General features: G+C 65.1%; 54 protein-coding genes, 1 tRNA gene, 2 pseudogenes and 1 riboswitch (1 of these 58 only partly in view). Of the genes and pseudogenes, 10 read left to right on the plus strand and 47 right to left on the minus strand.

Annotated elements, in window-relative coordinates:
- Window positions 1-762 (minus strand): APC family permease (locus tag BMI01S_RS20980; protein WP_042290423.1); only part of this gene is annotated, 762 nt, incomplete at its 3' end.
- Window positions 763-1195: 433 nt separating this feature from the next.
- Between BMI01S_RS20980 and BMI01S_RS20985 the strand changes: the two genes are divergently transcribed.
- On the plus strand, window positions 1196-1399 hold the full coding sequence (locus BMI01S_RS20985; protein WP_027797379.1) for a cold-shock protein: 204 nt from the start codon (window positions 1196-1198) through the stop codon (window positions 1397-1399).
- 174 nt (window positions 1400-1573) lie between these two features.
- Here BMI01S_RS20985 and BMI01S_RS20990 read toward each other — a convergent pair whose 3' ends face one another.
- The 3 genes from BMI01S_RS20990 to BMI01S_RS21000 all read right to left on the minus strand — a co-directional run bounded on the left by BMI01S_RS20990 (window position 1574) and on the right by BMI01S_RS21000 (window position 5096).
- The gene (locus BMI01S_RS20990) at window positions 1574-2833 is read right to left on the minus strand and encodes an Hsp70 family protein (protein WP_036045642.1); all 1260 of its coding nucleotides are present in this window, start codon (window positions 2831-2833) and stop codon (window positions 1574-1576) included.
- Window positions 2834-3029: 196 nt separating this feature from the next.
- Window positions 3030-3632 (minus strand): nitroreductase family protein, encoded by a 603-nt coding sequence (locus tag BMI01S_RS20995; RefSeq protein WP_028213267.1) that lies wholly within the window; start codon window positions 3630-3632, stop codon window positions 3030-3032.
- 180 nt (window positions 3633-3812) lie between these two features.
- Window positions 3813-5096 (minus strand): MFS transporter, encoded by a 1284-nt coding sequence (locus BMI01S_RS21000; RefSeq protein ID WP_028213268.1) that lies wholly within the window; start codon window positions 5094-5096, stop codon window positions 3813-3815.
- A gap of 195 nt (window positions 5097-5291) precedes the next feature.
- On the opposite strand from BMI01S_RS21000, the gene BMI01S_RS21005 reads away from it, so the two are divergent.
- A complete protein-coding gene (locus BMI01S_RS21005; protein ID WP_028231672.1) occupies window positions 5292-5942 on the plus strand; it encodes a TetR/AcrR family transcriptional regulator in 651 nt (216 codons plus the stop codon).
- 9 nt (window positions 5943-5951) lie between these two features.
- Window positions 5952-6536 (plus strand): DUF1415 domain-containing protein, encoded by a 585-nt coding sequence (locus BMI01S_RS21010; RefSeq protein WP_042290427.1) that lies wholly within the window; start codon window positions 5952-5954, stop codon window positions 6534-6536.
- A 14-nt stretch (window positions 6537-6550) separates the two neighbouring features.
- Here the strand turns inward: BMI01S_RS21010 and BMI01S_RS21015 are convergent, their stop codons facing one another.
- Window positions 6551-7414, minus strand: coding sequence for a class I SAM-dependent methyltransferase (locus BMI01S_RS21015; protein ID WP_028231674.1), 864 nt, complete (start codon window positions 7412-7414; stop codon window positions 6551-6553).
- A 380-nt stretch (window positions 7415-7794) separates the two neighbouring features.
- On the opposite strand from BMI01S_RS21015, the gene BMI01S_RS21020 reads away from it, so the two are divergent.
- Window positions 7795-8115: a type II toxin-antitoxin system HicA family toxin gene (locus BMI01S_RS21020; RefSeq protein ID WP_028213272.1), complete on the plus strand. Its 321-nt coding sequence runs from the start codon at window positions 7795-7797 to the stop codon at window positions 8113-8115.
- A 122-nt stretch (window positions 8116-8237) separates the two neighbouring features.
- Here the strand turns inward: BMI01S_RS21020 and BMI01S_RS21025 are convergent, their stop codons facing one another.
- Window positions 8238-9386, minus strand: coding sequence for a methyltransferase (locus BMI01S_RS21025; protein WP_028213273.1), 1149 nt, complete (start codon window positions 9384-9386; stop codon window positions 8238-8240).
- Window positions 9387-9665: 279 nt separating this feature from the next.
- Between BMI01S_RS21025 and BMI01S_RS21030 the strand changes: the two genes are divergently transcribed.
- Complete coding sequence (locus BMI01S_RS21030; RefSeq protein WP_028231675.1) at window positions 9666-12425, plus strand: type IIG restriction enzyme/methyltransferase; 2760 nt, start codon at window positions 9666-9668, stop codon at window positions 12423-12425.
- Between the two features lie 69 nt (window positions 12426-12494).
- Window positions 12495-13445: a cation diffusion facilitator family transporter gene (locus tag BMI01S_RS21035; RefSeq protein ID WP_028231676.1), complete on the plus strand. Its 951-nt coding sequence runs from the start codon at window positions 12495-12497 to the stop codon at window positions 13443-13445.
- 83 nt (window positions 13446-13528) lie between these two features.
- On the opposite strand, the gene BMI01S_RS21040 is transcribed toward BMI01S_RS21035, so the two are convergent.
- The 7 genes from BMI01S_RS21040 to BMI01S_RS21070 all read right to left on the minus strand — a co-directional run bounded on the left by BMI01S_RS21040 (window position 13529) and on the right by BMI01S_RS21070 (window position 18804).
- Window positions 13529-13604: transfer RNA gene (locus BMI01S_RS21040), tRNA-Thr, on the minus strand.
- An 18-nt stretch (window positions 13605-13622) separates the two neighbouring features.
- Window positions 13623-14129 (minus strand): ClpXP protease specificity-enhancing factor, encoded by a 507-nt coding sequence (locus tag BMI01S_RS21045; protein WP_028213276.1) that lies wholly within the window; start codon window positions 14127-14129, stop codon window positions 13623-13625.
- A gap of 79 nt (window positions 14130-14208) precedes the next feature.
- Window positions 14209-14820 carry a glutathione S-transferase N-terminal domain-containing protein gene (locus BMI01S_RS21050; protein ID WP_027797364.1) on the minus strand — a complete coding sequence of 204 codons (612 nt, stop codon included), beginning with the start codon at window positions 14818-14820 and terminating at the stop codon, window positions 14209-14211.
- A gap of 114 nt (window positions 14821-14934) precedes the next feature.
- The gene (locus BMI01S_RS21055) at window positions 14935-15678 is read right to left on the minus strand and encodes a cytochrome c1 (RefSeq protein ID WP_028231677.1); all 744 of its coding nucleotides are present in this window, start codon (window positions 15676-15678) and stop codon (window positions 14935-14937) included.
- Between the two features lie 75 nt (window positions 15679-15753).
- Entirely contained in the window at window positions 15754-17154 is a 1401-nt protein-coding gene (locus tag BMI01S_RS21060) for a cytochrome b (protein WP_028231678.1), read from the minus strand.
- On the minus strand, window positions 17154-17774 hold the full coding sequence (gene petA, locus BMI01S_RS21065; RefSeq protein ID WP_028213279.1) for a ubiquinol-cytochrome c reductase iron-sulfur subunit: 621 nt from the start codon (window positions 17772-17774) through the stop codon (window positions 17154-17156). Before petA ends, BMI01S_RS21060 begins: the two co-directional genes overlap by 1 nt.
- A gap of 283 nt (window positions 17775-18057) precedes the next feature.
- The gene (locus tag BMI01S_RS21070) at window positions 18058-18804 is read right to left on the minus strand and encodes a Nif3-like dinuclear metal center hexameric protein (RefSeq protein ID WP_028231679.1); all 747 of its coding nucleotides are present in this window, start codon (window positions 18802-18804) and stop codon (window positions 18058-18060) included.
- Window positions 18805-18823: 19 nt separating this feature from the next.
- On the opposite strand from BMI01S_RS21070, the gene BMI01S_RS21075 reads away from it, so the two are divergent.
- Window positions 18824-20038 (plus strand): Do family serine endopeptidase, encoded by a 1215-nt coding sequence (locus tag BMI01S_RS21075; protein WP_028213281.1) that lies wholly within the window; start codon window positions 18824-18826, stop codon window positions 20036-20038.
- Between the two features lie 141 nt (window positions 20039-20179).
- Here the strand turns inward: BMI01S_RS21075 and tatC are convergent, their stop codons facing one another.
- The 28 genes from tatC to BMI01S_RS21220 all read right to left on the minus strand — a co-directional run bounded on the left by tatC (window position 20180) and on the right by BMI01S_RS21220 (window position 42190).
- On the minus strand, window positions 20180-20962 hold the full coding sequence (gene tatC / locus BMI01S_RS21080) for a twin-arginine translocase subunit TatC (RefSeq protein WP_028231680.1): 783 nt from the start codon (window positions 20960-20962) through the stop codon (window positions 20180-20182).
- 45 nt (window positions 20963-21007) lie between these two features.
- Window positions 21008-21565, minus strand: coding sequence for a Sec-independent protein translocase protein TatB (tatB, locus tag BMI01S_RS21085; RefSeq protein ID WP_028231681.1), 558 nt, complete (start codon window positions 21563-21565; stop codon window positions 21008-21010).
- A 73-nt stretch (window positions 21566-21638) separates the two neighbouring features.
- Window positions 21639-21878, minus strand: coding sequence for a Sec-independent protein translocase subunit TatA (tatA, locus tag BMI01S_RS21090; protein WP_028213284.1), 240 nt, complete (start codon window positions 21876-21878; stop codon window positions 21639-21641).
- 133 nt (window positions 21879-22011) lie between these two features.
- Window positions 22012-22380: a histidine triad nucleotide-binding protein gene (locus BMI01S_RS21095; RefSeq protein WP_028213285.1), complete on the minus strand. Its 369-nt coding sequence runs from the start codon at window positions 22378-22380 to the stop codon at window positions 22012-22014.
- Window positions 22381-22446: 66 nt separating this feature from the next.
- Entirely contained in the window at window positions 22447-22839 is a 393-nt protein-coding gene (locus tag BMI01S_RS21100; RefSeq protein WP_028213286.1) for a DUF4870 family protein, read from the minus strand.
- A 27-nt stretch (window positions 22840-22866) separates the two neighbouring features.
- Window positions 22867-23235 (minus strand): phosphoribosyl-ATP diphosphatase, encoded by a 369-nt coding sequence (locus tag BMI01S_RS21105; RefSeq protein WP_028213287.1) that lies wholly within the window; start codon window positions 23233-23235, stop codon window positions 22867-22869.
- Window positions 23232-23669 (minus strand): phosphoribosyl-AMP cyclohydrolase, encoded by a 438-nt coding sequence (gene hisI, locus BMI01S_RS21110; RefSeq protein ID WP_028213288.1) that lies wholly within the window; start codon window positions 23667-23669, stop codon window positions 23232-23234. Before hisI ends, BMI01S_RS21105 begins: the two co-directional genes overlap by 4 nt.
- 4 nt (window positions 23670-23673) lie before the next feature.
- Window positions 23674-24447, minus strand: coding sequence for an imidazole glycerol phosphate synthase subunit HisF (hisF, locus tag BMI01S_RS21115; RefSeq protein WP_028213289.1), 774 nt, complete (start codon window positions 24445-24447; stop codon window positions 23674-23676).
- A gap of 256 nt (window positions 24448-24703) precedes the next feature.
- Window positions 24704-25456 (minus strand): 1-(5-phosphoribosyl)-5-[(5-phosphoribosylamino)methylideneamino]imidazole-4-carboxamide isomerase, encoded by a 753-nt coding sequence (gene hisA / locus BMI01S_RS21125; protein ID WP_028213291.1) that lies wholly within the window; start codon window positions 25454-25456, stop codon window positions 24704-24706.
- Between the two features lie 174 nt (window positions 25457-25630).
- A complete protein-coding gene (hisH, locus tag BMI01S_RS21130) occupies window positions 25631-26272 on the minus strand; it encodes an imidazole glycerol phosphate synthase subunit HisH (RefSeq protein WP_028213292.1) in 642 nt (213 codons plus the stop codon).
- A 253-nt stretch (window positions 26273-26525) separates the two neighbouring features.
- On the minus strand, window positions 26526-27113 hold the full coding sequence (gene hisB / locus BMI01S_RS21135) for an imidazoleglycerol-phosphate dehydratase HisB (protein ID WP_028206573.1): 588 nt from the start codon (window positions 27111-27113) through the stop codon (window positions 26526-26528).
- A 54-nt stretch (window positions 27114-27167) separates the two neighbouring features.
- Entirely contained in the window at window positions 27168-28244 is a 1077-nt protein-coding gene (hisC, locus tag BMI01S_RS21140) for a histidinol-phosphate transaminase (RefSeq protein ID WP_028231682.1), read from the minus strand.
- 298 nt (window positions 28245-28542) lie between these two features.
- Window positions 28543-29862 carry a histidinol dehydrogenase gene (gene hisD, locus BMI01S_RS21145; protein WP_028213295.1) on the minus strand — a complete coding sequence of 440 codons (1320 nt, stop codon included), beginning with the start codon at window positions 29860-29862 and terminating at the stop codon, window positions 28543-28545.
- A gap of 51 nt (window positions 29863-29913) precedes the next feature.
- A complete protein-coding gene (hisG, locus tag BMI01S_RS21150; protein WP_028213296.1) occupies window positions 29914-30612 on the minus strand; it encodes an ATP phosphoribosyltransferase in 699 nt (232 codons plus the stop codon).
- The gene (murA, locus tag BMI01S_RS21155) at window positions 30609-31871 is read right to left on the minus strand and encodes a UDP-N-acetylglucosamine 1-carboxyvinyltransferase (protein WP_036019849.1); all 1263 of its coding nucleotides are present in this window, start codon (window positions 31869-31871) and stop codon (window positions 30609-30611) included. Before murA ends, hisG begins: the two co-directional genes overlap by 4 nt.
- 120 nt (window positions 31872-31991) lie before the next feature.
- Window positions 31992-32231, minus strand: coding sequence for a BolA family protein (locus BMI01S_RS21160; protein ID WP_028213298.1), 240 nt, complete (start codon window positions 32229-32231; stop codon window positions 31992-31994).
- Window positions 32232-32257: 26 nt separating this feature from the next.
- Window positions 32258-33025, minus strand: coding sequence for an ABC transporter permease (locus BMI01S_RS21165; protein ID WP_028213299.1), 768 nt, complete (start codon window positions 33023-33025; stop codon window positions 32258-32260).
- Window positions 33022-33948 carry an ABC transporter ATP-binding protein gene (locus BMI01S_RS21170; RefSeq protein ID WP_028213300.1) on the minus strand — a complete coding sequence of 309 codons (927 nt, stop codon included), beginning with the start codon at window positions 33946-33948 and terminating at the stop codon, window positions 33022-33024. The genes BMI01S_RS21165 and BMI01S_RS21170 overlap by 4 nt, the downstream gene beginning before the upstream one ends.
- 271 nt (window positions 33949-34219) lie before the next feature.
- Window positions 34220-34492: an STAS domain-containing protein gene (locus BMI01S_RS21175; protein WP_036019851.1), complete on the minus strand. Its 273-nt coding sequence runs from the start codon at window positions 34490-34492 to the stop codon at window positions 34220-34222.
- Window positions 34489-35121 (minus strand): MlaC/ttg2D family ABC transporter substrate-binding protein, encoded by a 633-nt coding sequence (locus BMI01S_RS43105; protein ID WP_028213302.1) that lies wholly within the window; start codon window positions 35119-35121, stop codon window positions 34489-34491. Before BMI01S_RS43105 ends, BMI01S_RS21175 begins: the two co-directional genes overlap by 4 nt.
- A gap of 178 nt (window positions 35122-35299) precedes the next feature.
- A complete protein-coding gene (locus tag BMI01S_RS21185) occupies window positions 35300-36343 on the minus strand; it encodes an MlaA family lipoprotein (RefSeq protein WP_028231683.1) in 1044 nt (347 codons plus the stop codon).
- A gap of 10 nt (window positions 36344-36353) precedes the next feature.
- Entirely contained in the window at window positions 36354-36935 is a 582-nt protein-coding gene (gene mlaD / locus BMI01S_RS21190; RefSeq protein ID WP_028231684.1) for an outer membrane lipid asymmetry maintenance protein MlaD, read from the minus strand.
- A 73-nt stretch (window positions 36936-37008) separates the two neighbouring features.
- Window positions 37009-37785, minus strand: a complete 777-nt coding sequence (gene mlaE, locus BMI01S_RS21195) for a lipid asymmetry maintenance ABC transporter permease subunit MlaE (protein ID WP_028231685.1) — start codon at window positions 37783-37785, stop codon at window positions 37009-37011.
- Window positions 37782-38603 carry an ABC transporter ATP-binding protein gene (locus BMI01S_RS21200; RefSeq protein WP_028213306.1) on the minus strand — a complete coding sequence of 274 codons (822 nt, stop codon included), beginning with the start codon at window positions 38601-38603 and terminating at the stop codon, window positions 37782-37784. The genes mlaE and BMI01S_RS21200 overlap by 4 nt, the downstream gene beginning before the upstream one ends.
- A gap of 168 nt (window positions 38604-38771) precedes the next feature.
- Window positions 38772-39884, minus strand: a complete 1113-nt coding sequence (gene thiE / locus BMI01S_RS39190) for a thiamine phosphate synthase (RefSeq protein ID WP_081723481.1) — start codon at window positions 39882-39884, stop codon at window positions 38772-38774.
- The gene (locus BMI01S_RS21210; protein ID WP_028231686.1) at window positions 39881-40696 is read right to left on the minus strand and encodes a thiazole synthase; all 816 of its coding nucleotides are present in this window, start codon (window positions 40694-40696) and stop codon (window positions 39881-39883) included. Before BMI01S_RS21210 ends, thiE begins: the two co-directional genes overlap by 4 nt.
- A 92-nt stretch (window positions 40697-40788) precedes the next feature.
- Window positions 40789-40986, minus strand: a complete 198-nt coding sequence (gene thiS, locus BMI01S_RS21215; protein WP_028213309.1) for a sulfur carrier protein ThiS — start codon at window positions 40984-40986, stop codon at window positions 40789-40791.
- A gap of 55 nt (window positions 40987-41041) precedes the next feature.
- A complete protein-coding gene (locus BMI01S_RS21220; RefSeq protein WP_028213310.1) occupies window positions 41042-42190 on the minus strand; it encodes an FAD-dependent oxidoreductase in 1149 nt (382 codons plus the stop codon).
- A 239-nt stretch (window positions 42191-42429) separates the two neighbouring features.
- Window positions 42430-42543: riboswitch (TPP riboswitch) on the minus strand.
- Between the two features lie 319 nt (window positions 42544-42862).
- Between BMI01S_RS21220 and BMI01S_RS21225 the strand changes: the two genes are divergently transcribed.
- Window positions 42863-44620 carry an ABC transporter ATP-binding protein/permease gene (locus tag BMI01S_RS21225; RefSeq protein WP_028213311.1) on the plus strand — a complete coding sequence of 586 codons (1758 nt, stop codon included), beginning with the start codon at window positions 42863-42865 and terminating at the stop codon, window positions 44618-44620.
- 202 nt (window positions 44621-44822) lie between these two features.
- On the opposite strand, the gene thpR is transcribed toward BMI01S_RS21225, so the two are convergent.
- The 4 genes and pseudogenes from thpR to BMI01S_RS21245 all read right to left on the minus strand — a co-directional run.
- Window positions 44823-45383, minus strand: a complete 561-nt coding sequence (thpR, locus tag BMI01S_RS21230) for an RNA 2',3'-cyclic phosphodiesterase (RefSeq protein WP_042290447.1) — start codon at window positions 45381-45383, stop codon at window positions 44823-44825.
- Between the two features lie 178 nt (window positions 45384-45561).
- Window positions 45562-47028, minus strand: a complete 1467-nt coding sequence (locus BMI01S_RS21235; protein ID WP_028213313.1) for a glutamate synthase subunit beta — start codon at window positions 47026-47028, stop codon at window positions 45562-45564.
- A 129-nt stretch (window positions 47029-47157) separates the two neighbouring features.
- Window positions 47158-51858 (minus strand): glutamate synthase-related protein, encoded by a 4701-nt coding sequence (locus tag BMI01S_RS21240; protein ID WP_028213314.1) that lies wholly within the window; start codon window positions 51856-51858, stop codon window positions 47158-47160.
- A 621-nt stretch (window positions 51859-52479) separates the two neighbouring features.
- Window positions 52480-53190: pseudogene (locus BMI01S_RS21245) on the minus strand (transposase); the annotation flags it as partial.
- 188 nt (window positions 53191-53378) lie between these two features.
- Between BMI01S_RS21245 and BMI01S_RS21250 the strand changes: the two are divergent.
- Entirely contained in the window at window positions 53379-54098 is a 720-nt protein-coding gene (locus BMI01S_RS21250; RefSeq protein WP_028213315.1) for an OmpW/AlkL family protein, read from the plus strand.
- 368 nt (window positions 54099-54466) lie between these two features.
- The gene (locus tag BMI01S_RS21255; RefSeq protein WP_028213316.1) at window positions 54467-54844 is read left to right on the plus strand and encodes a DUF883 family protein; all 378 of its coding nucleotides are present in this window, start codon (window positions 54467-54469) and stop codon (window positions 54842-54844) included.
- Between the two features lie 33 nt (window positions 54845-54877).
- Here BMI01S_RS21255 and ugpQ read toward each other — a convergent pair whose 3' ends face one another.
- Window positions 54878-55663 (minus strand): glycerophosphodiester phosphodiesterase, encoded by a 786-nt coding sequence (gene ugpQ, locus BMI01S_RS21260; RefSeq protein WP_028231687.1) that lies wholly within the window; start codon window positions 55661-55663, stop codon window positions 54878-54880.
- A 52-nt stretch (window positions 55664-55715) separates the two neighbouring features.
- Window positions 55716-55734 (minus strand): annotated as a pseudogene (locus BMI01S_RS21265) (deoxyguanosinetriphosphate triphosphohydrolase); its annotated part runs 1106 nt beyond the window's last position; the annotation flags it as partial.

The following is a 55734-nucleotide window of genomic DNA, read 5'->3' on the forward strand; positions in this document are numbered from 1 at the left end:
AACCTGCAGCAGCACGTAGATCACGAGCGCGCACAGGATCGAGCCGATCACCGCGAACGGCACGCTCTTTGCCGGATTGCGCGCTTCGCCCGCGAGGTTGATCGGGCTCTGGAAGCCGTTGAACGCGAACACGATGCCGCTCGTGGCCACCGCCGTGAACACCGCCGACCAGCCGTACGGCGCGAACGTGGTCGTCTCGCCGAAGTTCTCGTGGTGGAAGCTGCCCGCCATCAGGCCGGCGATCGTCAGGCCCGGGATGATGAACTTGAAGATCGTGATGGCGCTGTTGGCCCGCGCGAACAGCTTCACACCCCAGTAGTTGAGCATGAAGTAGATGACCACGAGGATCGCCGAGAGCCCGAGGCCTGAATGCGTCAACGATCCGTCGACGAACAGCGCATGCGCCCACTCATAGGGCCAGGTGCTCATGTACTGGATCGACGCTTCGGCTTCGATGGGAATCACCGAGACGATGGCGATCCAGTTCGCCCACGCGCTGATGAAGCCCACCAGGGCGCCGTGCGAGTAGCGCGCGTAACGGACCATGCCGCCCGACTCCGGGAACATCGCGCCGAGTTCGGCATAGGTGAGCGCAATGGCCAGAATGACCACGGCGCCGATGATCCAGGCGCAAATGGCCGCCGGACCTGCGATTTTCGCCGCCTTCCACGCGCCGAACAGCCAGCCCGAACCGATGATCGACCCGAGGCCGGTGAACATCAGCGCGAACGGGCCGATGTTCCGTTGAATAGAACTTTTCACGTCTTCTCCTGTATCGAGAGCAGCTCGACAACGCGTTTTTCCCGTCTGTTGTGCGGGCGGGTTTGCCGCGGTTGCCGTACCTCCACGCGTAGGATTGCGCCTGTAGGCGCAACTTCAGCGCGGCGCGTAGTTTAACCGGTTGCACCTGCGAAAAGCGCCGAAAAAATCGGCCTAATACAAAAAAGTCATTTGCTTATCAAGCTTTGTAAGGTTTTGTTTCGACCCTGAAGCAAAAAACATGAAGATTGGCGGGGGTCCTAGTTGACGTTCCAGGCGATTAGCCGTATAAAGTTCGGGCAGGATTTCAAGCGGCGAGTGTGAATTGGTCTTTCGTAGTTCGCCCATCAACGGTACTCCGGCTGGTCCCATACCCCTTCCTTGATTTTCGTGCACCTCTCGGGCTTCGGCCTTCATTCATTTTTAGGAAAGTAATATGGAAACCGGTACCGTCAAGTGGTTCAATGACGCAAAGGGCTTTGGCTTTATCACTCCGGATGGCGGCGGCGAAGACCTGTTCGCGCACTTCTCGGAAATCAAGGTTGACGGCTTCAAGACGCTGCAAGAGAACCAAAAGGTTCAATTCGAAGTCCGCACGGGCCCGAAGGGCAAGCAAGCTGCCAACATCAAGCCGGTCTAAGTACTGCGCTCATTGGTCTGCTACCGCTTTCGGGATCCGAACGCAGTCTTGCGTGGATCCTGACTAGCGAGCCTGCCAAAAAACCCCACGCTTCTTCCCGAAGGTGGGGTTTTTTCTCGCCTCGTTTTTCTGCTTGTCAGGGGTTTTCACACGGCGCATGGGCGCCTGAAGCTTCTAGCCGTACAGGCGCTGCGCGTGAATGCCAAGGCCAGTCGCCACGCTGGCGAGGCGGTCGCCGAACACCGCCTGCGACTGCGGAAACGCCTCCGCCAGCGCCTGAGTCAAGAACACGAGGCCGGTCGAGCCCCCCGTGAAGTAGAGCGCACTGACCTGCGCTGGCGCGACGCCCGCCATCTGCACCGTCTCGCGCGCAGCCTGCACGATGCGACGCGTCTCTTCGCGTCCCGCCTCGACGAGTTGCGCATCGCCGAACGCGAGGCGCAAATCCGTCTCGACCGCTTCGAGATCGATCATCGTCTCCCCACCCGCCGAAACGCCGATCTTCGCCTCCTCGGCGCGCGCCGTGAGCGCGTGCCCCAGACGAGCGTCGACCACGCGCATCAGCCGGTCGTGGTGGCGCGTGTCCGGGTACAGATGACGCATCAGCTTGAGCTCGGTGGCGCGCTTGGGCGTGTAGATCGTGTTGATGAGGTGCCAGGTCGCCAGATCGAAATAGATGCGGTTCGGCACCTCGCGGCCCTCGGGGTCGAGCGACTGGTAGCCGAGTTCTCGCAGGATGGTCGCCAGTTCGACGCGGCGGTCGAAGTCCGTGCCGGCCACGTGCACGCCGTGGTGCGCGAGCACGTCGTCCTTGCGCTCGAGCCGCGTCATGCGATCGGGCCCCACGCGCACGAGCGAGAAGTCCGAAGTCCCGCCGCCGATGTCCGCCACGAGCACGAGCCCTTCTTGCGCGAGCCGCGACTCGTAATCGAATGCCGCCGCGATCGGCTCGTACTGGAATTCGATCTCGCGAAAGCCCACGCGACGCGCCGCCGCTTCGAGCTGATCCTGCGCGAGCTGGTCGGCACGCGAATCCTCGTCGACGAAGAACACGGGGCGCCCGAGCACCGCGCGCGTGATCGGCGTGCCCGAGCAGCGTTCGGCGCTGCGTTTCAGGTGCTCGAGAAAGATCGTGATGATCTCGGTATAGGGAATCGCGCTGCCGTCGCCCAGGTCGGTCGTGCTCTCGGCGAGCGGCGAGCCGAGGATGCTCTTCATCGAGCGCATCAAGCGGCCGTCGAAGCCATCGATATAGGACGCGATCGCCGCGCGCCCGAATTCGCGCGTGTGTTCGTCGACGTTGAAGAAAACCGCCGTGGGCAAGGTGGTGTGGTCGCCTTCCACCGGCGCGAGGCGCATGGCGCCGTCGGCGGCTGCCGGCAGCGCCACCGCCGAATTGGAGGTTCCGAAGTCAATCGCGCAGAAGCTGGTCATGGCAAGGGCGCGCCGCAGCGAATGCGCGCGCGAGAGAGGAAAGGTCGGGGGGATCGGCTTTGTAACACGAAAGCGCGGCGCGGGGCAACCGGCGGCCCATGATGCGGCCCTGCAAGAAAAAACGCGCGGACGGCGCCGCGCGTTTCACTCGGGAACGACCTGCAACGCCACAGCGGCGCGCAGCTACCCGCCCGAATCAGCCCTTGAACGGGTGCTTCCATGCGTTCTCATAGGCGATTTCGCCCACCGCCGAGCGCGTGCGCTCCGCCTTCTCCCGGTCGCGCAGCACCGGCTCCAGCTTCTCGGCTTCGCCGTAGTGGCCGATCGAGATGATCGCGAGCGGCTCCACGTCGTTCGGCAGCGCGAACTCCTTGCGGAACGCCTGCACGTCGAAACCGCTCATCTGGTGCGCAGCGAGGCCCAGTGCATGCGCCTGCAGCACGAGCGACATCGCCGCGGCGCCCGCGTCGTACTGCGCCGTGCGGTTGACTTCGCCCTTGGCGTTGAGCGTTTGCGCCGTCACCGCGATCAGCACCGGCGCGGGCGCATTCCATTGCTGGTTGAACGGCACGAGTGTCGCGAAGGCGCGCTTGAACGCGGTTTCGTCGACATTGCGGTCGAACACGATAAAGCGCCACGGCTGCTGATTGTAGCCCGAGGGCGCCCAGCGCGCCGCCTCGATCACCGCGTGTAGCGCCTCGCGGCTCACCGGCTCGCTCGAATAGGCGCGCGGGCTCCAGCGGCCGGCGATGAGTTCGTGAATGGGCACGGCTGTCGGTGCGGGTTTGTGCTTCGTCATGCCTTGTGTGTCCTTGGGTTGGAGGGCGGCGTGCCCCGGGGGTCACTAGCATAACCGTAGCGCGCGAAATACGCTCGAACCCGAAGGGCGACGCTTGCGCTTTGCCCTTCGGATGCGCATGCGCAGTACGCGGGCGCGCGGAATTGACACATGCGCGTGACGGCGCGCCCGCGAGCCGCGTCAGGCCGTCTGCACGCTCACCGTTTGCGGCCCGCGATTGATCCGCAGCACGAGGAAGGACGCCACGATGCACAAGCCGCCCGAAATCATCGACGCCACCGTATAGGTCCCGAGGCTCGAGCGCAGCAGGCCCGCGCCGAACGCAGCAAACGCCGCGCCGAGTTGATGGCCCGCCACGACCCAGCCGAACACGATCGGCGCGCGCTCCTTGCCGTACACGTCGGTGGCGAGGCGCACCGTCGGCGGGACGGTCGCGATCCAGTCGAGGCCGTAGAACACCGCGAAAATCGGCAAGCCGAAGAAGTCGATGCCGAACGCATGCGGCAGATAGATCAGCGAAAGGCCGCGCAGACCGTAGTACCAGAACAGCAACAGGCGGCTGTTGAAGCGGTCCGAGAGCCAGCCGGAGAGCGTCGTGCCGAACAGGTCGAAGATGCCCATCGTCGCGAGCAGCGAAGCGCCCTGCACTTCGGTCATGCCGTAGTCGCCGCACATGGCGATGAGGTGCGTGCCCACATAGCCGTTGGTACTCGCGCCGCAAATGAAAAAGCTGAAGAAGAGCAGCCAGAAGTCGCGCGTGCGGCTGGCCGAGAAGAGCGCGTCAAACGCGATCTTCAGCGGATTTTGCTGCGGAGCGGGCGGTGCGACGGGGGTGGTTTCGTCTTCGCCGAACGGACGCAGATTCACACTGGCGGGCCGCTCGGGCAACAGGAACAGCACGAGCGGCAGGACCACGGCGGCTGCCGCCGCGACCACGAGCACCACCGGCTGCCAGCCGTACTTCTGGGCAATGGCCGCGAGGAACGGCAGAAACACGAGCTGCCCGGTGGCCGAACTCGCCGTGAGGATGCCCATTGCAAGGCCCCGGTGCGAGTGGAACCAGCGCGTGACGACCGTGGCCGAAAGCGAGAGCGCGGCCACGCCGGTTGAGCCGCCCACCATCACGCCCCAGATCAGGATCATCTGCCACGGATGCGTCATCAGCGCGGAAAGCGCCACGCCCGCCGCCATGGCGGCGAGCGCCGCGAGCAGCGTGGGCCGCACGCCGAAGCGCTGCATCGCCGCCGCTGCGAACGGGCCCATCAGGCCGTAGAGCGCAATGTTCACCGAAATGGCAAGTGAGATGGTCGCCCGGCTCCAGCCGAACTGATGCTCGAGCGGCACCATCATCACGCTCGGCGTCGCGCGCGTGCCGGCCGCGGCCAGCAGCACCAGAAACACCACCGCCACGACGAGCCATCCATAGTGGAAACGCCCGACTATTCGCCTCGCTGCCCAGTTCATTGCTGCTCCTGTTACGCCGCGGTGGGATGCACGCGCAGTTTCTCGTTGATCGCTGGTTGAAGGTTCTGTGCCTGAGCCCGCGTGGCTGCGTCAATTCGCCATCGCCGGATTGTTACCGATCGGTCACAAGTGTGTTGCGATAGTAGTTACCGCTCGGTAACATGTCAAGCAAACCCCTGATCGCGAGATGCCCTCATGAAACACGAAGGCCACGACGAAACGCCGTCTTCCGCCGCCCGGACGAGCCGCCCGCGCGCGCAGACGGCCGGCGCGCGCGCGCACGAGCACCTGCTGCGCGCCGCCGACGAGCTGTTCTACCGCGAGGGCGTGCGCGCAGTCGGCATCGAAGCGGTGGTCGAGCGAGCCGGTGTCAACAAGATGAGCCTGTACCGGCAGTTTTCGTCGAAGGACGATCTTGTCGTCGCGTACCTGCAGCGCTGCGATGTGCGCTTCTTCGAGCGCTTCGACGAAAGCCTCGCCAAGCATCCCGGCGAGCCCGCGAAGCAACTGGTGCAGTATTTCGAGGACCTGTCGCGCCGCGCTTCGGCGCCGGGCTATCGCGGCTGCCCGTTCGTGAACGTCGCGACCGAGTTTCCCGACCCCTCGCATCCCGCGCGGCGCAGTGTCGACAGCAACAAGAGCCGGCTCATGGCGCGGCTCGCTTCACTCGCGAAGGAGGCGGGCGCCAAAGACCCGGCCGCGCTCGCCGAGGAACTCGCGCTGCTGGTGGAAGGCATTTACGCCGCGAGCCAGACTTACGGTCCGGGCTGCGGCGCGATTCTCGCGGCACCGCGCATGGCGAAGCTGTTGATCGAGGCGGCGTGCCCCGGCGCCAGCTGCCCGTAAAATGACACGATGAACGAAACCGCTGCCCCATCGCCCGCTGCTCGCTCTTCCGATCACGCCGCCATTCTCGAAGCGACGCGCCATTGGCTCACGCGCGCCGTGATTGGCTTGAACCTCTGCCCGTTCGCGAAGAGCGTGCACGTGAAGAACCAGATCCGCTACGTCATCAGCGAGGCTACTGAACTGGAAGGCGTCCTCACCGATCTCGAACGAGAACTGCGAACGCTGGCTGAGGCGGACCCCGCGGAGATCGACACGACGCTGTTGATCCTGCCCCACGCGCTCGCCGACTTCGCGGACTTCAACGACGCGACGTGGTTCGCCGAACGCCTCGTGCAGCAGTTGCGGCTGGAAGGCACGTTACAGGTCGCGAGCTTCCATCCGGACTATCAGTTCGATGGCACCGCGCCCGACGACATCGAGAACTACACCAACCGTGCGCCGTATCCGATCCTGCATCTGCTACGGGAAGCGAGCATCGAGCGCGCAGTCGAGGCGTTCCCGGACGCCGCCGACATTTACGAGCGCAATCAGGAAACGCTGCGCAAGCTCGGTCGCGACGGTTGGCGCGAGTGGATGAGCAAGCGCGACTGACGCCGCGCCAGTGATCAGGCTTCGGTGACCGGCTCGGCGGCCGCCTCGCCGTCCTCGGTGAAAAAGCGTTCGCGCAGGTCCGCGAGCCCGAACGTATCGAGTATCTCGTTGAGCCGCGCTGCCGGACGGCGCCGCGGCAAATCCTTGTACTGGGCGATGATGAGTTCGTTCTTCATCGAGTGCTCCCAGCCCACCAGTTCCGTCACGCTCACCTGATAGCCGTGCGCCTCGAGCTGCAGGCAGCGCAGCACGTTCGTGATCTGGCTGCCGAATTCTCGCGTATGCAGCGGGTGACGCCAGATCTCGGCCAGCGCCTGCCCAAGCGACTTGCCCTTATTGCGGCGCAGCACACCGGCCACCTCCGCCTGGCAGCACGGCACGACCACGATATAGCGCGCGTGCTTTTTGAGCGCGAAGCGGATGGCGTCATCGGTGGCGGTGTCGCAGGCATGCAGCGCCGTCACGATATCGACACTCGGCGGCAATTGCGGCGACGTGATGGACTCCGCAACGGACAGGTTTAGAAACGACATCCCACCAAAGCCCAGGCGTTCGGCGAGGGCCTGCGAGTGCCGCACGAGCTCGTCGCGCGTTTCAATGCCATAAATGTGTGACCTGTCGCGCTGATCCTTGAAGAAGAGGTCGTAGAGAATGAAGCCCAGATAGGATTTGCCCGCCCCGTGATCGACAAGAGTCACGTCGCGGCCATCCTCCTTGAGATCCTTGAGCAGCGGCTCGATGAACTGGAACAGGTGGTACACCTGCTTCAGCTTGCGGCGGCTGTCCTGGTTCATCTTGCCGTCGCGCGTCAGGATGTGGAGCTCCTTCAGGAGTTCGACGGATTGATTGGGACGGACTTCGTAAGTCTTGCTTGACATCGGCGTGATCGGATGAATGGCGAGGCCTGTCGCGAAACGTGCGACAGGCGACAGAAGGGTTGCGGTTTTCCTGTCATTTTACGAAAAAAGCTAGTCGAGGCTGTCGAACCCAGAAGAGCGGCCCGTGTCGTAACAGAGCCACTGCGATCCGCACCCTGACCCACGTGCGACCAGGAGGGAGGGGGTTGAGTAAAAGAGACACGAGGATTTTGTCCCCGATGCCCACAAAGGACCAAAACGTGGCGCGACCGGTCGGCATCGTATCGACGGGCTCGCATTGGGAGGTCGCACCGGGACTGCCGGTTGCGGTGAATCAGGCTGGCGCAGTCCTCGCTGCGCGAAGAGCGCTCGACGCTGTACGGCCTTGCATGGGGCATGCAATGAACACGATACCTGACGGAAACGCAGAGCAAAAATTCCAGGAACTGCTTACGAAACTTCTCACGGTTCCCGACTGGACGGAAAAGCAGCAACTGGAGCTGGAAATGGCGCGCGACATCTCGGTGGAGATGCTGCGAGTCGCGGAGAGCATGCGCGACGGCCCTTCGGATCTCGAGACTTGCCTGATTCTGCTGAAGTACGCGAAGGTGCTCGATTTCGTGATGTCGGCACTGGCATCGCGCCGCGATATCAAGCCGCAGACCCTGCGCGTGATTTTCAAGCTCGCAGGTCTCAAAGTCGACGAGGCCTATCCGGGGTAACGCCAATGTGAACCCGGAACGCCGGCGCGGCGGTTGCGCCGCCAGCGCCGCTGATCGACAGCCACACGGGCCGCGAGCGGCCCGCCTTGTTCGGTGTTGCCTGCGTTCTCCCTGCCCCGCGCTCACTCCGCGCGAACTTTCAGGCGCCAAAGCGATGTCATTTCAGCCGCCCGCGCATGGTAGAGCGGATCGCTGGAATCCGTGGCTTTCGGATGCCTCGGACGGATGTCCTCGCGCCCCACCACTTCGAGTCCGGCCTGCTCGATCATCTCCACGAGCGAATCGCGCGTGCGCAACCCGAGGTGCTCCGCGAAGTCGGACAGGATCAGCCAGCCCTCGCCGCCCGGTTCGAGATGATCCTTGAGGCCGCCGAGAAAGCCGCGCAGCATGCGACTTTCCGGATCGAACACGGCGTATTCGATGGGCGAAGCGGGGCGCGCCGGCACCCATGGGGGATTGCAAACGACGAGCGGCGCGCGGCCCGGCGGGAACAGATCCGCCTCGACGACTTCGACCTGCTCCGCATAGCCAAGGCGCGTGAGGTTCTCCTTTGCGCAGGCCAGCGCGCGGGCGTCCTGATCGGTGGCGACCACGCGCTTCATGCCACGCGATGCGAGCACGGCGGCCAGAACGCCAGTGCCCGTGCCGATATCGAAGGCCTTCTCCAGCGTTGGCAGCGCCGTGCGCGCGACGAGATCGACATATTCGCCGCGCACGGGCGAGAACACGCCGTAGTACGGATGAATACGCGCCCCGTTCAGCGACGCGACCTCGACGCCCTTCTTGCGCCACTCATGCGCGCCGATCAGACCGAGAATCTCGCGCAGCGACACCGCGGAAGGCTCGCCATCGGGCGCGCCCCACGCCTCCTCGCACGCTAGCCGCACGTCGGGCGCGCGGCGCAGGTTGATGCCGTAATCGCCTTCGAGCGGAATCAGCACCATGCCTAGCGTACGGGCACGCTGCGCCTGCGCCTGCCGGTGCAGATGAAAGGCTTCGAGCGGCGAAGCGGGCGCCCCGGGTGGCGCGGCCTTGCGCGGCTTGCGCTCCGCGCGGCGCGCCATCGCCTGCAGCAGCTGACGCGCATTCTGATAGTCGCCGCACCACAGGAGCGCCGTGCCTTCGCAGGCGAGACGGTACGCCGCGTCCGCGGTCGTGCGGTCGTCGGCGACGACCACGCGTTTCGGCGCTGGCACGCCAGCCTCGGAGCGCCAGCGCACGGTACGCGGGCCATCTGTATCGGGCCAGGTGAGAGTGGGATGTTCGGTCATAGGTCGGGTATTCGATGCGGCGGGCCGGTTTGCACGGTGGGGACGACCTGTCCGGTCGCACAATGGCCCGCGGGTTGACGCCGCGGCGCGCCTTGAGCGGCGCCATCATATAGCAGAGCGATGCGGCGCGTTCCGCCCCCTCCTCTTTGCAGCCATCATCGCTCAGCCGCTCGGGCGCGTCGACCCGGCCGAACGGCATAGGACGCATGGACATGCGGAAGGCCGGACCTGCGGCAGTAAAATGTGCGCCGACCGCGCCCTGTCCGACAGCAAGAGACCATGCCACGAACCACCCAGCAGACCCGCCGCGCGCGCAAACCGCGCACGCGCCGCGCCAACGCCGGTGCCGTGCGGCTCGACGAAGGGTTTTACGCCGAATTGCTGCACATCGTGGGTCTGCAGGAGAGCGTTCACGGCGCGAGGCGCACCGTCTCACGACGCGCGCCTCACGAGCGCTTGCACGGCTCGCTCATCGAACTCGCGCTGTCGCGTCTCGCTGCCGATGAATGCCAGCTTGCGCAAGAAGACCACTTCGCGCTCGCGTTGCGGATTTGCATCGTCTGGATCAGCCGGCTCGTCTTTCTCAAGGTGCTCGAAACGCGTCTGTTGACGCTGCACGACGACGATTCGACCTATGCCTTCCTGAACGCGCGACATATTCGCTCGTTCAGCGATCTCGACGCGCTGTGCAACGCCATACTCGGGCCCTGCGACATCACGCACGCGAAGCGCTTCGCTCATCTTCCGCGCTTCGACGGATCGCTCTTCGAGCCGCAGGATATCGAGCCAGGCCTGTTCGCCATGGGCGCCCTCGACGAGCGTGCCACGTTGCCGCTTTACTCCGCCACGGTGCTCAGCGAGGCGAGCGGCGAGCGCCACGTGCTTGCGTATCTGCTCGATTTTCTCGCCGCCTTCGAGTTCTCCACCGGGCTGGCGGGGGGCGCCAGCCGACGCTGCCTCGACGCCTCGGCACTCGGCCTCGTCTTCGAGAAGCTCAATGGCTACCGCGACGGCGCGTGGTACACGCCGGGCAGCGTCGCGATGCAGCTCGCCCGGCCCGCCGTCACGCAGGCGGCGCTCAACCGCTTCAACCGCGCGAAGGGCTGGCGCTGCACGAGCATCGATCAGTTATCCAAATCGATCGAGGACCGCGACGAAGCCCGCGCCTTGCTGGACTCGCTGCGCGTCTGCGACCCGGCCGTGGGCTCGGGGCATCTGCTCGTCTCCGCGCTCAACGAATTGCTCGTGCTAAAGGTGCGGCTTGGCTTGCTGGACGCACGCGAGCGCGCAGCGCTCGGCGAGTGCCGTGTCGGCATCACCGCGGATCGCCTTTGTGTCACACACGCGAATGGCGAACCGCTCACGCGCGGGTGCGACGACGAAGCGATCCGTGCAATCGAAGCCACGCTCTTTCGCGTGAAGCGGGACATCATCGAGCGCTCGCTGTTCGGCGTCGATATCAGCGCGGATTCGGTCGGCATGGCGCGTTTGCGGCTGTGGATCGAACTGCTCGAACACGCGGATTTCACAGCGGGCGCCCCGACCGTCCTGCTGCCGAATCTCGAAACCAACCTCAAGCACGGCAACGCGACAATCAGCCGGTTCGCCTTCGACGCCCCACTTCGCGAGGCCGCGCAACAGGTCGCGGACTATCGCGCGAGCACGGCAAGACTTCGGGCGACGGCCACGCAGGCGGCAAGGACCGCCGAAGCGGCGCGGCTCGCGCAACTGCGCGACGCATTGCGCAAGCGCCTCGATGAGGATGGCGAAGCAACGGCCCACGATGCCACGGCATTCGAATGGCGCATCGCCTTCGCGGACCTCCTCAACGACAACGGCGACTTCGAACGCTTCGACGCCGTCATCGCGAACCCGCCCTATATCGATTCCGAACGCATGATCAACGAAGGCCAGCGCGCGCTGCGCGAACGGCTCGCGCTACGCTGGCCGAGTGCGAAGGGCAACTGGGATCTTTACATCGTATTCATGGAGCTGGGTCTCGCACTGCTGCGGCCGGGGGGCGCGATGGCCTTTCTCACGCCCGACAAATGGCTGTCGAAGCCCTTCGGCAATGCCTTGCGCGCACGGCATATCGGCAAGATCGAGCGCATCGTCGCGCTTGGACGCGACGTGTTCGAACAGGCGCGGGTCGATTCGATCATCACGCTGTTTCGCGAATCGGGCACGACGGCCATCACGACGGCACAGATCGAGGGCGAAACGCTCACCGAGCTTGCGCAGACCGACAAACGCACGCTTGAAGCGCCATGGCCGCTCGACGCGCTGCTTTCGCCGCATTTCGCGTTCGTGCAACGGCTCGCCGGTTCGCACGCCACGCTCGGCGCCTTGCTGCCGTGCGAGAACGCATGCGCGACTTCAGACGCCTACCGGCTCGCGCCGCTCATCGAAGAGGCTAACGGCCGCTTTCTGGCGGAAGGTCGCTATCGGGTGGTAAATACGGGCACGCTCGGACGTTATATCTCGCGGTGGGGCAGCAAGCCGATGACCTATCTCGGACGACGCTACGACGAACCGGTGGTCGACCGTGTGCGTTTCGCCTCGACGTTCGCAAACGGATACGGCGCGAAATCCAATGCGAAAAAGCTGATCGTGAAGGGGCTCACGCGGCTCGACGCGACGCTCGATCTCGCGGGCAACACGATTCCCGGCAAGACCACGCTGATCCTCCGCTCGCACGACGAGAACCTGCTGAAGTTTGCGGCAGCGCTGCTGAACTGCCCGCTCTCGGTCTTTCTGATCCGCGCGAAACACGGCGCGTCGAGCTACAACGGCGGCGTGGTGTTCACACGGGCGATGATCGACGCATTGCCCGTGCCGGGAGACGCACGGGTGCGCGCAGAGGTCGCGGCGCGCGTGAGCCGGCTGCTGGCGGCTGCGCAGTCGGACGGTGGCGAGCCGGCCGTGATCGAGATCGCGCGCGAGATCGATCACATTCTGTACGCGGCATTTGGCTTGTCAGCGCAGGAAATCGAACTCGTGGAAAGCCAGGCCGTCTCTCTCGCGCGCGGGACGAGATGACCGCGCAGTCGGGCGGCAACGTCGCGGCGAGTCGGCTAGTCTTGCTCATCTTCGCGCTGAGCAGACATCATGGAATGGCCCCGATTCCTGAGCACTTCCGACGAGAGCAGTGTTCTGAGGCTTTCGATTGTCACGACGTTACTGATCGCCTCCATCGGCATCGTGTTCGGCCTCGTTTCCGGGTCGTTTTCCATTGTGTTCGACGGCGTGTACTCGCTCGTCGATGCGAGCATGAGCGCAGTCGCGCTCGCGGTCGTGCGCCTGATCACGTCCTATGCGGTCAACGTCGACCTGCCGCGCAAATGGCGCGACCGATTCACCATGGGTTTCTGGCATCTCGAACCCATGGTGCTCGGACTCAACAGCACACTGCTGGTGGGCGTGGCCGTCTATGCGCTGATCAACGGCGTCACGAACCTGCTGTCCGGAGGGCACGAATTGCACTTCGGCGCCGCGCTGGTGTACGCCGCGCTCACGGTGAGCGCCTGCGTGACAATGGTCGTGGTCGAATCACGCGCGAATCGCCGGATCCACTCGGATTTCCTGCGCCTCGACATCAAGTCATGGATCATGTCGGCCGGCATCACGGCAGCGCTGCTGATTGCGTTCAGCATCGGCTACGCGATCCAGGGAACCGCTTGGGAACCGCTCACACCCTACGTCGATCCGGCGGCGCTCGTGCTGGTATGCGTCGCGATCATTCCAATTCCGCTCGCGGAAATCCGCCAGGCGCTGCTGGACGTGCTGCTCGTCGCGCCGGCGGACCTCAAGCAGCATGTCGACATCGTCGCGAAACACTTCGTCGAGCGCTACGCCTTCGAGTATTACCGCGCGTATGTCGCGAAAGTGGGCCGCTCGCGCGAAATCGAGCTGTACTTCGTCGTCCCGCCCGACATGCCGCCCAAGCGCATTGCCGAGTGGGATGTGATCCGCGATGAAATCGGCCGCGCGATAGGCGGGGACGAGTCGCACCGTTGGCTCACGATCATGTTCACGAGCGACCCGGCATGGGCCGAGTGAGGTCCATAGCGGGAGCGATGAAGAAAGTGGGGGCAAGAAAGCACAAAGGGTTACGTGAACTTCACGTAACCCTTTGTTGAGTTTGGTGCCGGCTGCAGGACTCGAACCCGCCACCTGATGATTACAAATCAACTGCTCTACCAGATGAGCTAAGCCGGCGTAGCCCGCTATTCTACTTCATTTCACGATCTTGAGGTGCCCTTTGCCGCCCTTGTTGCCGCCGTCGTCATCTTTGTCGACAGCGGGGGAGGCGACCGGCGCGACCGGCGCGGCGGGTGCCGAAGGCTGCCCGGCGGCCTCGTCGCGCACTTCGTGCGCCTCTGCCTCTTCGTGATCCTCGGAGGACAGCACATCGGCGGCGTCGCCCGGCGGCGACTCGACCGGGAACGCCATGCCTTGCCCGTTCTCGCGCGCGTAGATGGCGAGCACGTTCGGCACAGGCACCTCGATCTTGTGCGATTTGCCCGAGAAGCGCGCGTGGAACTCGATCATCTCGTTGCCCATCTGCAGCTGGCTCGTCGCCTCGAAGCTGATGTTCAGCACAATCTCGCCGTCGCGCACGAACTGGCGCGGCACGCGCGTGCGGTTGTCGACCCGCACCGCGATATGCGGCGTAAAGCCGTTGTCGGTGCACCACTCGTACAGCGCGCGCAGCAGATAAGGCTTGGTGGAAATCTCTTGCATCAACAATCCTTTCGCGAGGCGGCGTCACGCCCACGCCGTGCACGCCACCTCTGTTACCCGCAAACCGCCGGGATACTGCTTAACGACGCATGACCTTTTCGGACGGCGTCAGCGCTTCGATGTACGCCGGACGGCTGAAGATACGCTCGGCGTACTTCATGAGCGGCGCGGCGTTCTTCGAGAGTTCGATGCCGTAATGGTCGAGGCGCCACAGCAGCGGGGCGATCGCGACGTCGAGCATCGAGAACTCTTCGCCCAGCATGTACTTGTTCTTCAGGAAGATCGGCGCGAGCTGCGTGAGGCGGTCGCGAATCGCGAGGCGCGCCTTCTCGTGGTTCTTCTCGGCGGCCTTGCCCTTCTCGTTTTCGAGCGTGCTCACGTGCACGAACAGTTCCTTCTCGAAGTTGAGCAGGAACAGGCGCGCGCGGGCGCGCTGGACCGGATCGGCCGGCATGAGCTGCGGGTGCGGGAAGCGCTCGTCGATGTACTCGTTGATGATGTTCGACTCGTACAGGATCAGATCGCGCTCGACGAGAATCGGCACCTGACCGTACGGATTCATCACGGCGATGTCTTCCGGTTTGTTGAACAGGTCGACGTCGCGGATTTCGAAGTCCATGCCCTTTTCGAACAACACCAGCCGGCAACGCTGGGAGAACGGGCAGGTAGTGCCGGAGTACAGAACCATCATGATTTACATTTCCTCAATAAACCCAAAAGGCCAGCGGGCGAAAAAACCGCCAGACGGTCGCTGAACCGTCAGACGGCTTCTCGTCGCACCGGCCCCACGTCGGTCAGGACGTGCCTATTTGATATCTTTCCAGTACGCGGCGTTCAATCGCCACGCGAAAAAGCTCAGGACGCCAAGGAACAGGAGCACCCACACGCCAAGCTGCCTGCGGGTTTTCTGCTCCGGCTCGGCCATCCAGCCAAGGTATGCCACCAGGTCGGCCACGTCGGCATCATAATCCACCGGCGAGAGCGTTCCGGGCTTGACCTGCTGGAACCCCGTGAAGCGGCGGACCTTTTCCCCGGTTTCCTCGTCCGTCGTATTCTCGTACTTCGCCGTGCGGATGCCTTGCAACTGCCACAGCACGTGCGGCATGCTCACGTTTTCGAACACCAGATTGTTCCAGCCGGTCGGCCGCGTGTCGTCGCGGTAGAAACTGCGCAGGTACGTGTACAGCCAGTCACGCCCTTTCGCCCGCGCTTCCACGGAGAGGTCCGGCGGCGGCACGCCGAACCACGCCTGGGCGTCGTCCGGGCGCATCGCGATGGACATCGTGTTGCCGACCTTGTCGGTCGTAAACAACAGATTATCTTCGATTTGCTTCTGCGGAATGCCGAGATCCTGCAAACGGCTGTAGCGCATCAAGTTCGCACTATGGCAATTCAGGCAATAGTTTACAAACAATTGGGCGCCGTGTTGCAGCGAAGCAAGATTTTCGCCGTTATCGGGTGCGCGGTCGAGCGGAATGTTTTCCTGTGCCGCCACGGATCCCGCCCCGACGGCGCATGACAGCGCCAGAGCAGCCAGGGCGGCCCGCATGCCGGCGGCCCGTACGCTCATCTTCGCGAGTGTCGAAAAGAGAGTTTTTCCCGTCATGTTTTCCTCGCTCGTCAATTAATGGGGCTTGAACCGCACGCGCTCGGGTGGCTGCTTGAAGGTGCCAAGCGGCGTCCAGAACGGCATGCCGAGGAAGAACGCGAGATAGACGAGCGCGCAAATCTGGGCAATCAGCGTGGCCGCCGGCGATGGCGGCTTCGTGCCCAGGAAGGCGAGCGTCAGGAACGCGAGCACGAAGATCCCGAGGAACACCTTGTGGAAGAGCGGCCGGTAGCGGATCGACTTCACCGGCGAGCGGTCGAGCCACGGCAGGAAGAAGAGCGAGATCACCGCTGTGCCCATCACCACCACGCCCCAGAACTTCGACTCGGTGAAGTACATCGCGAGAATCACGAGCACCGCCAGCACCGGCAGCCCTGCGCGCCATTTGCCGCGCGCGCGCACGAGCGCAAGCAGGCCGAGCAGCGCGATCACGACCATCAGCACGATCTTGAACGGGTCGGTGGTGGCGCGCAGCATCGCGTAGAACGCCGTGAAGTACCAGACCGGCGCGATCTCGGGCGGCGTCTGCAGCGGATTGGCGGGCACGAAGTTATTCGATTCCAGGAAGTACCCGCCCATTTCCGGCGCGAAGAACACGATCGCCGCGAAGATCAACAGGAAGATGCACACGCCCATGAAGTCGTGCACAGAGTAGTACGGATGGAACGGAATGCCGTCGAGCGGCACGCCGTTCGCGTCCTTTTTCTCCTTGATCTCGATGCCGTCCGGGTTGTTCGAGCCCACTTCGTGCAGCGCGATGATGTGGCAGATCACGAGCCCGATCAGCACGAGCGGTATGGCGACCACGTGGAACGCGAAAAAGCGGTTCAGCGTGACGTCGGACACCACGTAGTCGCCGCGAATCCACAGCGAGAGGTCCGGGCCAATGAAGGGGATCGCCGAGAACAGATTCACGATCACCTGCGCGCCCCAGAACGACATCTGGCCCCATGGCAGCAGGTAACCGAAGAACGCCTCGGCCATCAGGCAGAGAAAAATCGCGCAGCCGAAGATCCACACGAGCTCGCGCGGCTTGCGGTATGAGCCGTACAAAAGCCCGCGGAACATGTGCAGATACACGACCACGAAGAACATCGAAGCGCCCGTGGAGTGCATGTAGCGGATGAGCCAGCCCCATGGCACCTCGCGCATGATGTACTCGACCGATGCGAATGCGAGCGTCGCATCGGGCTTGTAGTTCATGGTGAGGAAGATGCCGGTGACGATCTGGTTCACCAGCACGAGCAGCGCCAGCGAGCCGAAGAAGTACCAGAAGTTGAAGTTCTTCGGCGCGTAGTACTCGGAAAGGTGCGCGCGCCAGGCCGAAGTCATCGGAAAGCGCTTGTCGATCCAGCCTTGCAGGCCGGAAGATGCGCCGGTTGTTTCCACCACGTCCTTTTCGGTTCCCGTCGCCATCACGCTTCTCCTTTTTCGTCCTTGCCGATCACGAGTTGCGTCGGGGACACGAACATGTACCGGGGAATGTCGAGGTTCTGCGGCGCCGGCTTGTTCTTGAACACGCGGCCGGAGAGATCGTAGGTGGAGCCGTGGCACGGGCACAGGAAGCCGCCCGGCCAGCTGTCGGGGAGGTTCGGCTGCGGGCCTTCCTGGAAGCGCGGCGTGGGCGTGCAGCCCAGATGGGTGCAGACAGCCACGGCCACGAGGATGTTCTGATGCTCGGCGCGGGAACGAAACTCGTTCTTGCAGTACTCCGGCGTGGGCAGGGAAAACGGATGCTCGGAGTCCGGATCGGCCAGATCGGGATCGGCCTTCTTCACGTCGGCCATCATGCGATCCGTGCGGTTCAGGATCCACACGGGCTTGCCGCGCCAGGCCACGGTCATCATCGAGCCCGGCTGCAGATTCGTGATGTCGACCTCGATGGGCGCGCCGGCGGCGCGCGCTTTTTCCGATGGTGCAAAGGAGCCTACGAAGGGTACGACGGTGGCCACGCCTCCAATGCCACCTGCTACGGACGTCGCAATCAGCCAGGTTCGGCGGCTGCCATCGACGCGGTCATTCTCGTTGTCTCGCATCACATCGCCCCACTTCTGAGTTGGATTTTTCCGTCACGCCAGCTTACCCGCGGTGCTGCCGAACGCTAGTTTGCGCGAATGGAGTTGGCATTTACAAGGGGCGCTCTCCAAAAAGCTTCGGAAGTCCTTGATAAGTCGGGGTTTTCCCGCAGAAAAAAGGGACATTTTCCTTTTGGTTTGTAAATGCCCCATGAATAAAACGGTGCTGCGTCACGACAATTCGCGCATTTCGCCGTGCGTGATGCGCGATGTCGGATGCGCCTTGGAGGCCCGGGACTGGCGCCTAAACGGGATTATCGATATCGATGAAGAGATGCTCGATGTCGAAGGCTTCCGAGAGGTGCGCGCCAAGCGCCTGAACGCCGAAGCGCTCCGTCGCATGGTGGCCCGCAGCGAGGAACGCGACACCGCTTTCCGCCGAGGTGTGCGTGGTCGGCTCGGAGATTTCTCCGGTGAGGAAAACGTCGGCACCGGCGTCGATCGCGGCGTCGAAGAGGCTTTGTGCCGCCCCCGTGCACCACGCCACGCGACGCAGCTGCCAGTCCGGGTCGCCGAGCACGAGCGGTGTGCGGCCGAGTGTCTGCTCGACCTCGGCGGTAAAGTGCGCGAGCGTAATCGGCATGGGTAGCGTAGCCATCCAGCCCAGATCCTGCTCACCGAAGCGTTGTTCGCCGATCCAGCCGAATCTGGCGCCCAACTGCGCGTTGTTACCCAGTTCTGGATGGCTGTCGAGCGGCAGATGGTAGGCGAACAGGTTGATATCGTTCGCCAGCAGCGTCTTCAGGCGCCGGTACTTGCGGCCCGTGATCTGCGGTGCTTCGTTTTTCCAGAAGTAGCCATGATGGACGAGCACGGCGTCCGCGCCCCATTCGTGCGCCGCTTCGAGGAAGGCAAGCGACGCGGTCACGCCGGTGGCGATTTTCTCCACGCGCCTCCGACCTTCGACCTGCAGGCCGTTCGGGCAATAGTCCTTGAACCGCGCGGATTCCAGAAGATTGTTCAGATACAATTCCAGTTCGATCCGATCCATATAATCCTCTAATCTTCAGATGCTTAGACGCTTTTGGCTGTTCTTCGCCCAGGCGGTGACGGTCCTGCTGGCGTTGATGTTCATCATCGCCACGCTCAAGCCGCAGTGGCTGCAGCACCAGGGGCAGTTCGGCAAGCAGCTCGCCGAGCCGATCGTCGCACTGCGGGAAGTGGCGCCAGGCATCGGGTCAGGTAGTGCCCAGGGCTCCTACGCGGACGCCGCCCAAAAGGCCATGCCCGCGGTCGTCAACGTGTTCTCGAGCAAGGATGGGTCGCTGCCGCCCGATCCCCGCCAGAACGATCCGCTATTTCGCTACTTCTTCGGCGATCGCAACAAAAACCAGAAACAGCAGGAGCAGCCTGCCGCCAACCTCGGTTCGGGTGTCATTGTCAGTCCGGACGGTTACATTCTAACGAACCAGCACGTCATCGACGGCGCGGACCAGATCGAAATCGCGCTTTCCGACGGCCGCACCACCAACGCGAAGGTCATCGGCATCGACCCGGAAACCGATCTCGCCGTACTCAAGATCAACCTGCCGAACCTCCCCACGATCACGCTCGGCCGTATGGACCAGACGCGCGTGGGCGACGTCGTGCTCGCCATCGGCAACCCGTTCGGCGTGGGGCAAACGGTCACGATGGGCATCATCAGCGCGCTCGGCCGCAATCACCTCGGCATCAACACGTTCGAGAACTTCATTCAGACCGACGCGCCGATCAATCCGGGCAACTCGGGCGGCGCGCTCGTCGACGTCAACGGCAACCTGCTCGGCATCAACACGGCCATCTACTCGCGCTCGGGCGGCTCGCTCGGCATCGGCTTCGCGATTCCCGTCTCCACGGCGCGCAGCGTGCTGGAGAGCATCATCACCACGGGCACGGTCACGCGCGGCTGGATCGGCGTTGAACCACAGGACGTGACGCCGGAGATCGCCGATTCGTTCGGCCTGAAGGAGAAGTCCGGCGCGATCGTCGCGGGCGTGTTGCAGGGCGGCCCCGCCGACAAGGCCGGCATCAAGCCAGGCGACGTCCTCACATCGGTGAACGGCGAGGCCATTACCGACACCACGCGCCTCCTGAACGTGATCGCGCAGATCAAGCCAGGCACCGACGCGAGGGTCCACCTCGTGCGCAAGAACAGGGACATGGATCTCGACGTGCTGATCGGCAAGCGCCCGCCCCCGCCGAAACAACCGGCTCAGGAGGATGGCGAAGGCGACGACGGAGGCTGATGACGCGGTGGCGGCCGAGCCGCCATGGCGCGCCGTCCAAAAAGCCGAGCCCAAACGAAAAGGCCGCGAACCTGGGTTCGCGGCCTTTTCGTTGTCTGGGGCCGGGCTTCCTGCTGGCTTTCCTGCGCTGGGCCAGCGAGCCTAGCTTGCCGCCTGACTCTCGTCCGCCGCCTTCTTCTCGCCGGTGCCGACGAAAATTCGCGCCGCGATGATGCCCGCCTCGTACAGGATGATGAGCGGCAACGCGAGAATGAGTTGCGAGAAGACATCGGGCGGCGTCACGACGGCAGCGACGATGAACGCGCCGACGATCACATACGGCCTGATCTCCCTGAGCTTCCTCACGCTCAGCACGCCCATGCGCACGAGCAGCACGACGACGATGGGCACCTCGAACGTCACGCCGAACGCAATGAACATCGTGAGCACGAAGCTCAGGTAATTGTCGATATCCGTCGTCATCTCCGCGCCTAGTGGCGCGTTGTAATGCGCCATCACGCGGAAGATGGTTGGGAACACCACGAAGTACGCGAATGCCATGCCGCACAGAAAGAGCGTGTAACTGCTCGCCACCAGCGGCGCGACGAGCTTCTTTTCGTGCTGGTAGAGGCCAGGGGCCACGAACGCCCAGATCTGGTAGAGCACGACAGGCAGCGCAATCACGAAGGCGACGAGCATCGTGACCTTCATTGGCACGAAAAACGAGCCGGTCACGTCGGTGACGATCATCTTGCCGTCGCGCGGCAGGTTCTGCATGAGCGGTCGCGCAAGCAGCCGGAATATGTCGGGTGCCCAGTACACGAGCCCCACGAAAACGACGATCACGGCGATGCCCGCGCGGATGATGCGGTCACGCAGTTCGACGAGATGGGAAATGAAGGTCTCTTCGGAGCCTTCTTCCAGGTTTTGCTGGGGGTCGCTCACACCGGCCCTCTATTGGAAATGGACATGCGCAAAGGCGGATCCGCGTCAGAAGAACCGCGTGGGCCGGCGCAGGCTGGCCGGCGTGTGCTGCGCCACCCGCGCGGCGCCCGATTGCACGCGCGTGCGCCGCAGCGTGGCGCGCTTGTACCAGACAGGTGCGGCGCTCTGCTTCACGCGCCAGTTCTTGCGCTTCACGGCGCTCGATCCCGCGCTGCCGGAGCGCCATCCCGATTGCATCGAGGCGCCGTCCGCCGCATTGGCGGCGGCCTCGACGCTGGCCGGATCGGCGCCGCCGGCAATGCTCGGCGAGACCGACGTGCCCGCGTTCCACGCGTCGTTCAACTCGGTTTCATGCTTGCGCAGGTTGTCCTGAACGGTTTTCTCGACGTTCTGGGCCGCCGACTCGAACTCCGTTTTCATGCGGCGCAACTCGTCCAGTTCGATCTCACGCGTAACTTCGGCCTTGACGTCGTTGATATAGCGCTGCGCGCGCCCGAACAGCGCGCCCGCCGTGCGTGCGACGCGCGGCAGTCGCTCCGGCCCGAGAACGACCAGCGCGACGACGCCGATCAGCGCCATCTTCGTTAAACCGAGATCGAGCATGAATGGAGAATTCCGTCAGCCTTGGCTGCTGCCTTAGAAGAAGAAACGGCGGAAAAGGACGGTTGCCACGCGTTCAGCGCAAGTCGTTCGAGCGCTGCGTCTTGTCCTTGGCTTCGACGTCGACTGCACCGCCATTGGGCGGCAGCTCGCGCTTTTGCGCGTCGGGGGCGCCTTCGCTCTCGCGCATGCCTTCCTTGAATCCCTTCACCGCACCGCCCAGATCGCTACCGATATTGCGCAGCTTCTTCGTGCCGAAGACGAGCGCCACGATCAACAAGACGATCAGCCAGTGCCAGATGCTCAATGAACCCATGATTGACTCTCTCCTTAACCCCGCCGCCGCGCTTGCTGCGCGACGCGAAAAATTGTGCCTGTGTGATGTTGCATCGACGTGGCGTGCGACCTCTTGCGCCGCCACCGCTCTCTGCCACCTGCGCTAGCAGCGCTCAGCCCATGCGGTGCCACGGACGCGGCCCTGCCAGCAGATGTGCGTGCAGATGATAGACCTCCTGCCCGCCTCCCGGCCCCGTATTCACGACCGTGCGATACCCGGTTTCGCCGCCCGTGTACGAGACGCCCAGATCCTTCGCGAGCCGCGCGACCAGTACAAACATTCTACCAAGCAGCGGAGCGTCGTTTTCACCGCAATCGGCAAGGGTGGGAATATGCTGGCGCGGAATCACGAGTACGTGGGTTTCTGCCGCGGGCCGGATGTCGCGGAAAGCGACGAACTCGTCGTCCTCGTACACCCGCGTGCTGGGAATGTGGCCATCGGCGATCTTGCAGAAGAGACAGGTGCTGCGGTCGTGATTCATGGTGCTCCTGGTGGGCGACAAGACAGGCCGGGTTAGACGAGCCGCACCACCGGACGCTGCTGCCGCTCAGAACCAGGCGCGCGGGTTGTGCAACGGCTTATTGTCGTACAAGTACAGCCAGCCTTTGATGATACGGTACAACGTCCAGATTGCGACAGCCCACAGAATTGGAATGCCGATCAGCACGAGGATGAGAAGGCCGCCGATCAGATGGCCGGCCAGTCCGAGCCAGAAAGTGCGGATTTGCCACGTGAAGTGCTGCTCATAGGGCGTACCGAGCGCTTCGTCGCGTTTCAGGTAATTGAGGATGATGGCGATCAGCACGGAAATGCCGCCGGTGAGCCAGTACACCGCATAGAGTGCGTACAGCACATGGGTGAGCGTGCGCAGGCTGCGCAGCCGGTCCGCATCGACGCCATTGCGGTACGAAGGGGGTGGGTAATCGCCGGAAGTGGACATCGAATTCGTCTCCTGTCGCCGCCAACCTCAGTCGCCGTTCGCCTCGCGCTCACGGGTCTTGCGCAGCGCCTTTTCCTCGAGCCCCGAAAGGCCCTCGCGGCGTTCCAGTTCCGCCAGGACATCGGCGGGGCTCAAATCGAAATGCGAAAGCGTCACGAGACAATGAAACCACAGGTCGGCCATCTCGCCCACAAGCGCTTTCGGCGCGCCGCCCTGACGCACGTCCTTGGCGGCCAGCACGACTTCGGTCGCCTCCTCGCCCACTTTCTTGAGCACCGCGTCGTCGCCCTTGTGGAAGAGGCGCGCGACATAGGAAGCGTCCGGGTTGCCGCCCTTGCGGCTGTCGATCACCGCCGCGAGGCGCAGCAGCGTGTCGTTGGTGTTCAGTTGCGTCATTTGTAGATGTGTTCGGGGTCTTTCAGCACCGGATCGACGGCGACCCAGCGGCCTTCGTCGACGGTGCCTTCGAATTGCTGGAAAAAGCACGAGTGGCGGCCCGTGTGGCACGCGATGCCCGAGACCTGCTCGATCTTGAGCAGCACGACATCTTCGTCGCAGTCGAGGCGGATGTCGCTCACGTGCTGCACGTGCCCCGACTCCTCGCCCTTGAACCACAGGCGCTGACGCGAGCGCGAGAAGTACACGGCGCGACGCAACTCGACCGTTTTCGCGAGCGCCTCACGGTTCATCCACGCGAACATCAGGACGTCGCCGGTGGTGGCTTCCTGCGCGATCACGGGCACGAGGCCGTTGGCGTCCCAGTTGACCTTGTCGAGCCAGTTCGCGTTGGCGAGGTCGCTCGCGGAGTTGCCGGTTTGCGTATTGCTCATCGCGTCAAATCCTCACCGAAATGCCCTGGTCGGCCATGAAGCGTTTGGCCTCGCCAACCGTGTGCTCGCCGTAGTGGAAGATGCTCGCCGCCAGCACGGCGTCGGCATGGCCTTTTACGATCCCGTCCGCCAGATCCTGCAAGCCGCCCACGCCGCCCGATGCGATCACGGGAATGGGCACCGCGTCGGAAACCGCGCGCGTGAGGTCGAGGTCGAAGCCGCTCTTCGTGCCGTCGCGGTCCATGCTCGTGAGCAGGATTTCGCCCGCGCCCAGTTCGGCCATTTTGCGCGCCCATTCCACGGCGTCGATGCCGGTGGCCTTGCGGCCGCCGTGTGTGAACACTTCCCAGCGCGAAGTTTCGCCCGGCGCCGAGGTACGCTTCGCGTCGATGGCGACGACGATGCACTGCGAGCCGTATTTGTCGGCGGAATCGCGCACGAGCTGGGGATTCGCGACGGCCGACGAGTTCATGCTGACCTTGTCGGCACCGGCGTTGAGCAGGCGCCGCACATCCGCCACGGCGCGCACGCCGCCGCCGACGGTGAGCGGAATGAAGACCTGGGAAGCCACTGCCTCGATGATCGGCAGGATCAGGTCGCGCTGGTCGGAGGTCGCGGTGATGTCGAGGAAGGTGAGTTCGTCGGCGCCCTGGTCGTCGTAGCGGCGCGCGATTTCGACGGGGTCGCCCGCGTCGCGCAGCTCGACGAAATTGACGCCTTTCACGACGCGCCCGGCGGTCACGTCGAGGCAGGGAATAATGCGTTTGGGTAGAGCCATGATCTTGCCGAAGTTGCCAGTCGGTTTGCGTCCGGTGAGCGCCCTGCCTGAGCAGGCTGCCGCACCCGGTTCGGGCGTAGCGCGCTTTCACCACGCGAGAGCCCGGCATCTGCCGGCCTTTGGCGTGTCGAACTGCCCATTGTCGCGCGCTTTTGCGCCGTGTCGCGAAAATATCCTGCGCGAGCGCCATCCGAAGATGATGGCGCAGCGCCAAAAACAAAAGGCCTCCACGTAACGGAGGCCGACGTTCGGCGCTTTACGCGTCGTCCGATTCGCGCAGGCTGTCTGCGCGCGTTTGCGCGGCGGCGAAATCGAGGTCGCCCGAATAAATCGCGCGCCCGCAGATCACCCCTTCCACGCCTTCGTCCTCGACCTCGCAAAGTGCGTCGATGTCGGCGAGATTCGAGAGGCCGCCGCTCGCGATGATCGGAATCTTCACCGCGCGCGCGAGGCGCACCGTGGCTTCGATGTTGATGCCCTGGAGCATGCCGTCGCGGCCAATGTCGGTGTAGATGATCGACTCGACGCCGTAATCCTCGAACTTGCGCGCGAGATCCACGACTTCGTGGCCCGTGAGCTTGCTCCAGCCATCGGTGGCGACCTTGCCGTCCTTCGCATCGAGGCCGACGATGATATGCCCCCCGAATGCCGTGCATGCTTCCTGGAGGAAGCCCGGATTCTTGACGGCGGCAGTGCCGATGATCACGTAGGAAAGGCCATCGTCGAGATAGCGCTCGATGGTGTCGAGGTCGCGGATGCCGCCGCCGAGCTGCACGGGGATCTCGTCGCCCACCTCCGCGATGATTTCGCGGATCGCGTCTTCGTTCTTCGGCTTGCCTGCGAACGCACCGTTCAGGTCGACGAGGTGCAGACGGCGCGCACCCCGCTCGACCCAGTGTCGGGCCATGGCCGCCGGTTCCTCGGAGAAAATCGTCGCCTGGTCCATATCGCCTTGCTTGAGGCGAACGCAGTGACCGTCTTTGAGATCGATGGCCGGAATCAGCAGCATAGCTTCGGGTGTGTCTGGGAATGAGGTTGAAATCTGCGGCGCCGGCGGAAAAGAGGCCCGATCCGACGCCGATTCGCTAGTTTAGTACAACTCTTTCGGCGGCCTTGCTGATGTACATCGAAGGCCGCGGCGCTCGCGCGCGAAGACGGCCGCGAAAGCCAGCGCCGCAGGGAATCAGGGGTTCCAGTGGACGAAGTTGCGATAGACGCGCAAGCCCGCAGCGGCGCTCTTTTCCGGGTGGAATTGGGTGGCGAAGATGTTATCCCGCGCCACCGCCGAGGTAAAGGCCGCGCCGTACGGCGTTTCGCCCACGGTGTGCGCCGGGTCAGCCGGCACCACGTAGTAGCTGTGCACGAAGTAAAAGAAGCTTTCGTCGGGCACGCCTTCCCACAGCGCGTGGGCGCGCGCCTGGCGCACGCGGTTCCAGCCCATCTGCGGAACCTTGAAGCGCGAACCGTCGTCCTGCAGCTTGCCCTCCAGATCGAAGCGCACGACCTTGCCTGGCAGAAGACCGAGGCCCTTCGTATCGCCTTCCGCGCTCCAGTCGAACAACATCTGCTCGCCCACGCACACGCCCATGAGCGGCTTGGTGCGCGACGCTTCGAGCACGGCATCCTGCAGGCCCGACTCGGCGAGGCTGCGCATGCAGTCGGGCATCGCGCCCTGTCCCGGCAGCACCACGCGGTCGGCCGCACGGATCGCCTCGGGACGCTCGACGATGGCCACGTCGGCTTCCGGCGCGGCCTGCCTCAGCGCCTGGGCCACCGAACGCAGGTTGCCCATCCCATAATCCACAATCGCAATTGAAGTTTTCATCTCGATTCCGGCCTGCTCGTGAGGCCCTGCCCTCGGCTGTGCGGGCGCGCGCGCGCCGCGATGTGCCCTGATCTGCCTTCAAAGCCGTCAATGTACGCCAGTCGGCGCGCGCAAACCATTAGCCGGACGGCCAACATTGCGCTTGCCACGTGTGCGCGACAACCCGATGCGGCGCGCGTGCGGCAAAGCGCTCATGTACCCGGTCCGCCCGACGCGGCTCGCCTGCTGGTCGCTGAAAGGCCCGCTTGGACGCTTAGAGGCTGCCCTTCGTCGACGGAATCTTGCCCGCCTGACGTTCGTCCAGTTCGGCGGCCTGGCGCAGCGCGCGGCCAAACGCCTTGAACACGGTTTCCATCTGATGGTGCGCGTTGAGACCGCGCAGGTTGTCGATGTGCAGCGTCACGCCGGCATGGTTCACGAAGCCGCGGAAGAATTCGATCGACAGGTCGACGTCGAACGTGCCGATGCGCGCGCGCGTGAACGGCACGTGGAATTCGAGGCCCGGACGTCCCGAGAAGTCGATCACCACGCGCGAGAGCGCCTCGTCGAGCGGCACATAGGCGTGGCCGTAGCGGCGAATGCCCTTCTTGTCGCCGATGGCCTGCGCCACGGCCTGCCCGAGCGTGATGCCGACGTCTTCCACCGTATGGTGGTCGTCGATATGCGTGTCGCCATGCGCCTCGATGTCCAGATCGATCAGACCGTGTCGTGCGATCTGGTCGAGCATGTGGTCGAGAAACGGCACGCCGGTCGCGAGCTTTTGCTCGCCGGTGCCGTCCAGATTGAGTTTCACGCGGATTTGCGTTTCGCTGGTGTTGCGAACGACTTGCGCGACGCGCATGGGAATTTCCTTCAAACAGCCCGTAACAGGAGAATGGGAGAACGAAGCATCGGCTTAACGGAGCACGAGCTTCAGGGCAGCGAGCAGTTTGGCGTTTTCGTCGGGGGTCCCAACGGTCAGGCGCACGCAGTTCGCCAGCAATGGGTGCATTTTACCCACGTTTTTGATCAGGATCCGGGCGGACAGCAGCGTGTCGAAAACCGCGGCCGCGTCGGGCACGCGCACGAGCAGGAAGTTGCCCGCGCTTTCGAACACCTGAGCACCGGGCAGCTTCGCCACTTCGGCCGCCAGCGCCGCACGTTCGGCACGCAGTTGCGCTGCCTGCGCGTCGAGCACGTCGAGGTGGTCGAGCAGCAGGTCTGCCGCCGCCTGCGTGAGGACGTTCACGTTGTAGGGCGGCCGCACCTTGTCGAATTCGTTGAGCCACGACGGCCGCCCGGCGAGATAGCCGAGGCGGATGCCCGCGAGTCCGAGCTTCGACATCGTGCGCATCACGACCACGTTGTCGAACTCGCCCGCGCGCGGCATCCAGCTTCGCATCGCGAACGGCTGGTAGGCCTCGTCGATCACCACGAGGCCCTTCGCCGCCGCCGCGGCCGCGATCACGCGCTCGATGTCCGCCTCGGCGAACAACGTGCCCGTGGGGTTGTTGGGATACGCAAGCCAGATCACGGCGGGCGTGTGCTCCGCGATCGCCGTGAGCATCGCCTCGAGGTCGAGCGTGAAATCGGCCCTGAGCGGCACGCCGACGAATTCGACCTGCGCGAACTTCGCCGACATCGCATACATGACGAAGCCCGGCACCGGCGCGAGCACCTTTGCTCCCGGCTTCGCGCACGCGACGGTGATCATGCTGATGATCTCGTCCGAGCCATTGCCGAGCAGCACGTCGCAGTCGGCCGGCACGCGCATCGCGCGCTTGAGCTTCGCGATCAGCGCCTCGGGGCGCGGCGCGGGATAGCGATTGAGCGCGACGGCCGCGAGGCGTTCGCCTAGTTGCGCCGCAAGATCGGCGGGCAGGGGAAACGGGTTTTCCATGGCGTCGAGCTTCACGAATCCGGCAGCGTCGGGCACGGGGTAACTCGTCATCGCGAGCACATCGCGACGGATGATGTCTTGTGGTGTCGTCATGTTCAAAGGCGGCTCGCGCAAGCGGCTCCGCCAGCACGGGCAGCTCGGAAGGCCGGCTGCCCTGGTTATCGTCGTGGTCTCTGCTGCGTGTGGGGCAATCTGCCGGGCACAGTGCGGCTCATGCCTGCAGTTCCCGTAGTTCCTGCCGTTCCTGCGGTTACGCCCCGCCTTTTCGCGGGGCTTGCCGCGGCGCAGCGTCTCCATGCTGCACGGCGGCGTCACTCGACTACGCTTCGCACGGGCGATGCTGCCTGCCGGCAAGGCAGGCCCACCGCGCCAGGAGGCGCGGGATCTGGCTTTAGCCCTGCCTCATCCGGAATTCGGCGCTGCGCGCGTGGGCCTGCAGGCCTTCGCCGTAGGCAAGCTCGGCTGCGATCTCGCCGAGCGTCTGTGCGCCTTCGGCACTGACCTCGATGAGGCTCGAACGCTTGATGAAATCATAGACGCCGAGCGGCGACGAAAAGCGTGCGGTACGAGACGTAGGCAGCACGTGATTGGGTCCCGCGCAGTAGTCGCCCAGGCTCTCGCTCGTGTAGCGGCCGAGGAAGATCGCGCCCGCGTGGCGGATCTCGGCGCCCCACTTCTGCGGCTCCAGCGCAGAGATTTCGAGGTGCTCGGGAGCGATCTCGTTGGCGATGGCGCAAGCCTCGGCCATGTCGCGCACCTTCACGAGCGCACCGCGGTTGGTGAGCGACGTGGCGATGACTTCGGCGCGCGGCATGCTGGGCAGCAGTTCCTGGATGGCTTCCTCGACGCGCCTGATGAAGCCTTCGTCCGGGCACAGCAGGATCGACTGGGCGAGCTCGTCGTGCTCGGCCTGCGAGAACAGGTCCATGGCGACCCAGCGCGGGTCGGTCGTGCCGTCGCACAGCACGAGGATTTCCGAGGGGCCCGCGATCATATCGATGCCGACCGTGCCGAACACGCGGCGCTTGGCCGAGGCCACGTAGGCGTTGCCCGGCCCGCAGATCTTGTCGACGGCCGGAATCGTGTCCGTGCCGTAGGCGAGTGCGGCCACGGCCTGCGCGCCGCCGATCGTGAACACGCGATCGACGCCGCCCAGCAGCGCTGCCGCCAGCACGAGCGGATTCTTCACGCCGTCCGGCGTGGGCACGACCATGACGATTTCGCGCACGCCCGCCACCCGCGCGGGAATGGCGTTCATCAGCACGGACGACGGATACGCGGCCTTGCCGCCGGGCACGTAAAGGCCCACGCGGTCGAGCGGCGTGACCTTCTGGCCGAGCACCGTGCCGTCGGCTTCGGTGTATTGCCAGCTATGCGAGCCGCACTCGATGCGCTGCTTCTCGTGGTAGCCGCGCACGCGCGCCGCCGCCGCTTCGAGCGCCGCGCGCTGCTTGGGTTCGAGGCTCTCCAGCGCCGCTTCGAGTTCGGCGAACGGCAGCTCGAGCGCCGCGACGCTGGTGGCGTCAAGGCGGTCGAAACGGTTCGTGAAGTCGAGCACGGCGGCGTCGCCGCGCGCCTTCACGTCGGCGAGAATCTGGGCGACGGAGCGCTCGATCGCCTCGTCCTCGCTCGCCTCGAAGGCGAGCACCGCGTGCAGCGCCTTTTTGAAGCCTGAGGCGCTGGAATCGAGTTTGCGCATCGTGATAGCCATGCTGGTATCCATCCGTATCGGTTGTGCAGGCGGTGCTCGACGCCCGCCTGCTTAAGCAGCCTGCTCGCGGCGCGACGCGCGTTCGAACGCGTCGATGATGGGCCGCAGCGCCGCGCGCTTGAGCTTGAGCGCCGCCTGATTCACGACGAGGCGCGACGAGATCTCCATGATCTCCTCGACCTCGACCAGGTTGTTCGCGCGCAGCGTGCCGCCCGTGCTGACGAGGTCGACGATGGCATCGGCGAGGCCGACCAGCGGCGCGAGTTCCATCGAGCCGTACAGCTTGATGAGGTCGACGTGCACGCCCTTGGCCGCGAAGTGCTCGCGCGCGGCTTGCGTGTACTTGGTCGCCACGCGCAGGCGCGCGCCCTGGCGCACCGCGCTCGCGTAGTCGAAGCCCGCCTTCACGGCCACCGAAAGACGGCAGCGCGCGATGTCGAGATCGATCGGCTGATAGAGGCCGCCGCCGCCGTGCTCGAGCAGCACGTCCTTGCCCGCCACGCCGAAGTCGGCCGCACCGTACTCCACATAGGTGGGCACGTCGGTCGCGCGCACGATGATCACGCGCAGATTCGGGTCGGTGGTCGGCAGGATCAGCTTGCGCGAGGTTTCCGGGTCTTCGGTCACTTGCACGCCCGCGGCGGCGAGAAGCGGCATCGTCTCTTCGAAAATGCGGCCCTTCGAGAGCGCGAGCGTGAGCGGCGCGCTGGCCGCGGCCGCCGGCGTCGGCTTGGACTCGACCGTGCTCATACCGCACTCCCTTTGATGCGCTTCACGTTCGCGCCGATCTTCGTGAGCTTCGCTTCCATGCGGTCGTAGCCGCGGTCGAGGTGATAGATGCGGTCGATCAGCGTTTCGCCATCGGCGCACAGGCCCGCGATCACGAGGCTTGCCGAAGCACGCAGATCGGTTGCCATGACCTTCGCGCCCGAGAGCTTTTCCACGCCCGTCACGAGTGCCGTCTTGCCGTCGATCGTGATGTGCGCGCCGAGGCGGTTCAGTTCCTGCACGTGCATGAAGCGGTTCTCGAAGATCGTCTCGACGACCTGCGAGGTGCCGTCCGCGATCGCGTTGAGCGCCATGAACTGCGCCTGCATGTCGGTCGGGAACGCCGGATATTCGGAGGTGCGCACGTTCACGGCGCGCGCGCGCTCGTCCATGCGCACGCGCATCCAGTCTTCGCCTTCCTCGATCGTCACGCCGGCTTCGCGCAGCTTGTCCGTGACGGCGTCGAGGATGTGCGGACGTACGTGGCGCAACGTGACGTCGCCGCCCGCGGCCGCGACCGCGCACAGGAACGTGCCCGCTTCGATGCGGTCGGGAATGACGGTGTGGCGCGCGCCGTGCAGCTTGTCCACGCCCTGGATGACGAGGCGGTCGGTGCCGATGCCCTCGATCTTCGCGCCCATCGCGACGAGCAGATGCGCGAGGTCGCCCACTTCGGGCTCGCGCGCGGCGTTCTCGATCACGGTCTCGCCCTCGGCGAGCACGGCGGCCATCAGCAGGTTTTCCGTGCCGGTGACGGTGATCATGTCGGTGACGATGCGCGCGCCCTTCAGGCGCTTCGCGCGCGCCTCGATGAAGCCGTGCTCGATGTTGATCTCGGCGCCCATCGCCTGCAGGCCCTTGATGTGCTGATCCACGGGCCGCGCGCCGATCGCGCAGCCGCCGGGCAGCGACACCTTCGCCTCGCCGAAGCGCGCGACGAGCGGGCCGAGCACGAGGATCGAGGCGCGCATGGTCTTCACGAGTTCATACGGCGCCACGAGGTTGTCGACGTTCGAGGCGTCGAGCTGCACGCGCGCGCCGTCCTGCTCCGTGCGCACGCCCATCTGGTTGAGCAGCTTGAGCGTGGTGCGCACGTCCTGGAGGTCGGGCACGTTGTCGAGATGAACGGGTTCGGCGCTCAGAAGGCCTGCGCAGAGAATGGGCAACGCAGCGTTCTTCGCACCCGAAACAGCCACTTCCCCTGCGAGCCTCTGCCCGCCGACGATGACGAGTTTATCCATGCCTGAGATTTCCTGATCGGTGCGCCCGGCTTGCGGGTTCGCTTCGTGGGTCGCTTGGTGTTGAGCAGCGCCGCTTGCTGCGGCGCTTTTATCCTGGGTGATTCGCACTGAGATTCCAGATTATGCGTTCTGCCATTCGGCGGGCGTGAGCGTCTTCATGCTGAGCGCGTGGATTTCCTCGCGCATGCGCTCGCCGAGCGCCGCGTAGACGAGCTGATGGCGCTGGATCAAGCGCTTGCCGTCGAATGCTGAGGAAACGATCGTCGCGAAGAAGTGCTGGCCATCGCCTTCGACTTCGAGGTGCTCGCACGCGAGCCCTGCCGAGATGTACTGCTTGACCTGTTCCGGTGTCGGCAACATGAGTATGGCTCCTGCCTGATAGTGCGCTAGTGGCGCAGCTTGTACCCGCTCGCGAGCAGACGCATCGCGAACGCGGCCAGCGCCACGAAAAACACGAAAACGATCGAAAGGCTCACGAGCGGGTTGATGTCGGACAGGCCGAAGAACCCAAAGCGAAAACCATCGATCATGTAGAAGAACGGGTTGAGTCGCGACACCTCGCGCCACACGGGCGGCAGCGTATGCGTCGAATAAAACACGCCCGAAAGAAACGTGAGCGGCATGATGAGAAAGTTTTGAAACGCCGCGAGCTGGTCGAACTTCTCCGCCCAGATCCCGGCGATCAGGCCGAGCGTACCGAGGATTGCCGAGCCGAGCACCGCGAAACCGATGATGTACAACGGCGCGGCGAAGCTCATCGGAATGAACCAGATCGTCACGACGAACACGCCCGCGCCGACAGCGAGGCCGCGCACGATCGAGGCGAGCACGTAGGCGCCGAACATTTCCCAGGCTGCGAGCGGCGGCAGCAGAACGAATACGAGATTGCCCGTGATCTTCGACTGGATCAAGGACGACGAACTGTTCGCGAAGGCGTTCTGCAACACGCTCATCATCACGAGGCCGGGAACCAGGAAGCTCGTGTACTCCACGCCGGGATAAACCTCGACGTGGCCGCGCAGCGCGTGCCCGAAGATCGTGAGATAGAGCAGCGCGGTGATGACGGGCGCGAGAACGGTCTGGAAGGCGACCTTCCAGAAGCGCAGCACTTCCTTGTAGAACAGCGTGCCGAATCCACCACGCCAGGCGCTCATGCGAGACCCTCGACCATTTCAGGACCGTTCATCACCTGCACGAAGACATCCTCCAGATCGGCCTTGCGCACTTCCACTTCTTCGAGCTTGCAGCCATTTGCGCGGCACGTCGCGAGAATGCGCTCCACGTCGTCGTAGCTCGCGAGGCGCAAGAGGTGCTGGCGCGCGTTGACATTCGACGGATCGACTTCGAGCGCGCGCAACTCGGCGGGCAGCACGCCTTCCGAGAAGCGCAAATAGAGCTGCGTGCCAGCGAAGCGCTGCAGCAGCGTGCTCGTGCGCTCCAGCGCGACCATCTCGCCGCGCCGCAGCATGGCGATGCGATCGCACAATTGCTCGGCTTCTTCCAGATAGTGCGTGGTGAGCACGATGGTGTGCCCTTCGCGATTCAGGCGCGAGATGAATTTCCAGAGCGTTTGACGCAGTTCCACGTCCACGCCGGCGGTGGGCTCGTCAAGCACGATCACGGGCGGACGGTGCACCAGCGCCTGCGCAACGAGCACGCGCCGCTTCATGCCGCCCGAGAGTGCGCGCATGTTCACATCGGCCTTCTCGGTGAGATCGAGATTGGCCATGACCTCGTCGATCCACGCGTCGTTGTTGCGCAGACCGAAGTAGCCGGACTGGATGCGCAGCGTCTCGCGCACGGTGAAGAACGGATCGAACACCAGTTCCTGTGGCACGACGCCCAGATTGCGGCGCGCGTTGCGGTAGTCGGAGACGACGTCGTGGCCGCGCACGGCGATCGAGCCCTCGTCCGCGCGGGCGAGCCCGGCCAGAATGCTGATGAGCGTCGTCTTGCCCGCGCCGTTCGGGCCGAGCAGCCCGAAGAACTCGCCGTCTTCGACCGTGAAGCTGACGCCCTTGAGCGCCTGAAGCGCCTTGTAGCGCTTCTTGACGTTGCGGATTTCTATGGCTGGCATGACAAATACGCCGCCCGTTTGCGAACGGCGCGGCTCAAGAGTGCATCGATGCTGCGGGGAAGACCGGAATTGGGGACGGCTTATGAGGCCGGCTTTGCCGTCTCCGCGCACGGCTTTTACACCGGTGCTATTGCGCCGAGGCAGCGCCCAAAAAACGGTTGATTATAGGCCAAGTCGGAAACCCCGGCCTGGCCCTGGAATGAGGAAGCGTCGGTCTGGTTGCGCGGCGGCTTGCCGCCCGGGCGCTTCGCGTCCGGCCAGGCGACTCGCGTCAATGTCGCTCGTGCAGGAGCGTGTCGACGCCATAGGCGCGCGCGAGGGACGCGAGCGCGGGAGGCAGATTGAGCACGGCGAGGGCGGCGCCGCGTTCGCGCGCGGCGCGCTGCCACGCGATCAGCACGGCGAGCGCCGACGAGTCGAACTGCGTGAGCGCCGTGCAGTCCACTGCGGTTGCGCCCGCCGCGATCTGCTCGATCCCGGCCGCGAGCGCGGCATTCGCGCTCGCGTGGGTGAGGTTGGCGCCGGTGGCGAAGCGCTCGCTCACGAGGTCGCCTTGCCCGATGCGAGCTGCTGGTTGCGCTGCGTGAGGAACTGGATGAGACCGTCCACGCCGCCCTGCTGGATCTTTTCCTGGAACTGCTGCTGGTACGCCTGGATCAGCCATGCGCCGAGCACGTTGATGTCATACACGCGCCAGCCCTGGGCCGTCTTGTACAGGCGATAGTCGAGCTCGATCGGCTGGCCGTTGTTCAGCACCGTCGAACGGACCACGACGTCGGTGTCGTCAGGGTTCGCGCGGAACGGTTTGTACTGGATCTGCTGATCGCGCACCTGGGCCAGCGCGCCCGAGTACGTGCGGATGAGCAGCGTCTTGAACTGCTCGATGACCTGCTGCTGCTGTTCCGGCGTGGCCGTACGCCAGTTGCGGCCCATCGCCAGCTGCGTGGTGCGGCGGAAGTCGGTGTATGGCAGGATCTTCTCGTTCACGAGCTGCGTGATCTTGCTGAGGTCGCCACCCTGGATCGACTTGTCACCCTTGATCTGGTCCATGACCTGCTGCGTGATCGTCTTCATCATCGCGTCGGGATTGCTGGTGTCCACCGTCTGCGCGAACGCGCCGCCGGCAAACGAAAGAAACATCGCAAAGATCGGGTACAGAAAGAATTTTTTCATATCGAGTCCTGCTGGTTTGGGGACATGCGCCCCGGTGAAGCCAACGATATCACGCGAGTTCTATCTCGCTGTGTCAAAAACTGAGAGCAATCTGCGACAAGCGTTTCTGCTTGTTACGTCAGACATTTACGTCGGACGAATCGCCCGACGAGGCGCGTAGCCTCGCCGGGTGCAGCGCTCAACGCAGACGCAACATGCCCGGGATGCCGATGCGGGCCGGCGGGACCATCTGGTCGCCGGGGACCGTCGTCTGCGACGCGCCTTCCGGCGCGGCTGCGCCAGCCGGCCCTTCTAGCGTGGCCGGAGCGGTCGTTGCGCCGCCCGGGGACGCCGGCGGCATGCTGGCCGCGTTCGGTGCGGCGGCACGCGCGCTACCCGAGGCCGGAACCGCCGCTGCGGGAGCCGCCGATGCAGGTGCGGGAGCCGCGCCACCCGCCGCGCCCGTAGCCGCTGCGCCTGGCGCCGCGCCTTCGTCGACATCTTCGTACTTCGGCGGCGGTGCGCCGTCGCCGTAGTCCGGCAGGTTGTTGTCCGTCGAGCGTCCGTCCGAGAGCAGATAGCGGCGGCGCTGCAGATAGGCATTGCGGATGAACGAATAGCGGTCGATCGCCGCACCTTCGAGCAGGTCGCTCGCCCCCAGCAGATTCGCGCGCGTGCTCACCACGTTCAGGCCATAGAGGCCCCACGACAGCCCGGCCGGCTCGACATACGTGAGCGGATTGATGAAGTAGTTGGGCACGAGGCCGACGCCGTCGCGCACCGTGCTCGGGCCGAAGAGCGGCAGCACGAGGAACGGGCCGGGCGGCACCCCGTAGTGGCCGAGCGTGAGGCCGAAGTCCTGGTTGTGCTTGGGCAGCTTCGCGAGCGTCGCGACGTCGAAAAGACCGCCGACACCGAACACCGTGTTGATCACGATCCGCATGATGTCCGAAACGCCATCGGCGATCTTCAACTGCAGGAGGTTGTTCGCTGCGTTGTAGACATCACCGATGTTCGCGAAGAAGTTCGTCACGCTGTCGCGCACCGGCTGCGGCGTCACCTTTACGTAGCCCTGCGCCACCGGCTTGAGCGCGTACTGGTCAACCTTGTCGTTGAACGTGTACACCGTGCGGTTGAAGCCTTCCCATGGGTCTTCCTTCGACGGTGTCTGCACCGTCGAACACCCCCCGAGTGCAAGCGCGGCAACGCCGAGCGTAATGGCGCGCATGCGCATGGTCGTCATTCTTTTCTCCTTATTGGGCCGCCGAAGCAGCCGGCGCCTGCGCAGGTGCCGGCGCGGGCGCCGCGGCAGACGCTGCATCCGTGCTCGCGCCGTTCGGTGCGCTGTTGGGCGCGCCGTTGGACGCCTTGGCGGCGCCCGAATCGGCCGCCTTGCTATACAGGAACTGGCCGATCAGGTTTTCGAGCACGATGGCCGACTGCGTCATCGAAATCGTGTCGCCGTCCTTGAGCATTTCAGAGTCGCCGCCCGGCTCGAGGCCGATGTACTGCTCGCCGAGCAAGCCGGACGTCAGGATCTTCGCCGAGGTGTCCTTCGGAAACTGATACTGCTGGTCGAGGTTGATCGTCACCAACGCCTGATAGGTGTTGGAGTCGAAGCCGATCGACGCCACCCGGCCCACCGTCACGCCCGCGCTCTTGACTGGCGCGCGCGGCTTGAGCCCGCCGATGTTGTCGAACTTGAGCTTCACCGCGTAGGTGCGCTGGAACGACAGCGAACTCATGTTGCCCGCCTTCAGCGCGAGAAACAGCAGCGCGATAAAACCCAGCACCACGAACAGGCCGACCCAGAAGTCGAGAGCATTCTTTTTCATCGTCATCCCAATGAGAATCCTTTGCGGCGGCGCTCACGCGAGCGCCGCGCGGCCGGGACACTGCCCGGCGCCATTAGCTGAACATCAGCGCGGTGAGCAGGAAGTCGAGGCCGAGCACCGCGAGCGATGCGTACACGACCGTCTTCGTGGTCGCGCGCGACACGCCCTCCGGCGTGGGCTTGGCCTCATAACCCTGATAAAGCGCGGTGAACGTGACAGCGAAGCCGAACACGATGCTCTTGATCACGCCGTTGCCCACGTCTGCCCAGACGTCCACGCCGCCCTGCATTTGCGACCAGAACGCACCGGCGTCCACGCCGATGAGCACGACGCCCACCACGTAGCCGCCCAGAATGCCGACCGCGCTGAAGATCGCCGCGAGAACCGGCATGGCGACCACGCCCGCCCACATGCGCGGCGCGATTACGATGCGCACGGGGTCCACCGCCATCATCTCCATGGCGGTGAGCTGCTCGCCCGCCTTCATGAGGCCGATCTCGGCCGTGAGCGATGTGCCCGCGCGGCCCGCGAACAGCAGCGCCGTGACGACGGGCCCCAGCTCGCGCACGAGCGAAAGCGCCACGAGCAACCCGAGCGCCTGTTCGGAGCCGTAGCGGTTGAGCGTGTAGTAGCCCTGCAGGCCGAGCACGAAGCCCACGAAGAGGCCCGACACGGCGATGATCAACAACGAATAGTTACCGACGAAGTGGATCTGCTTCGTGACGAGCCGCGGGCGGCGCAGCAGCGGGAAGAATTCGAGGACGAGGCGCACGAAGAAGCGCGTGGCGTGCCCCGCGCGCGCGATGGTGTCGAGCACGTTGCGCCCGATCGAGCTGATGGCGCCGATCATGAGCGTCCTCCGCCAATGCCGAAGTCCGCTTCGAGCGGCAGGTTCGACGGGTAGTGAAAGCGGAACGGGCCGTCCGGCGCGCCGTCGATGAACTGGCGCACGGTCGGGTCCGTCGAGGCGCGCAGCTCGGCGGGCGTGCCTTGCGCCTGCACGCGGCCGTTCGACATGAAATAGACGTAGTCGGCGATCGCGAACGACTCGGGCACGTCGTGCGTGACGAGGATCGAGGTCGCGCCGAGCGCGTCGTTGAGCGTGCGGATGAGGTTCGCGGTGATGCCGAGCGAAATGGGATCGAGGCCGGCGAACGGCTCGTCGTACATCATCAGCTCGGGGTCGAGGGCGATGGCGCGGGCAAGCGCCACGCGGCGCGCCATGCCGCCCGAGATTTCCGACGGAGCGAGGTCGCGCGCGCCACGCAGGCCCACGGCATTGAGCTTCATCAACACGAGGTCGCGGATCAGCTCTTCGGGCAAATCGGTGTGCTCGCGCAGGGCGAATGCGACGTTCTCGAACACCGACATGTCGGTAAACAGCGCGCCAAACTGGAACAGCATGCCCATCTTGCGGCGCAGCGCGTACAGGCCTTCGCGCGATTGGGCGCCGATGTCCTGGCCACCGAACAGAACCTGGCCGCGCTGCGCGCGAACGAGGCCGCCGATCAGGCGCAGAACTGTTGTTTTTCCGCCACCGGAAGCGCCCATGACCGCCACCACCCGACCGCGCGGAAAGCGCATGTTCAGGCCGGACAGGACGAGCCGGTCGCCGTAGCCGAAGTCGACGTCGCGCAGCTCCAGCAGGGTCTCAGAGGTTAAGGGCACGTGGCAGACAGTCCATTTACACGAAGGCCGGATTATAGGGTCATCGTGGAAAACCTGCCGTGACGCACCCGGGGCCGTTGATCCAGGCCACATCCCCGCTGTCGCGGTTGCGGCCACCCCGAGGCCTGGAGTCGCGCGCGGCGCGCAGCCCCAAGCCAGGGCGGACCATTATTGCGTAAACGCGTTGCGCAATGCAGCAACTGCAGCGGCCGGGTCGGCCGCCTCGGTCACGGCGCGCACCACCGCGGCACTGCCCGCGCCCGTTGCGAGCACCTCGGGCAGCACATTGCCGTCGATACCGCCGATCGCCACCATCGGCACGACGCCGTCCAGCAGCTTCACGTAGCGGGCGAGCCGCGCGAGCCCCTGGGGCGCGGTGGGCATCGTCTTCGTCGTCGTGGCGAACACCGCGCCGCACGCGAGGTAGCTCGGGCCGAAATGCAGCGCCGTCAGCATCTCGAAGTAGCCGTGCGTGGAAAGACCGAGGCGCACGCCTGCCGCCGCGATCGCGCCGAGGTCGGCTTCGCGCAGGTCTTCCTGGCCCAGGTGCACGCCATAGGCTCCGGCGGCGATCGCCTCCTGCCAGTGGTCGTTGATGAAAAGCTGCGCGTCGTGCTTGCGGCCCGCCGCGACGCAGCGCCCGATTTCGTTCGTGAGCGCCGGTGACCTGGGCTGCTTGCTGCGCAGCTGCACTGTCTTCACGCCGTAGTCGAGCACGCGCTCGACCCAGTCCGCCGTGGGCAGCACCGGGTACAGGCCAAGCTTCGCCGGGCACGGCGCGAAGGCCTGCGCGGGCGCGGCCGGCAGGCCCAGCACGCGCGGAAAACGCTGGATGTCGACGGGCCAGGCGTCGTGCTGCCGCTCGTCGCCGTCGCGCCAGGCCATCGCGAGCACGAGCGCGTCATGCGGATCGAATCCGCAGTCGAGGAATGCCGCCAGCGCCGGGATCCAGTCCTCGGCGAGCTCCCCTTCGAGCGCGTAGCGCTCGCCGCCCAGATGCAGCGTGGCGCGCGCCGCCTTCGGGCTCTCGCCCGCGGCTTCGATCACGCCGGCGCCGTCGGTCATCCAGCGGGCGATGCTGGCGAGATGCGGCGCCGCGTCGGTCACGATGATCAGATCGCCGCCATTGGGCGCATCGGGCGGCGTTAAGCAAATGCGCCACGGCGCATGCGTGGGCGGCCAGTCGCCGAGGCGCGCGCGAATGCGCTCCGCCGTTTCCGTGAGTTCGTCCGCGGGCGGCCAGAACAGCTCTCGGTCCTTCAGTCGCAGCGTATCGGTCATCGCTTGTCTCCATCCTGGTGCCAGAACGGCATGCCGACCACGGGCGTGCTCGCCACTGCGGCCTCGCGCTCGGCCATCGGCCCGGCGAGATACGCAGTGCGACCCGCCTCGACGCCGAGCGCGAATGCGCGTGCCATCGCCGCGGGGTGCGTGGCCTGCGAAACCGCCGTGTTGAGCAGCACGCCGTCGAAGCCCCACTCCATCACCTGACAGGCATGCGAAGGCACGCCGAGTCCCGCATCGACGATCAGCGGCACATCGGGCAGGCGTTCGCGCAGCACGCGCAGGCCGTATGGATTGATCACGCCCTTGCCGGTGCCGATCGGCGCGCCCCACGGCATGAGCGCCTCGCAGCCCGCATCGAGCAGACGGCGGCCGATCACGAGGTCCTCGGTGCAGTACGGCAACACCTTGAAGCCGTCCTTCACGAGCCGCGACGCGGCTTCGATCAGGCCGACCGGATCGGGCTGCAGCGTGTAGTCGTCGCCGATCAGCTCGAGCTTGATCCAGTCGGTTTCGAAGACTTCGCGCGCCATGTGCGCGGTCGTGACCGCCTCGTTGACAGTGAGACAGCCCGCCGTGTTCGGCAGGAGCGGCACGCCTTGGCGCTTGAGCAGGTCGAAGAAGCCCGCCTCGGCGGTGCCCTCGTTCATCTGGCGGCGCAGCGCGACGGTGATCATGCCGGGGCGCGCGGCAGCCATCGAGTCGGCGAGCGACTGCAGTGACGGATAACGCGACGTGCCGAGCAGCACGCGGCTCGCGAAGGTTTCGCCGTAGAGCGTGAATGCGTCGGCGGTGGAAGGGGTGGTCATGGGTAGATGTCCTTGGCGGGGTCGTGAAAGCGCGCTGGCGACCTATGCGACAGGCGGCGCTGCGCGCGACAGGCGGCCGGGCGGAGGGCGGCTCAACCGCCCGCCACGGGGCTCACGACGTCGAGGCGGTCGCCCGCCTGGAGCGCGCGCGCGCCATGCTGGGCACGCGCCACGAAATCGCCGTTCAGCGCAACGGCGAACGGCGGACGCGCGCCGAACGCGGCGAGCGCATCGGCGACGGTCGCGCCCTCGGGCAGCGTGATCGGCTTCTGGTTGATATGAATGTCCATGGCAAATACGTTCTCGAACTGCAGTGTGTTTCTCGCGGCGCGGCCTGGCTGCATGTCAGGCCGGCTCGTGCGCGCCCTGCGCGTGCAACATCTCGCCCCAGCGCGACGCGCGCCGCAGCGATTCGAACGAATCGGCGTCGGTCACGCGTGCGTCGAGCAGCGCTTGAGCGACACGCACGGCTTCGTCGGCGACTTCCGGCGCGATCATGAAACCGTGCCGGTAGAGGCCGTTCACGCGCAGCGTCGCCTTGCTGTCCCAGATGAGCGCCGGGCGGTGGTCGGGCAGCGTCGGGCGGCATTGCGTATTGAGCTCCAGGATGCGCGCCTCGCCGAACGCCGGATGCACCGCGAAGGCCGCGCTCAGCAATTCGAGCGCCGAGCGCACGCTCACGGGCGAGCGGTCCTCGCCTTCGATCTCGGTCGCGCCGATCACGAAGACATCGTTCTCCTTGGGCGCGATATAGAGCGGGTAGCGCGGATGCAGGAGCCGCACGGGGCGCGTGAGCGTGATGCCCGGCGCGTGCACGCGCGCGACTTCGCCGCGAATGCCTCGCAGACCCGGCAGCGCTGCCTTGGCACCCAGCCCGCGGCAGTCGATCGTCACGCGCGCGGACGGCGGGTTCGCCTCGTCGACCGTCGTGTGCCAGTGCGTCTCGACGCCACGCGCAGCGAGACCGGCCGCGAGCGCGGCCAACGCCTGACGATTGTCGAGCTGGCCTTCGCCGGCGAGCAGCCAGCCGCGCGCGAAGCGACCTGCGAGCGCGGGCTCGGCCGCGTCCAGCTGCGCGCCGGCGAGCGCGACGAAGTTCGCGTCGGCGAGCGAGCGTGGCGCGTTGGCGCGCACGCGGCGCTCGAAGAGCGGCGCTTCGGTGCGATCGGCGCTATGCCAGACCACGAGCGTTCCGTTGCGCTGGAAGAACACGGGCTCGGGCAGCTCGGCCAGGATGCGCGGCCAGGATTCGAGCGAGGCGACACCCAGCTCGGTGATCAGCAACTCCGCAACGGCGGCCTCGGCGAGTGGTGCGAGCATGGCGGCCGCGACCCAGGCGGCGGCTTCGCCGCCCTCCGGCCCGCCACGCTCGTAGAGCGCGACGCGATGCCCCTCGCCTGCGAGACGCCAGGCGACGAGCCGGCCGCACAGGCCGCCGCCGAGCACGGCGAAGTCGGGCACGCCGCCCGCGCTGCGTTGATGGGCGCGACTCATGACGACGCTCCGTCGCACAAGGCGAAAGCGGCGAATATCGGGGAACAAGCAACAGAATAAGCGGTCATCGTATCCTTTCCGTACGGCAAGCAGACGTACCCAAGGACGAAACCGGCTGGCAAGGCCGACCGTGGAGGCTATGCGGCGCAGACGGCCGATACGGAAATCGTACCGAACCGTGCGCCGGTAGCGCAGCCCGGCGGGAATCCTGGCGCCCGTGCAAACGCTGGACGCTCCGGTAAGACTTTCTGGAAACTTCCCGCGCCGGTATTACCCGGATCGGGTGCGAAGGGTCTCTCTCAGCCTCAGTACGGCATGCCCCGCATACCGGTGAAGCACCCCTGTTTCGTCAACGCCGATTAGACCACAAAACGCGCGCGGCCCGCAAACCTCGGCGGAACGGGGCTTCCGCTCTGGCACAATGCCCTCGGCCCGCCAATTTCGCCCCGCAAGCCCGGGCGGTGAGACAATGAGCGCCACGCGACGGCAGCGCCGGCGCGCGCTTTTGTCACTGCTTTCGTCTCCGTATGGGTTCATTAAGTCTCACTTAAGCGGCTGCCGACAGAATCGCTGCGAATATTGCTGCGCGCCGTCGCTGCGAAGCGGCCGCCGCGCGGGGCGCGGCCAACGGCCTAAGCGGGCCACGCGGCCCAGCACAACATCAGGATGCACATGACCAACCAACCTGCCAGCGCCACGCCAGATCAGAACGAGCATCAGAAGATCACCGCATGGAGTCTGATCAAGCCTTACTGGGTCTCCGAGGAACGCTGGGTCGCCTGGGGCCTGCTCGTCGCGATCATCGTGATGAACCTGCTCGTCGTGTGGATCAACGTGCGGCTCAACGGCTGGAGCGCGGAGTTCTACAACGCGCTGCAGGCCAAGGACGTCAAGCGCTTCCCGCCTTTGCTCGTCACTTTCACGGAACTGGCCTTCGGCTTCATCATCCTCGCGGTGTACGGCCGCTATCTGCGCCAGATGCTCGGATTTCGCTGGCGCCAGTGGCTCACCAACCGCTTCCTGAACGAGTGGCTCGGCAAGGGCGCGTTCTATCGCATCGAGCGCGACCGCCTCGCCGACAACCCCGACCAGCGGATCAGCGACGACCTCCAGTCGTTCGCCACGAGCACGCTCTCGCTCACGCTCGACCTGCTCTCTACGGTCGTCACGCTCGTCTCGTTCATCACGATCCTGTGGACCCTCGCCGGCGCGCTCACCGTCACGCTGGGGGGCCACCCTCTCGCGATTCCGGGCTACATGGTCTGGGCCGCCGCACTCTACGCCGTGTTCGGCTCGTTCGTGATCCAGAAGGTCGGCCACCCGCTCGTGTCGATCAACTACCAGCAGCAAAAGGTGGAAGCGGATTTCCGCTTCGGCCTGATCCGCCTGCGCGAAAACGCCGAGCAAATCGCGCTCTACGACGGCATGGACACCGAGCGCAGCAACGCCCAAGGCCTCTTCCAGCACATCCGCGAAAACTGGTGGCGCGTGATGAAGTACACGAAGCGCCTCACCTTCGTGCTGAGCTTCTACGGCCAGATCGCCATCATCTTCCCGCTCGTGGTGGCGGCGCCGCGCTACTTCGCCGGCGCGTTCACGTTCGGCGTGCTGATGCAGATCTCGCAGGCCTTCGGCACCGTGAGCGACTCGTTTTCGTGGTTCATCAACAGTTACTCGACGCTGGTCGAATGGCGCGCTACGGTGAACCGTCTGCGCGAATTCGTGCGCGTGGTCCACTCGCCGCGCCTGAAGGAATCGGTCTCGCCCGCCACCGAGCACGGCGGCATCAACCTGCACTTCGTCGACAGCAACGAGCTCGCCACCGAGCACCTCAAGCTCTCGCTGCCCAACGGCACGCCGCTTTCCGAGGTGCGTGACATCGCCATCAAGCCGGGCTCGCGCTGGCTCGTGCGCGGACCGTCGGGCGCCGGCAAGAGCACGCTGATGCGCGCGCTCGCGGGCCTCTGGCCGTTCGGCGAAGGCTCGATCGACGCGCCCGTGGACGCGCGCATGATGTTCATCCCGCAGCAGAGCTATCTGCCGATCGGCACGCTCAAGGCCGCGCTCACCTACCCCTCGCCCGCCGACGACTACAGCGACGAAGACTGCCGCGAAGCGCTGCGTGCCTGCCGTCTCGAGGATTACGTGGACCGCCTGGGCGAGTCGGCGCACTGGACGCGTGTGCTCTCGCCGGGCGAGCAGCAACGTCTCGCCGGCGCGCGCGTGCTGCTGCACAAGCCCGACTACCTGTTCCTCGACGAAGCGACGAGCGCGCTCGATCCCGACAACGAAGGCCGCCTCTACAAGCTCTTCGTGGAGCGCCTGCCGAAGGCGGCGATCGTGAGCGTCGCGCACCGCGAATCGCTCGAGGCGTACCACCACGAAACGCTCGAGATCGAGCGCATGCCTGAAGAGCGCGTCGCCGCGTGAGCGGGGGCGAGCGCTGCGAGCGCGTCGTGCTGATCAGGAGCCGGGCTCGGGGATCGGCGCAGCGCTCGCGCGCCGCATTGCATGGCGCGGCATCGCGCTGACGCCGCACGTGTGCGGCGAGCTTGCCGGAAATCGACCTGATGGTTTGACGCTCGCCCGCTATCGACGCTAAAGCGGCGCTAATGCTATGCGGGGCGATGCCTCAACCCAGCGCGACGCTCGCCAGCGCCTCGTAGCGAGCGCCCTGCTTTGCAAGCGTGCTCGAATACAGCACCAGCGACTCGAACTGCAGCGGCGGCAATGCTTCGCCGCCTCTCGCGGCCGGCGCGCCCACCGCGTCGCGCGAGAATCTGGCAAGCGTTACATGTGGGCGAAACGCCCGTGCGTCGAGCGGCAATCCCACCTCCCCCATCAGCGAACGCACGCGCCAGTCGAGCGCCGTGAACGCATCGGACATCGCCAGCACGGCCACCATAAGCCGCGGATGTGCCCGCCCGGGCCAGCTTTCGATGTTCGTGACCTGTGCGGGCGGAATGCTCGGCACGTGCTCCGCGAGCCGCCGCGAGAGCATTTCCCCCTGGCCGAACGACATCGCGCCGATGAATGCCACCGTCAGATGCAATTGGGCGTAGGGCACGCGCCGCGCGTTGGGCGGCACGTCGATTGTGGCCAGCGCGTCGCGCGATGCGGCATCGGGCGCGAGCGCGACGAAGCAGCGCCGCCATTCTTGCGTATCGCGATCGATCTCGGGGGCTTCGGACATGATCGGCGGGCCTTGGGTTCGGTCGGGCAATCGCGTCATGGTAACCCTGACGGCCAGAGTTGGCGCTTCGGCAACAAGGACAAAAAAAACCGGGTCACCCTTGCGGGTGCCCGGTTTTCTCGCTTCGTGTCTCCTGCCGTCTCCCGCGCGCCAGGTCTTACCGACGGGCGCACTGGATTCAACGCGGCAGCTCCGAACTGCCCATCAGGAACGCATCGACGGAACGTGCGCACTGGCGGCCCTCACGGATCGCCCAGACGACCAGCGACTGGCCGCGGCGCATGTCGCCGGCGGTGAAGACCTTGTCGACCGACGTGTAGTAAGCCTTCTCGCCCTCGGTCGAGGCACGCACATTGCCGCGCGCATCCTTGTCGACGCCGAACGCTTCAAGCACCGGCGAAAGCGGCTGCGTGAAGCCCATGGCGAGCAGCACGAGGTCGGCCTTCATTTCGAATTCCGAGCCCGGAACTTCGACCATCTTGCCGTCCTTCCACTCCACACGCGCGGCGATCAGCTTCTCGACCTTGCCGTTCTTGCCTTCGAGGCGCTTCGTGGCGACCGCCCAGTCACGCGAGCAGCCTTCCTCGTGCGACGACGACGTGCGCAGCTTGATCGGCCAGTACGGCCACACGAGCGGCTTGTTCTCTTCCTCGGGCGGCTGCGGCAGCAGTTCGAACTGCGTGACGCTCTTCGCGCCGTGACGGTTCGAGGTGCCCACGCAGTCGGAGCCCGTATCGCCGCCGCCGATCACCACCACGTGCTTGCCCTTGGCGAGCAGCTGGTTCGGCAGCTTGTCGCCGGCGTTGACCTTGTTCTGCTGCGGCAGGAATTCCATCGCGTAGTAGATGCCCTCGAGCTCGCGGCCCGGCACCGGCAGATCACGCGGCGTTTCCGAACCGCCAGCGATCACCACGGCATCGAACTGTTCTTTCAGCTCGTCCGGCGAGAGGGTTTCCTTCGCCGTGTTGCCGATGAACGCGGGCAGCTCGCCCTTGCCGATGAAGACATTGGTGCGGAACGTCACGCCTTCGGCTTCCATCTGGCGCATGCGGCGGTCGATCAGCCACTTTTCCAGCTTGAAGTCGGGGATGCCGTAACGCAGCAGGCCGCCGATGCGGTCGTTCTTCTCGAACACCGTCACCTCGTGGCCAGCGCGCGCGAGCTGCTGCGCGGCGGCGAGGCCCGCGGGGCCCGAACCGACGACAGCGACCTTCTTGCCGGTCTTGTGCTTCGCCACTTGCGGCGCGACCCAGCCTTCGGCCCAGGCCTTGTCGATGATCGCGTGCTCGATCGACTTGATGCCTACGGGATCGTCGTTGATGCCGAGCGTGCACGCCGCTTCGCAGGGCGCCGGGCAGATGCGGCCCGTGAACTCGGGAAAGTTGTTCGTGGAATGCAGGACGTCGATCGCACTCTTCCAGTCCTGGCGGAACACGAGGTCGTTGAAGTCCGGAATGATGTTGTTGACCGGACAGCCGTTGTTGCAGAACGGGATGCCGCAGTCCATGCAGCGCGCGCCCTGGATCTTCGCGTCGGCGTCGGAGAGCGCCGCGACGAATTCCTTGTAGTGCTTCACGCGCGTGAGCGGTGCTTCGTACGCCTCATGCTGGCGCTCGAACTCGAGAAAACCGGTTGCCTTACCCATATTTGGTTCTCGTCTGTCTCTATCTATTCGCGAAAATTCGCGGTGAGGGGACCGCGCCCGCCGCCGCGCAACTTTTCGCGCGGCGGGCGCTTCGTCTTCGTTCAGTCGTCTCGCGACCCGGTTGCCAGATCAGGCGGCCAGTTCTTCCTGGTTCGCCTTCTTCGCGCCGAGTTCGCCCAGTGCGCGCTTGTATTCCGTCGGGAACACCTTCACGAACTGGCGGCGCGCCGCATCCCAGTTTTCGAGCAGCGCCTTCGCACGCGGCGAGCCCGTGAACTGGAAGTGACGCTCGACGAGTCCCTTGAGCAGCGCTTCGTCGGTCTGGCCCGTATGCCACAGCGCGCGGTCCACGGTGCGCTCCTGCTCGGCCTGTTGCAGGACCGGTTCGAGCGCGACCATCGACTTGTTGCACTTGCCGGCAAACGTGCCGTCCGGGTCGTACACGTAGGCGATGCCGCCCGACATGCCGGCCGCGAAGTTGCGGCCCGTCTCGCCGAGCACGACCACCGTGCCGCCGGTCATGTATTCGCAGCCGTGGTCGCCCGTGCCTTCGACGACCGCCGTCGCGCCCGAGTTACGCACCGCGAAACGCTCGCCCGCCACGCCACGCAGGAAGGCTTCGCCTTCGAGCGCGCCGTACAACACCGTGTTGCCGCAGATGATGTTTTCTTCGGACTTGCCGCGGAAGTCGTTGGTCGGACGGATGATGATGCGGCCGCCCGAAAGGCCCTTGCCGACGTAGTCGTTGCCGTCGCCCACGAGATCAAGCGTGATGCCGCGTGCGAGGAACGCGCCGAAGCTTTGACCCGCCGTACCCTTGAGCTGGATGTGGATCGTGTCTTCCGGCAGGCCGTCGTGGCCGTACTTCTTCGCGACGACGCCCGAGAGCATCGCGCCGACCGTGCGGTTCACGTTGCGCACCGGCTGGATGAACGAGACGTGCTCGCCCGTTTCGATCGCGGCCTTCGCCTTCTCGATCAGCGTGTGATCGAGCGCGCGGTCGAGACCGTGGTCTTGCGACTCCACGTGCAGGCGCGCGACTTCGGCGCCGACTTGCGGCTGGTAGAACACGCGCGAGAAGTCGAGACCCTTCGCCTTCCAGTGTTCCACGCCGCGGCGGGTGTCGAGCAGATCCGAGCGGCCGACGAGGTCGTCGAACTTGCGGATGCCCAGTTGCGCCATGATTTCGCGCACTTCCTCGGCGATGAAGAAGAAGAAGTTGACGACGTGCTCGGGCTGGCCCGAGAACTTCGCGCGCAGCACCGGATCCTGCGTCGCGACGCCGACCGGGCAGGTGTTCAGGTGGCACTTGCGCATCATGATGCAGCCCTCGACGACGAGCGGCGCCGTCGCGAAGCCGAATTCATCGGCGCCGAGCAGCGCGCCGATCACCACGTCGCGGCCCGTCTTCATCTGGCCGTCGGCCTGCACGCGAATGCGGCCGCGCAGCTGGTTCAGCACCAGAGTTTGCTGGGTTTCGGCGAGGCCGAGTTCCCACGGCGTGCCGGCGTGCTTGAGCGACGAGAGCGGCGACGCGCCCGTGCCGCCGTCGTGACCAGCGATCACGACGTGGTCGGCCTTGGCCTTCGCCACGCCGGCCGCCACCGTGCCCACGCCCACTTCCGACACCAGCTTCACCGAGATCGACGACGACGGATTCACGTTCTTTAGATCGTGAATCAGTTGCGCGAGGTCTTCGATCGAGTAGATGTCATGGTGCGGCGGCGGCGAAATGAGGCCCACGCCCGGCACCGAGTAACGCAGCTTGCCGATGTACTCCGAAACCTTGTGGCCCGGCAGCTGACCGCCTTCGCCCGGCTTCGCGCCCTGCGCCATCTTGATCTGGATCTGGTCCGCCGACGACAGGTACTCGGCCGACACGCCGAAGCGGCCCGACGCGACCTGCTTGATCTTCGAGCGCAGCGAGTCGCCATCCTTCAGCGGGATGTCTTTCACGACTTCCGGACCGATGATCGACTGCATCGTGTCGCCGTTCTTGATCGGAATACCGCGCAGTTCATTGCGGTAGCGCTTATCGTCTTCGCCGCCTTCGCCCGTGTTCGACTTGCCGCCGATACGGTTCATCGCGACGGCCAGCGTGGCATGCGCTTCCGTGCTGATCGAGCCAAGCGACATCGCGCCCGTGGCGAAACGCTTGACGATTTCCTTGGCCGGCTCGACGTCGTCGATCGAGATCGCGCGCGCCGGGTCGAGGCGGAATTCGAACAGACCGCGGAACGTCATGTGGCGCTTCGTCTGATCGTTGATCAGGTGCGCGTATTCCTTGTACGTCTGGTACGAGTTGCTGCGCGCCGAGTGCTGGAGCTTGGCGATCGCGTCCGGCGTCCACATGTGGTCTTCGCCGCGCACGCGGTAGGCGTATTCGCCGCCCGCGTCGAGCATGTTGGCGAGAACGGGGTTGTCGCCGAACGCGTCGCGGTGCAGACGGATCGCTTCCTCGGCCACTTCGAAGAGGCCGATGCCGCCCACCTTCGAGGCCGTGCCCTTGAAGTACTTGGCGATGAGGTCGTCGGCGAGGCCGACGGCTTCGAAAATCTGCGCGCCCGTGTACGACATGTACGTCGAGATGCCCATCTTCGACATCACCTTGAGCAGGCCCTTGCCCACGGCCTTGGTGAAGTTGTAGACGGCCTTCTCTGCCGACAGATCGCCCTTCAGGCCCTGCGCCATTTGCGCGAGCGTTTCCATCGCGAGGTACGGGTGCACGGCTTCCGCGCCGAAGCCGGCGAGCAGCGCGAAGTGGTGCGTTTCACGCGCCGAACCCGTTTCCACGACGAGACCCGTGCTCGTGCGCAGACCGTGCTGCACGAGGTGCGAGTGAATGGCCGAGGTGGCGAGCAGCGCGGGAATCGCGACGTTGTCGCGATCGGCGCGGCGGTCGGACACGATCAGGATGTTGTAGCCCGACTTGACGGCGTCCACGGCTTCCGCGCACAGCGACGCGAGGCGCGCTTCGATGCCTTCCTTGCCCCAGGCCACCGGGTAGCAGATGTTCAGCTCGTAGCTGCTGAACTTGCCGCCCGTGTATTGCTCGATGGCGCGGATCTTCGCGATGTCCTTGAAGTCGAGCACGGGCTGCGAGACTTCGAGACGCATCGGCGGGTTGATGTTGTTGGTGTCGAGCAGGTTCGGCTTCGGGCCGATGAACGACACGAGTGACATCACCAGGTTCTCGCGGATCGGGTCGATCGGCGGGTTCGTGACCTGCGCGAACAGCTGCTTGAAGTAGTTGTAGAGCGTCTTGTTCTTGTTGGACATGACCGCCAGCGGCGAGTCGTTGCCCATCGAGCCGACGGCCTCTTCTCCCGACATCGCCATCGGCGCCATCAGGAACTTGAGGTCCTCCTGCGTGTAGCCGAACGCCTGCTGACGGTCGAGCAGCGCGGCCGCTTCGGTGCGCGCGGTCGCGACGTCTTCCGCCTTCGGCTCGATCTCGTCGAGCTTGATGCGCACGGCGTCGATCCAGCTCTTGTAGGGCTTGGCGTTGGCGAGGTTGTCCTTGAGTTCCTTGTCGTCGATGATGCGGCCGTGCTCCATGTCGATCAGGAACATCTTGCCCGGCTGCAGACGCCACTTCTTGACGATCTTCGACTCGGGGATCGGCAGCGTACCCGCTTCCGACGCCATGATGACCAGGTCGTCGTCGGTGACGATGTAGCGCGCCGGACGCAGGCCGTTACGGTCGAGCGTCGCGCCGATCTGGCGGCCGTCGGTGAACGCGATCGCGGCGGGACCGTCCCACGGCTCCATCATCGCAGCGTGGTATTCGTAGAACGCCTTGCGGTTCTCGTCCATCAGCGTGTGCTGTTCCCAGGCTTCCGGGATCATCATCATCATCGCGTGGACGAGCGGGTAGCCCGCCATCACCAGCAGTTCGAGACAGTTGTCGAACGACGCGGTATCGGACTGGCCCGGGTAGATCAGCGGCCAGAGCTTGGGCAGGTCGTCGCCGAGCATGTGCGAGGCGATCGCGCCGGTGCGGGCGTTGAGCCAGTTGACGTTGCCCTTCACGGTGTTGATTTCACCGTTGTGGGCGATCATGCGGTACGGGTGAGCCAGCTCCCACGCCGGGAACGTGTTCGTGGAGAAGCGCTGGTGCACGAGCGCGAGCGCCGAGACGACGCGCTCGTCCTGCAGGTCGCGGTAGTACACGCCGACCTGGCCGGCGAGCAGCAGACCCTTGTAGACGACCGTGCGCGCCGAGCACGACGGCACGAAGTATTCCTTGCCGTGCTTGAGCTTGAGCGCCTGGATGCGGTGGCTTGCGGTCTTGCGGATGATGTACAGCTTGCGTTCGAGTGCGTCCGTGACCATCACGTCCTTGCCGCGGCCGATGAAGATCTGGCGGATCAGCGGCTCGCTCGCCTTCACCGTGGGCGAGATCGGCATGGTGTGATCGACCGGCACGTCGCGCCAGCCCAGCACGACCTGGCCTTCGGCGCGCACGGTGCGCTCCAGTTCCTGTTCGCATGCGAGACGCGAGGCATGCTCCTTCGGCAGGAAGATCATGCCGACGCCGTACTCGCCGAACGGCGGCAGTGTCACGCCTTGCTTGGCCATCTCTTCGCGGTAGAAGGCGTCCGGAATCTGGATCAGGATGCCCGCGCCGTCGCCCATCAGCGGATCGGCGCCCACGGCGCCCCGGTGGTCGAGGTTCTCGAGAATCTTCAGGCCTTGCTGAATGATTTCGTGGCTCTTCTTGCCCTTGATGTGGGCGACGAAGCCGACGCCACAGGCGTCGTGTTCGTTTTGCGGGTCATAGAGACCTTGCGCGGCGGGCACCGCGGCGCGCTGCTGGTGATCGTTCATGGGGACACCGTCAGAGTGGGGGGCCGTTGCCGGCCGTTGATTCCGTGTTCTTTGTTTCCCGCCGCTTGCGTGACCGCTGTACGGCGTTGCGCGGGGTATTACGTGCTTCCCGCGTTGTGCGCCCAGGAGAGCCGAAAGGCGAATATACGCGACGAATCAAGGGGATGCAAATAAAACGTCATGGTCGAACCCCAATTATCGTGTTGGTGCAGTCGCACATTTTTTTAACGGGGCCATATCGAAATCACAGAATAAAAAACGGCACCCGCAGATGCCGTTTATCTCGTAAGCGTTTGATCCCAAAGGCAATCAATGAGTGCCGGTGCCCGGCTTGCGCTCGTCGTGCCCCGAAGTCGAGCCAGGCGAACTGCCGCCGCTGGCACCCTGCGAGCCGCCCGAATGGCCCGTCGGTCCTCCTTGATTCCCCCCCGATGTTGTAGCCGAACCACTGCCGGGGTGGGCGCCTCCGGTCGTCGAAGCAGCAGCGCCGGGGCTTGCGCCTGTGTGCGAGCCGGAATGGGTGGCGGACTGACCGGCAGCCGCGCCGGCCGGCTGCCCACTGGTAGCGCCCCCTGATCCTCCGGCCGCAGGCATGGAAGCCGCGCCACTGACGCCCGCGCCGACGGCCGGTGTGCCCGGTGCCTCGCGGACCTTGCGCGGCCGCCCGCGCGGCAGCGGCGACACGCGCCGGTTAGCGGTGCGCGACGCCCAGTCGCGGTAAGTGTCGCTGCCCAGCACCCAGCCCTTGAGCGTCGCCTGCATGAGCTGGGTGGTCTCGCGTTCGTCGAGCGCCTGCTCACATAGCTCGCGGTACGCGCGCTGACGCTCGAACGGCGTGTTGCCGAGCGCCCAGTAGAGCGGATGGTCGGTGATGAGGCTGTCGACGGTGAGGCCGATGTGATGGCGGTAGCTCGACCACCGGTAGTCCTCGGGCGCTGTCACGAGATGGCTGCGCACCGGCGCGAGCTCGACGACTCGGCTCGCCAGGAGGAAAAAGCGCTCGCCTTCGATAACCGTCGCGCGGTAGCGCCCCTCCCAGAGCGTGCCGCGACGCGCATAGCGCCGGTTGAAATGCGCCACGTAGCGCCGGCCGACCGCCTGCATCGCCTTGGGCAGACTGGATTCGTCGGAAGGCGTGACGAGCAGTTGGACCGCGCCGGGCATCAACACCCACGCATGAACCGCCAGATGATGATCGCGCGCCGCGGCCTTCAGGCAGTCGATGAACAGTTCGTAGTCCTGGTCATCGACGAACGCGGGCTGCTGATCGAGTCCGCGCAGGATCACATGCTGCGGCTGATCGGGAACATAAAGACGTGCAAGCCGTGCCATGCTCGATTTTCCTGGTTCCGTTGGTGAATACCCGGAGACCCGCCAGGCCGCACCAGCGCTGGTTCTCGCTGGCATGCGGCTTCGGCGGAAAGCTCGCGGCGCCTAGTAAAAAAGCTCTAACGGTCGCGTATGGTTTGTTGCAAACGTTGTGTTCATAATGAGCGGGCCTTTCATGGAGGAGCATTAATATGAAATTAAAACAGGCGCTGGCAGGGGTCGCCGCGCTCGCCAGTCTCACGGCAGCACACGCACAATCCGCAAACACGTTCTACGTCACCACTGGCTGGTTCCGCTTCATGCCGCAGGACACCAGCGATCCACTCAAGATCGATTCCGTCGGCGGCACGCCCGTCAACATCGCCATTCCGGGCACCGGCGCCAGTGTCGGCACGGCCGACACGGTGGGTTTGTCCTTCGGCTACTTCATTACCGACCACTTCGCCACCGAAGCCGAAATAGGCATTCCGCCGAAGTTCGATATTTCCGGCGGCGGCACACTGAGCAGCTTCGGCAAGGTGGGCACGGCAAAACTTTGGAGCCCAGCGCTGCTGTTCAAGTACTACTTCAACAGCGCGGAAGCAAAATTCCGTCCTTACGTCGGCGTTGGCGCGACCTACGTCTGGTTCACTGACGCCCATATCACCAATGGCACCTTTGAACAGGGCGTGCTTGGGGGTCCGACCAGTGTTTCGACGGATCGTTCCTGGGCCCCCGTGTTTAACCTGGGCTTCAACTACAACTTCACGAAGCACTGGTTCGCCGGCTTCTCGCTCTCGTATATCCCGGTCAACGTGACCGCGACTTATCACACGACCCTGAACAACCAGTTCGGCACGCAGCGTGTTGCTGAATCGAAGATTCACCTCAACCCGCTCGTGACGTACCTGAAGGTCGGCTACGCGTTCTAACGCGCTGCGGCGCGCGCATGACCTTGCGCAAGCCCTTTGCCTCGCCCCAGCGGCAAGGGGCGTGGGGCTGCGCTTCCCCTCCCCGCCGAATCGTTTCCGCGTTGGCGTCTCCATCTGATTTCCCCGCTTGTCGCATGGGCTTCCCCTGATTCTATGCCTCTGGGAAAAAGCGTGCTGTCCCCGTAATCATCTGGTTTGTCGCCAGGCGGCCAGGCCCCGGCCGGCGGACGTTTTCGCCCGTTCGGCGGCGCGCTTTCGACGCTCGGGCACTGAAATTGCGCAATACTTGCACTCCGGTCCTCCCCTGCCGCGCCCTTTTTCGTGCGCGCCGTGGCGAGCCTCTTTCCTTTGCAACGACGGAGCCATACATGAGCGCCTTTCCGAACACGCGAGAAGCCCTCGGCGATTCCTGGACGCGCACGAGCCGCCACGCGCGGCGCATCGCGCGCCGCGGCCGCAGCGCCGCCGCCGATATCACCGACGAATTGCGTGATCTGCTAGCCGAGCTGGAAACCACGTTGGGTGAGGGAACGCAGGCCGATGCGACCGCCCTGCGCGCCGATATTCGCAAGCGCCTCGACGCCGCCCGCGAGCGGCTCGAAGTCGCGCGTGCGGCTGCACGCGATCAGGCCGAGGCAGCCATCGCCGGCGCCGACGAGTACGTCCACCGCAATCCCTGGCAGGCCGTCGCGATCGTCGGCGGCGTGGCGCTGATCCTGGGTGCGCTGCTCGCCCGCCCCCGCTGAACGACAATAGAGGCGCTGACCGTCCGCTTGCGTTCAGACGTCGAGCGCGTGCGGCCCGATCAGGTCGATACGGTCCGTGCAGACCGTATCGACACCCCAGCGGACGAGCTGGCGAGCACGGTCGAGGTCGTTCACGGTATAGGCGAGGATGAAGAGTCCCGCCGACTTGATGCGCTCGACCAGCGCCTCGTCCAGATGGCGATGGCTCGCATGAAGCGAAACACAGCCTAGCGCGGCGGTCTGCTCTCGCCAGTCGCCAGGCACACGCTCGAAGAGCCGGCCCCGAGGCAGGCCAGGCGCGACCTCGCGCGCTGCCTCCAAAGCCGACCACGAGAACGACGAGAGCAAAGGCGGTGGGCCAGCCGGCGCTTCCTGCGCCGATCGCCCGTCTGCTTGCCCCTCTTGCGCCCACAAGCGAGCGGTTTCGGCGGCGACAATGCGGCCTGTTTCCACGTCGCGGCCGTTGCAAGGCTTGATCTCCACGTTGGCAGCCAGCGCTGACTCGCGGCAATACGCGGCGGCCTGGGCGAGCGTCGGCATCGGTTCTCCGGCAAAGCGGGCATCCCGCCAGCCGCCGGCGTCCAGCGCGGCGAGTTCCGCGTAGCGCATGCGCGCTGCCGCGCCGTGCCCGTTCGACGTGCGGTCGACCATGTCGTCGTGCAGCAGGAATGCGACATTGTCGAGAGACAGCTTGGTGTCGAACTCGACCATCGTGTGGCCGAGGCTGGCGCCGGTGCGCAGACCCGCCAGCGTGTTCTCGGGCGCGAGCGTGCCCCCTCCCCTGTGTGCGGCGACGCGTGGATACGGCCAGGACTTCATCAAGCGGACTCCCGAAATCGACGAGGCGAATGGCGTCGTGCGAATGGCGCGATCAAACATCGTCCGCGACG

The organism is Paraburkholderia mimosarum LMG 23256 = NBRC 106338, from assembly GCF_000739815.1.
GTDB classification, from domain to species: Bacteria; Pseudomonadota; Gammaproteobacteria; order Burkholderiales; family Burkholderiaceae; genus Paraburkholderia; species Paraburkholderia mimosarum.

Excerpts from the sequence above, each read along its gene's own strand:
- BMI01S_RS20985 (WP_027797379.1), top strand. The coding sequence starts at position 1,196 with ATGGAAACCGGTACCGTCAAGTGGTTCAATGACGCAAAGGGCTTTGGC.
- BMI01S_RS20990 (WP_036045642.1), bottom strand. The coding sequence starts at position 2,833 with ATGACCAGCTTCTGCGCGATTGACTTCGGAACCTCCAATTCGGCGGTG.
- BMI01S_RS20995 (WP_028213267.1), bottom strand. The coding sequence starts at position 3,632 with ATGACGAAGCACAAACCCGCACCGACAGCCGTGCCCATTCACGAACTC.
- BMI01S_RS21000 (WP_028213268.1), bottom strand. The coding sequence starts at position 5,096 with ATGAACTGGGCAGCGAGGCGAATAGTCGGGCGTTTCCACTATGGATGG.
- BMI01S_RS21005 (WP_028231672.1), top strand. The coding sequence starts at position 5,292 with ATGAAACACGAAGGCCACGACGAAACGCCGTCTTCCGCCGCCCGGACG.
- BMI01S_RS21010 (WP_042290427.1), top strand. The coding sequence starts at position 5,952 with ATGAACGAAACCGCTGCCCCATCGCCCGCTGCTCGCTCTTCCGATCAC.
- BMI01S_RS21015 (WP_028231674.1), bottom strand. The coding sequence starts at position 7,414 with ATGTCAAGCAAGACTTACGAAGTCCGTCCCAATCAATCCGTCGAACTC.
- BMI01S_RS21020 (WP_028213272.1), top strand. The coding sequence starts at position 7,795 with ATGAACACGATACCTGACGGAAACGCAGAGCAAAAATTCCAGGAACTG.
- BMI01S_RS21025 (WP_028213273.1), bottom strand. The coding sequence starts at position 9,386 with ATGACCGAACATCCCACTCTCACCTGGCCCGATACAGATGGCCCGCGT.
- BMI01S_RS21030 (WP_028231675.1), top strand. The coding sequence starts at position 9,666 with ATGCCACGAACCACCCAGCAGACCCGCCGCGCGCGCAAACCGCGCACG.
- BMI01S_RS21035 (WP_028231676.1), top strand. The coding sequence starts at position 12,495 with ATGGAATGGCCCCGATTCCTGAGCACTTCCGACGAGAGCAGTGTTCTG.
- BMI01S_RS21045 (WP_028213276.1), bottom strand. The coding sequence starts at position 14,129 with ATGCAAGAGATTTCCACCAAGCCTTATCTGCTGCGCGCGCTGTACGAG.
- BMI01S_RS21050 (WP_027797364.1), bottom strand. The coding sequence starts at position 14,820 with ATGATGGTTCTGTACTCCGGCACTACCTGCCCGTTCTCCCAGCGTTGC.
- BMI01S_RS21055 (WP_028231677.1), bottom strand. The coding sequence starts at position 15,678 with ATGCGGGCCGCCCTGGCTGCTCTGGCGCTGTCATGCGCCGTCGGGGCG.
- BMI01S_RS21060 (WP_028231678.1), bottom strand. The coding sequence starts at position 17,154 with ATGGCGACGGGAACCGAAAAGGACGTGGTGGAAACAACCGGCGCATCT.
- petA (WP_028213279.1), bottom strand. The coding sequence starts at position 17,774 with ATGCGAGACAACGAGAATGACCGCGTCGATGGCAGCCGCCGAACCTGG.
- BMI01S_RS21070 (WP_028231679.1), bottom strand. The coding sequence starts at position 18,804 with ATGGATCGGATCGAACTGGAATTGTATCTGAACAATCTTCTGGAATCC.
- BMI01S_RS21075 (WP_028213281.1), top strand. The coding sequence starts at position 18,824 with ATGCTTAGACGCTTTTGGCTGTTCTTCGCCCAGGCGGTGACGGTCCTG.
- tatB (WP_028231681.1), bottom strand. The coding sequence starts at position 21,565 with ATGCTCGATCTCGGTTTAACGAAGATGGCGCTGATCGGCGTCGTCGCG.
- tatA (WP_028213284.1), bottom strand. The coding sequence starts at position 21,878 with ATGGGTTCATTGAGCATCTGGCACTGGCTGATCGTCTTGTTGATCGTG.
- BMI01S_RS21095 (WP_028213285.1), bottom strand. The coding sequence starts at position 22,380 with ATGAATCACGACCGCAGCACCTGTCTCTTCTGCAAGATCGCCGATGGC.
- BMI01S_RS21100 (WP_028213286.1), bottom strand. The coding sequence starts at position 22,839 with ATGTCCACTTCCGGCGATTACCCACCCCCTTCGTACCGCAATGGCGTC.
- BMI01S_RS21105 (WP_028213287.1), bottom strand. The coding sequence starts at position 23,235 with ATGACGCAACTGAACACCAACGACACGCTGCTGCGCCTCGCGGCGGTG.
- hisI (WP_028213288.1), bottom strand. The coding sequence starts at position 23,669 with ATGAGCAATACGCAAACCGGCAACTCCGCGAGCGACCTCGCCAACGCG.
- hisF (WP_028213289.1), bottom strand. The coding sequence starts at position 24,447 with ATGGCTCTACCCAAACGCATTATTCCCTGCCTCGACGTGACCGCCGGG.
- hisA (WP_028213291.1), bottom strand. The coding sequence starts at position 25,456 with ATGCTGCTGATTCCGGCCATCGATCTCAAAGACGGTCACTGCGTTCGC.
- hisH (WP_028213292.1), bottom strand. The coding sequence starts at position 26,272 with ATGAAAACTTCAATTGCGATTGTGGATTATGGGATGGGCAACCTGCGT.
- hisB (WP_028206573.1), bottom strand. The coding sequence starts at position 27,113 with ATGCGCGTCGCGCAAGTCGTTCGCAACACCAGCGAAACGCAAATCCGC.
- hisC (WP_028231682.1), bottom strand. The coding sequence starts at position 28,244 with ATGACGACACCACAAGACATCATCCGTCGCGATGTGCTCGCGATGACG.
- hisD (WP_028213295.1), bottom strand. The coding sequence starts at position 29,862 with ATGGCTATCACGATGCGCAAACTCGATTCCAGCGCCTCAGGCTTCAAA.
- hisG (WP_028213296.1), bottom strand. The coding sequence starts at position 30,612 with ATGAGCACGGTCGAGTCCAAGCCGACGCCGGCGGCCGCGGCCAGCGCG.
- murA (WP_036019849.1), bottom strand. The coding sequence starts at position 31,871 with ATGGATAAACTCGTCATCGTCGGCGGGCAGAGGCTCGCAGGGGAAGTG.
- BMI01S_RS21160 (WP_028213298.1), bottom strand. The coding sequence starts at position 32,231 with ATGTTGCCGACACCGGAACAGGTCAAGCAGTACATCTCGGCAGGGCTC.
- BMI01S_RS21165 (WP_028213299.1), bottom strand. The coding sequence starts at position 33,025 with ATGAGCGCCTGGCGTGGTGGATTCGGCACGCTGTTCTACAAGGAAGTG.
- BMI01S_RS21170 (WP_028213300.1), bottom strand. The coding sequence starts at position 33,948 with ATGCCAGCCATAGAAATCCGCAACGTCAAGAAGCGCTACAAGGCGCTT.
- BMI01S_RS43105 (WP_028213302.1), bottom strand. The coding sequence starts at position 35,121 with ATGAAAAAATTCTTTCTGTACCCGATCTTTGCGATGTTTCTTTCGTTT.
- BMI01S_RS21185 (WP_028231683.1), bottom strand. The coding sequence starts at position 36,343 with ATGACGACCATGCGCATGCGCGCCATTACGCTCGGCGTTGCCGCGCTT.
- mlaD (WP_028231684.1), bottom strand. The coding sequence starts at position 36,935 with ATGAAAAAGAATGCTCTCGACTTCTGGGTCGGCCTGTTCGTGGTGCTG.
- mlaE (WP_028231685.1), bottom strand. The coding sequence starts at position 37,785 with ATGATCGGCGCCATCAGCTCGATCGGGCGCAACGTGCTCGACACCATC.
- thiE (WP_081723481.1), bottom strand. The coding sequence starts at position 39,884 with ATGACCGATACGCTGCGACTGAAGGACCGAGAGCTGTTCTGGCCGCCC.
- BMI01S_RS21210 (WP_028231686.1), bottom strand. The coding sequence starts at position 40,696 with ATGACCACCCCTTCCACCGCCGACGCATTCACGCTCTACGGCGAAACC.
- thiS (WP_028213309.1), bottom strand. The coding sequence starts at position 40,986 with ATGGACATTCATATCAACCAGAAGCCGATCACGCTGCCCGAGGGCGCG.
- BMI01S_RS21220 (WP_028213310.1), bottom strand. The coding sequence starts at position 42,190 with ATGAGTCGCGCCCATCAACGCAGCGCGGGCGGCGTGCCCGACTTCGCC.
- BMI01S_RS21225 (WP_028213311.1), top strand. The coding sequence starts at position 42,863 with ATGACCAACCAACCTGCCAGCGCCACGCCAGATCAGAACGAGCATCAG.
- thpR (WP_042290447.1), bottom strand. The coding sequence starts at position 45,383 with ATGTCCGAAGCCCCCGAGATCGATCGCGATACGCAAGAATGGCGGCGC.
- BMI01S_RS21235 (WP_028213313.1), bottom strand. The coding sequence starts at position 47,028 with ATGGGTAAGGCAACCGGTTTTCTCGAGTTCGAGCGCCAGCATGAGGCG.
- BMI01S_RS21240 (WP_028213314.1), bottom strand. The coding sequence starts at position 51,858 with ATGAACGATCACCAGCAGCGCGCCGCGGTGCCCGCCGCGCAAGGTCTC.
- BMI01S_RS21250 (WP_028213315.1), top strand. The coding sequence starts at position 53,379 with ATGAAATTAAAACAGGCGCTGGCAGGGGTCGCCGCGCTCGCCAGTCTC.
- BMI01S_RS21255 (WP_028213316.1), top strand. The coding sequence starts at position 54,467 with ATGAGCGCCTTTCCGAACACGCGAGAAGCCCTCGGCGATTCCTGGACG.
- ugpQ (WP_028231687.1), bottom strand. The coding sequence starts at position 55,663 with ATGAAGTCCTGGCCGTATCCACGCGTCGCCGCACACAGGGGAGGGGGC.